The organism is Agarivorans sp. MS3-6 (assembly GCF_054112545.1).
Genome location: NZ_CM134202.1, coordinates 2742501 through 2797426 on the forward strand (window position 1 = coordinate 2742501; position 54926 = coordinate 2797426).

A 54926-nucleotide genomic window follows, 5' to 3' on the forward strand; every position below is an offset into this window, starting at 1 on the left:
TGAAAACGAGTAGGACGGCACACGTGATATGTTGTCTGAATATGGGGGGACCATCCTCCAAGGCTAAATACTCCTGACTGACCGATAGTGAACCAGTACCGTGAGGGAAAGGCGAAAAGAACCCCTGTGAGGGGAGTGAAATAGAACCTGAAACCGTATACGTACAAGCAGTGGGAGCCCCTTCGTGGGGTGACTGCGTACCTTTTGTATAATGGGTCAACGACTTAATTTCAGTAGCAAGGTTAAGCGAATAGCGGAGCCGTAGGGAAACCGAGTGTTAACTGCGCGCATAGTTGCTGGGATTAGACCCGAAACCCGGTGATCTAGCCATGGGCAGGTTGAAGATTGGGTAACACCAATTGGAGGACCGAACCGACTAATGTTGAAAAATTAGCGGATGACTTGTGGCTGGGGGTGAAAGGCCAATCAAACCGGGAGATAGCTGGTTCTCCTCGAAAGCTATTTAGGTAGCGCCTCGGATGAATACTAGTGGGGGTAGAGCACTGTTAAGGCTAGGGGGTCATCCCGACTTACCAACCCTTTGCAAACTCCGAATACCACTAAGTACTATCCGGGAGACACACGGCGGGTGCTAACGTCCGTCGTGGAAAGGGAAACAACCCAGACCGTCAGCTAAGGTCCCAAAGTCATAGCTAAGTGGGAAACGATGTGGGAAGGCTTAGACAGCCAGGATGTTGGCTTAGAAGCAGCCATCATTTAAAGAAAGCGTAATAGCTCACTGGTCGAGTCGGCCTGCGCGGAAGATGTAACGGGGCTAAGCTATGCACCGAAGCTACGGGTACTTAACTTTGTTAAGTGCGGTAGAGGAGCGTTCTGTAAGCCGTTGAAGGTGATTCGTAAGGGTTGCTGGAGGTATCAGAAGTGCGAATGTTGACATGAGTAACGATAAAGGGGGTGAAAAGCCCCCTCGCCGAAAGACCAAGGTTTCCTGTTCAATGTTAATCAGAGCAGGGTGAGTCGGCCCCTAAGGCGAGACTGAAAAGTGTAGTCGATGGGAAACAGGTTAATATTCCTGTACTTCGTATAATTGCGATGGGAGGACGGAGAAGGCTAGGCCAGCATGGTGATGGTTATCCATGTTTAAGGTTGTAGGCTGGACACTTAGGAAAATCCGGGTGTCTAAGGCTGAGAATTGATGACGAGTGTCTACGGACATGAAGTGGTTGATGCCCTGCTTCCAGGAAAAGTCTCTAAGCTTCAGATTATACGAAACCGTACCCCAAACCGACACAGGTGGTTGGGTAGAGAATACCAAGGCGCTTGAGAGAACTCGGGTGAAGGAACTAGGCAAAATGGTACCGTAACTTCGGGAGAAGGTACGCTCCCGACGGTGATGAGACTTGCTCTCTAAGCTGTTGGGAGTCGCAGATACCAGTTGGCTGCAACTGTTTATTAAAAACACAGCACTGTGCTAAATCGAAAGATGACGTATACGGTGTGACGCCTGCCCGGTGCCGGAAGGTTAATTGATGTGGTTAGCGCAAGCGAAGCTATTGATCGAAGCCCCGGTAAACGGCGGCCGTAACTATAACGGTCCTAAGGTAGCGAAATTCCTTGTCGGGTAAGTTCCGACCTGCACGAATGGCGTAATGATGGCCAAGCTGTCTCCACCCGAGACTCAGTGAAATTGAAATTGCCGTGAAGATGCGGTGTACCCGCGGCTAGACGGAAAGACCCCGTGAACCTTTACTACAGCTTGACACTGAACATTGACCCTACATGTGTAGGATAGGTGGGAGGCTTTGAAGCGTTGTCGCTAGATGATGTGGAGCCGACCTTGAAATACCACCCTTGTAGTGTTGATGTTCTAACGTTGGTCCCTTATCGGGATTGCGGACAGTGTCTGGTGGGTAGTTTGACTGGGGCGGTCTCCTCCCAAAGAGTAACGGAGGAGCACGAAGGTTGGCTAAGTACGGTCGGACATCGTACGGTTAGTGCAATGGCATAAGCCAGCTTAACTGCGAGACAGACACGTCGAGCAGGTACGAAAGTAGGTCATAGTGATCCGGTGGTTCTGTATGGAAGGGCCATCGCTCAACGGATAAAAGGTACTCCGGGGATAACAGGCTGATACCGCCCAAGAGTTCATATCGACGGCGGTGTTTGGCACCTCGATGTCGGCTCATCACATCCTGGGGCTGAAGTCGGTCCCAAGGGTATGGCTGTTCGCCATTTAAAGTGGTACGCGAGCTGGGTTTAGAACGTCGTGAGACAGTTCGGTCCCTATCTGCCGTGGGCGTTTGAGAATTGAAAGGAGCTGCTCCTAGTACGAGAGGACCGGAGTGGACGAACCGCTGGTGTTTGGGTTGTTATGCCAATAGCATTGCCCAGTAGCTACGTTCGGAACTGATAACCGCTGAAAGCATCTAAGCGGGAAGCAGGCCTTGAGATTAATTCTCACTAGGACTTTAAGTCCTCTGAAGGGCCGTTGGAGACTACAACGTTGATAGGCAAGGTGTGTAAGTGCTGTGAGGCATTGAGCTAACTTGTACTAATTACCCGTGAGGCTTAACCATACAACACCCAAGTGGTGTTGCTTATAGATATCTTATTTTTTAGACCAAGAGTACTTGTTATACTCGTGGGATATTGTCAGCTTTTTCGAATGTTAAAGACAACAAGTTTTTGCCTGGTGGCAATAGCGTTGTGGACCCACCTGAACCCATGTCGAACTCAGAAGTGAAACGCAACTGCGCCGATGATAGTGTGGGGTCTCCCCATGTGAAAGTAGGTCACTGCCAGGCGCCTATTCTATAAAAACCCAGCTAACGGCTGGGTTTTTAGTTCGCTGATATAGCTCAGTTGGTAGAGCGCACCCTTGGTAAGGGTGAGGTCGGCAGTTCGAATCTGCCTATCAGCACCATATTCAGAAAGGCCCGGCATTAAGCTGGGCCTTTTTGTTTTTTCGGTCTATTAAATGACCGAATTAGCGAGTTAGAAAGAAGTTACTTGACAGCTTTCTAACGATTCAAGCGAAATTAAGCTCATTTTTCACCTTTTCGAGGTGTAAATTTTGAAGGTAAGTTATTGTTTAATATGACTTTAAATGTTTAATTAAACAAATTTTAGACAATCCTACCAATTCAAAATTTAGGGTGTTATAATTTCGCGCCCTTTAATTAGGCAGCCAGAGATCTCAGCGCTAATTGTTGGGATCAGTTGTAACAAATAGCGGAGCACTGAAATGATCCAAATGCAATCTACTATGGACGTGGCGGATAATTCCGGCGCGCGCCGTGTACAGTGTATTAAGGTCCTAGGTGGTTCGCACCGCCGCTATGCACGAATTGGCGACATCATTAAAGTTACTGTAAAGGAAGCAATTCCACGCGGTAAAGTTAAGAAAGGTGACGTTATGAATGCAGTGGTAGTGCGTACTAGAAAAGGCGTACGTCGTCCTGATGGTTCTGTAATTCGTTTTGACCGCAATGCTGCGGTTATCTTGAATGCAAACAATCAGCCTATTGGTACTCGTATCTTTGGTCCTGTGACACGCGAACTGCGAAATGAGCAGTTCATGAAAATTGTGTCTCTAGCACCAGAAGTACTTTAAGGAGTCCAATAATGGCTAATAAAATCCAGAAAGGCGATGAAGTAATAGTTATTGCAGGTAAAGACAAAGGCAAACGCGGTAGCGTAACCAAAGTTTTAGCCAACGGTAAACTATTCGTTGATGGCGTGAACTTGATCAAGAAACACCAAAAGCCAAACCCTCAATTGGGTGTTGCTGGCGGTATCGTTGAGAAAGAAGCGGCCCTTGATGCATCAAACGTAGCGATGTTTAACCCTGCCACTGGCAAGGGTGATCGTATTGGTTTTCGATTTGAAGACGACAAAAAAGTTCGTGTATTCAAATCGTCTAATGAAATTGTAAAGTAACTGGAGTTAACGATGGCGAAACTGCATGACCTATATAAGGAAACTGTAACGCCTGAACTCGTAAAGGAGTTCGGTTACAAATCCATCATGCAAGTCCCTCGGATTGAGAAAATCACCCTTAACATGGGTGTGGGTGAAGCGGTTAATGACAAGAAAGTACTAGAGCACGCAATTGCCGATCTAGCAGCTATCTCAGGTCAAAAACCACTGATCACCAAAGCTCGTAAATCTGTAGCAGGCTTTAAGATCCGTGATGGATACCCAATTGGTTGTAAAGTAACTCTACGCGGTGAGCGTATGTGGGAGTTTTTAGAGCGTTTGATTTCAATCGCAATTCCTCGTGTTCGAGATTTCCGTGGTTTGAATGCTAAGTCATTCGATGGCCGTGGTAATTACAGCATGGGTGTGCGTGAGCAAATCATCTTCCCTGAAATTGACTATGACAAAGTTGATAAGGTTCGTGGTATGGATGTAACCATCACTACTACTGCCGAAACCAACGAGGAAGGCCGCGCTCTGCTGGCTGCCTTTAACTTCCCATTCCGTAAGTAAGGTAGAGTAGTTATGGCTAAACAATCAATGAAAGCTCGTGAAGCGAAGCGTACAGTTACTGTAGCTCGTTTCGCAGAAAAGCGCGCAGCGCTTAAAGCGATTATTAGCAGCGTACACAGCTCTGATGAAGAGCGTTGGGACGCAGTACTAAAATTGCAATCGTTACCTCGTGATTCAAGTCGGTCTCGTCAGCGTAACCGCTGTAACGTAACCGGCCGTCCTCATGGCTACCTACGTAAATTCGGCCTAAGCCGTATTAAATTGCGTGAAGCGATGATGCGCGGTGAGGTTCCTGGTCTTAAGAAAGCCAGTTGGTAATCCACTTAATTACGGAGTAAACGATTATGAGCATGCAAGATCCTATTGCGGATATGTTGACTCGCGTTCGCAACGGTCAATCGGCAAATAAAGTATCTGTTGTTATGCCTTCATCTAAAGTAAAAGTGGCAATTGCTAACTTGTTACAAGAAGAAGGTTACATCACAGGATACGCTGTGACTGGTGACGTGAAAAAGTCATTAGAAGTTACCCTCAAGTATTTTGAAGGTAAAAAAGTTATTGAAAAGATTGAACGTGTAAGCCGTCCAGGTCTACGCATTTATAAAGGTGCTAAAGACCTACCTAAAGTTATGGGTGGCCTTGGTGTTGCAATCATTTCTACATCTAAAGGCGTGATGACTGACCGTGCGGCGCGTAAAGCCGGCATGGGCGGTGAAATCGTCTGTTACGTAGCTTAACCGGAGGTAGGTAATATGTCTCGAGTAGCCAAGGCTCCCGTTACAATTCCTGCTGGCGTTGAAGTAACTCTCAACGGCCAAGAATTAACGGTTAAAGGTAGCAAAGGTACATTGACTCGCGTATTTAATGACGCGGTTGTTGTAACGAAAGAAGAAAACGAACTTAAGTTTGCTGTAGTTGAAGGTGCTTCAACTGCTCAAGCTGGTACAGCTCGTGCTCTAAGCAACAACATGGTTGTTGGCGTTACAGCTGGGTTTGAGAAAAAACTTACATTATTAGGTGTAGGTTACCGTGCTGCTGTTAAAGGCAACGTAGTAAACCTAACATTAGGTTTTTCTCATCCTGTAGAGTACACCTTAGCAGAAGGTGTAACAGCAGAGTGTCCATCACAGACTGAAATCGTACTGAAAGGTGCTGATAAGCAAGTCGTTGGTCAGGTAGCAGCAGATATTCGTGCGTTCCGTCCGCCAGAGCCTTACAAAGGCAAAGGTGTTCGTTACTCAGATGAAAATGTCCGCCGTAAAGAGGCTAAGAAGAAGTAGGTTAACACTATGGATAAGAAAATTGCTCGTCTGCGTCGTGCAACACGCACTCGCAAAGCTATGCAAGAGTTGGGTAAAACCCGCCTGGTGATTCACCGTACTCCGCGCCATATTTACGCGCAGGTGATTGCACCTGATGCAACGGTTCTTGCCACAGCATCAACAGTAGATAAAGCCGTTTCTGAAGGGCTTGAAAGTTTAAGTAACGTAGCTGCCGCTACAGCCGTAGGTAAAGCAATTGCTGAGCGTGCTGCTGAAAAAGGTATTACGTCTGTAGCTTTCGATCGTTCAGGCTTTAAGTATCACGGCCGCGTTGCTGCGCTTGCAGAAGCTGCACGTGAAGCTGGTCTTCAGTTCTAAGGAGTGAGTCATGTCTAAATTTGAAGCACAAGCCGGTAGTGATCTGAATGAAAAGCTTATCGCTGTAAACCGTGTGTCAAAAGTAGTTAAAGGTGGTCGTATCTTCAGTTTCACTGCTCTAACAGTAGTGGGTGACGGTAACGGTCGCGTAGGGTTTGGTTATGGTAAAGCACGTGAAGTTCCTGCTGCTATTCAAAAAGCAATGGAAAAAGCGCGTCGTAACCTTACTAGTGTACAGCTGAGAGGCACTACACTGCAGCATCCTATTAAGGGTCGCCACTCTGGGTCGCGTGTTTACATGCAACCTGCATCAGAGGGTACTGGTATTATTGCCGGTGGTGCGATGCGTGCTGTTCTAGAAGTTGCTGGTGTGCAGAACGTATTGTCTAAGGCATACGGTTCTACTAACCCAATCAACATTGTTCGCGCTACTATCGACGCTCTTGAGAATATGCATTCTCCACAAGACGTTGCTGCGAAGCGTGGCCTAAGCGTCCAAGAAATTCTGGGGTAATAAGCCATGTCGAACAAAATTAAAGTAACACAGACTAAAAGCAGTATTGGGCGTTTGCCTAAGCACCGCGCAACCTTAACGGGTTTAGGTCTTCGTCGCATTAACCATACTGTAGAATTAGAGGATACTCCTTGTGTTCGCGGTATGATTAATAAAGTTTATTACATGGTTAAGGTTGAGGGAGAATAATCATGCGTTTGAATACTCTTTCTCCAGCAGCTGGCTCAAAGCCAGCCGCTAAACGTGTAGGACGTGGTATTGGTTCTGGTTTGGGTAAAACTGGTGGTCGCGGACACAAAGGTCAGAAGTCTCGTTCTGGCGGTAGTGTTCGTCCAGGTTTCGAAGGCGGTCAAATGCCTTTGAAACAACGTTTGCCTAAATTTGGTTTTACTTCACGTAAATCAATGGTAACTGCTGAAGTTCGTACTAGCGAGCTAGCTAAAGTTACTGCTGACGTGGTAGATTTGGACGCTTTGAAAGCTGCTGGTCTTATTACTCGCAACATTAAGTTTGCAAAAGTAGTATTATCTGGCGAAGTAAAAGCACCAGTTACCTTACGTGGCCTGCGTGTAACTAAAGGCGCACTGGCAGCTATTGAAGCTGCTGGCGGTAAAATCGAGGAATAAGTACAAAACATGGCTAAGAATCCAGGAACAGCATCAGCAAGTGCACAAGGCGGCTTAAGCGAGCTTAAGAGTCGTTTACTATTTGTGCTTGGGGCCATTATTGTGTTCCGAGCGGGCTCCTTTGTGCCGTTACCTGGGATTGATGCCGCTGTACTGGCCGCGTTGTTTGACCAGCAAAAGGGTACCATTCTGGAAATGTTTAACATGTTTTCAGGTGGTGCACTTTCACGTGCTTCTATATTTGCGTTAGGTATCATGCCGTATATTTCGGCATCGATTATTATCCAGTTATTGACAGTTGTTCACCCAACCCTTGCTGAACTTAAAAAGGAAGGCGAGTCGGGTAGACGTAAGATTAGTCAATACACGCGTTATAGCACACTGGTTTTAGCAACATTTCAAGCTATAGGTATTGCTACTGGCTTACCTAATATGATGGCTGGTCTGGTGATTAACCCAGGTCTTCCATTCTATTTCACTGCGGTGGTTAGCTTGGTAACAGGAACAATGTTCCTGATGTGGTTAGGTGAGCAAATTACTGAACGCGGTATCGGCAACGGGATTTCGATCCTAATCTTTGCTGGTATTGTGGCAGGATTGCCTTCTGCAATCGGTCAGACGGCTGAGCAGGCGCGTCAAGGAGAGTTGCACTTATTGTTACTCTTGTTCATCGTTGCTCTTGTATTTGCGGTGACCTTCTTTGTGGTATTTGTAGAACGTGGACAACGTCGTATCGTTGTTAACTACGCAAAACGCCAACAAGGTCGCAAAGTGTTTGCTGCGCAAAGTACACATTTACCACTTAAGGTGAACATGGCCGGGGTTATCCCAGCAATTTTCGCTTCAAGTATTATTCTGTTCCCTGGTACATTGGCACAGTGGTTTGGTCAAACTGAAGGTTTATCTTTCTTATCTGACCTGTCATTGACGCTACAACCTGGGCAACCGTTATATGTGTTCTTATATGCAGCTGCTATCATCTTCTTTTGTTTCTTCTATACTGCGTTGGTGTTTAACCCTCGCGAAACAGCAGACAACTTGAAGAAGAGTGGTGCATTCATCCCGGGTATCCGCCCTGGTGAACAAACCTCGCGATACATCGACAAGGTGATGACTCGTTTAACCCTAGCTGGTGCTTTGTACATCACGTTTGTATGTTTAATTCCTGAGTTTATGATGATCGGAATGAACGTTCAGTTCTACTTCGGTGGTACTTCGCTACTTATTGTAGTGGTGGTTATCATGGACTTTATGGCTCAGGTTCAAACCCATTTGATGTCTCATCAATATGGTTCGGCCCTGAAAAAAGCTAATCTTAAAGGTTACGGCCGTTAGGTCGCCCTTGAGATTGGTCTTTAACTTTTACGGAGATAGCAATGAAAGTACGTGCATCCGTTAAGAAAATCTGCCGTAACTGTAAAGTTATCAAGCGCAACGGTGTTGTGCGAGTAATTTGCAGTGAGCCAAAGCATAAACAGCGCCAAGGCTAGTTAGTAGATTTCAAGACAATATTATTTGCAATGTGGTCATCTGTTGAGTATCCTTACGGGCTTTTCACAGATGGCCTTCGTTTTAACACGAAAATTATAGGAGTGTGCCAATGGCCCGTATAGCCGGCATTAACATTCCTGATCAGAAGCATGCAGTTATCGCTTTAACTGCAATCTTCGGTATTGGCTTAACCCGCTCACAACAGATTTGTGCGGCAGCTGGTATTGCAGAAGATGTAAAGATCAGAGAATTAGACGAAACACAAATTGACAAACTTCGTGACGAAGTAGCTAAATTCACCGTTGAAGGTGATCTACGCCGTGAAGTTTCTATGAACATTAAGCGTCTGATGGACCTCGGTTGTTACCGTGGACTTCGTCACCGTCGCAGTTTGCCCCTTCGCGGTCAGCGCACTAAAACAAATGCGCGCACCCGTAAAGGTCCTCGCAAACCTATTAAGAAATAAGGGGTGAGTGACAATGGCTAAAACTCCGACTCGCGCACGTAAGCGCGTAAAAAAACAAGTTGCTGATGGCATGGCTCATATCCATGCTTCTTTCAACAATACTATCGTGACTATCACTGATCGTCAGGGCAACGCGTTATCTTGGGCTACCGCAGGTGGTTCAGGTTTCCGTGGTTCACGTAAGTCTACCCCGTTCGCTGCACAGGTTGCTGCTGAACGTGCTGCTGAAGCAGCTAAAGACTACGGCCTTAAAAACGTAGAAGTGTTTGTAAACGGCCCAGGTCCTGGTCGTGAGTCTTCAATCCGTGCATTACATGCTGCGGGTTTCCGTGTGACTAACATCACCGACGTGACTCCGATTCCACACAATGGTTGTCGTCCACCAAAGAAACGCCGCGTGTAGTTTCTGGATAGATTGGAGAAAGAAAAATGGCAAGATATTTAGGTCCAAAGCTTAAACTTAGCCGTCGTGAAGGTACCGATCTTTTCTTGAAAAGTGGTGTTCGCGCGATCGACACAAAGTGTAAGCTGGATACAGCACCTGGACAACATGGTGCACGTAAAGCGCGTCTTTCAGACTACGGTTTACAGCTTCGTGAGAAGCAAAAAGTTCGTCGTTTATACGGCATTCTTGAAAAGCAATTCCGCAACTACTACAAAGCTGCTGCTCGCCTTAAAGGCAACACCGGTGAGAACTTGTTGCAATTGTTAGAGAGTCGTTTAGATAACGTTGTTTACCGTATGGGCTTTGGTGCTACTCGCGCTGAATCTCGTCAACTAGTTAGCCACAAAGCTATCTTAGTTAACGGTCAAGTGGTTAATATTCCTTCTTACAAGGTATTACCTGAAGACGTTATCAGTGTTCGCGAAAAATCTAAGAAGCAAGCGCGTATCGTTGCATCATTAGAAATCGCTGGGCAACGTGAAGCGGCATCGTGGGTAGAAGTAGACGCAACTAAGATGGAAGGTGCTTTTAAACGCCTACCTGAGCGCGCTGACTTGTCTGCGGAAATTAACGAACAGCTGATCGTCGAACTTTACTCTAAGTAAAGTTGAATTATAGAGAGGACACAATGCAGGGTTCTGTAACAGAGTTTCTAAAACCAAGGCTAGTTGAGATCGAACAAGTTAGCCCAACTCGTGCAAAGGTTACGCTTGAGCCATTAGAGCGTGGTTTTGGCCATACTTTAGGTAATGCTCTTCGTCGTATTCTTTTATCTTCTATGCCTGGATGTGCGGTAACTGAAGTTGAAATCGACGGCGTGCTGCATGAGTACAGCAGTAAGGAAGGCGTACAAGAGGATATCTTGGAAATCTTGCTTAACCTTAAAGGTATTGCTGTAAAGTTAGAAGGCAAAGACGAAGTTACTCTTAGTCTTGCCAAGTCTGGAGCAGGTCCTGTGGTTGCAGGCGACATTCAGCACGACGCTGATGTCGAAATCACTAATCCTGAGCACGTTATTTGTCACTTGAGCAGCAACGCTGAAATCAGCATGCGAATCAAGGTAGAACGTGGTCGCGGTTACGTACCAGCTTCAGTTCGGGTTCATTCTGAAGATGAAGAGCGTCCTATCGGTCGTTTGCTTGTAGATTCGGCTTACAGCCCAGTTGAGCGTATTGCTTACACTGTGGAAGCTGCCCGTGTTGAGCAACGTACTGACTTGGACAAATTGGTTATCGATATGGAAACCAATGGTACTCTTGATCCAGAAGAAGCTATCCGCCGCAGTGCAACAATTCTTGCAGAGCAGTTGGATGCCTTCGTTGACTTACGTGATGTAAGTGAGCCTGAAGAGAAAGAAGAGAAGCCAGAGTTTGATCCAATCCTGCTTCGTCCTGTCGATGATCTAGAGTTGACAGTTCGCTCTGCTAACTGTTTGAAGGCAGAAGCGATTCATTACATTGGTGACTTGGTACAGCGTACCGAAGTTGAGCTACTTAAAACACCTAACTTAGGTAAGAAGTCGCTTACAGAAATCAAAGATGTTCTAGCATCACGTGGTCTGTCTCTAGGTATGCGCCTAGAAAACTGGCCGCCAGCTAGTATCGCTGATAAGTAAAGTCACTAGTTTTAACGTCTTATTATAGAAGGATAAGGTCATGCGCCATCGTCAGAGTGGTCGTCAATTGAACCGAAATAGTAGCCATCGTCAGGCTATGTTCCGGAATATGGCCAGTTCATTGGTTCGCCATGAAGTTATCAAGACAACATTGCCTAAAGCCAAAGAGCTTCGTCGTGTTGTTGAGCCATTAATTACATTGGCTAAAAATGACAGTGTAGCTAACCGTCGTCTTGCTTTTGCTCGTACTCGCGATGCAGAAGTAGTTGGCAAGCTATTCGCTGAAATTGGCCCACGATTCAAAGAACGTGCAGGCGGTTATACTCGCATTTTAAAATGTGGTTTCCGTGCTGGCGACAATGCCCCTATGGCATACATTGAGTTGTTGGACCGTCCAGAAGTTGAAGAAGTTGCTGAAGAAGCGGCTGAGTAAACTCGGACACCAAGCTTAAAAAGCCGGACTTAGGTCCGGCTTTTTTTTTACCTAAAATTTGCTAGCAACAATATAGTAAAGGTCGTTAAGCTCCATTGCTCAACGCTCAACGCTCAACGCTCAACGCTCAACGCTCAACGCTCAACGCTCAACGCTCAACGCTCAACGTTCAACGCTCAACGTCACCTATAAGCGTTTATTGTGGTCGAAGTAGTAGGATATTCGAGCTCTAGGGTTTAAATACTCAAAAATGGCTTCTGGTAGCGCGCTTGGTTTTAACGCCTTTTCTATGGTTAGGCCTGCCGCCTCTAAATCTATGATTGGCGCTTCGGTACGTGGGATATTTGGGTCGTAAACCTGCACTGTAGGAAATAGTAGGCGTTCTGAGTTAACCGACATGACTAAGCCGATTTGTCCTGAACTCAATTGCACTACACTGCCTGGAGGATAGATCCCCAATAGCCTAATTAAGATCCCCAAGTCTGCCGTGTTTAGTTGTTGTTTACGCTGCTTATACAAGTAGGCGATTACGGTAAACGGTATCCGCGATAAGCGAGGGTCTCTAGGGTGGCAAAGGCTGTCGTATTCGTTTACTACGGCAATGAGCTGAGATAAACGGTCGATTTCATCCCCTTTCAGTTTCTGAGGATAGCCGCTACCGTCTAAGTATTCGTGGTGCTGTTGTGCAATTAATTTTACTTGGGGAGGGATAGTCTCCGAGAGTTTAAGAAAGTCTGCACCATACTTAGTATGCATTTTTAATAGGTTAGCTTCTTGCGGGGTGAGCTTTCCTGACTTACGCAAAATTTTGTCAGGAATCTTCATTTTTCCAACATCATGGAATAAACCCGCAATGCCCAGTACCTTAATATCCCGCTCAGAAAAACCGGCAGCTTTTGCCAGCATCATGGCTAAAATAGACACATTCAAACTGTGATAATAGAAGCTATCGGCATCTTTGCTGTCGTTCATTAAGTGGAGAACCACATTTTCACCTGATAGCAAATCATCCGCTAGATTGTTGATGAGAGTGGTGGCATCTTCAACGGCGTTTAGTGGCCTGCTTTTTAGCTTTGACATTACCGCCCGCACTTGAGACATAGAGCGGTCAAACTCTTTTTCTACCTTTTGTAGGTTACGGCGGTAGTTTTTCAGTTCTTCAATTCGCGCGCGTTTTTCTTCCCATAGGGCTTTCTCTGCCTTTTGTGAAACATCTTTGTCAGTGGGAGCGGTTTTGGCGCCATCTTCAATCACGGGGAGTGGGGGCGCGGTACTTTTTTCAGGCACAACGATGACATGCTTTAGCCCCAAATTTCGAATAACCTCAATTTGATCTTGGCTTTTAATCTTAAAGCTTGTGAACATAAACGGGTGTTCTCCCCACTTTACGGGAAGTTTTACAAACACACCTGTCTGTAAGCGTTCAACGCTGAGCTTAATTTCTGCCATGTGCCTTTATAAGATTATTTATTCAGCCTGCATTATGAATAACTATTGGCATAAAATCAGCAGCTTTTAACAAGTTCTAGACATACAGTGTGAACTAACTAAAATAGGCCTCTAGATGTCTAGACATACGTTGCATGTTGTTCGCAAGGAAACTCTTATGCCAATTTGTATCCCTGACCAGTTACCAGCCGCTGAAGTACTGCGTAATGAAAACATATTTATTATGCCAGAGAGTCGCGCTGCTCATCAGGATATACGGCCTTTAGAAGTCGTATTGCTTAATTTAATGCCAAAAAAAATTGAGACCGAAAACCAAATTTTGCGGCTACTGTCTAATTCGCCGCTGCAAGTTAATGTCAGCTTACTGCGAATCAACCATCGCGTGTCTAAAAACACGCCACAGGAGCATATCGATAAATTTTATCGAGATTTTGACAAACTTCGTGAGCGTAACTTTGATGGCTTGGTGATCACCGGCGCACCCTTAGGGCAAGTACCATTTGAAGAGGTGTACTATTGGGACCAAGTCAAAGAGATTATCGATTGGTCGACAACCCATGTTACCTCAACGCTGTATTTATGTTGGGCAGCCCAAGCAGCGTTATATCACTTGTATGGCCTCAACAAACAAACCCGTGATAAAAAACTCTCTGGCGTTTATTGGCATCAAACTAAACATAAACATAATCCTTTGGTGCGAGGTTTTGATGACGCCTTTTTAGCACCTCTGTCTCGTTTCGCACATTTTGACTCCAATTTAATCACTGAAGAAACCGATTTGAAGGTGTTAGCCGATAGTCCCGATGCGGGCAGCTATTTATTTGCCAGTGAAGACTTTAGACAAGTGTTTATCACCGGACATCCAGAATATGCCGCCGATACCCTACATAATGAGTATCTTAGAGACTCACAAGAAGGCTTAAGCCCTAAACTACCGGAAAATTATTATCCGCAGGACGATTGTAATAAGCCGCCCTGTGCAACCTGGCGCAGCCATGGCCATTTACTTTATAACAACTGGCTAAACTACTGTGTGTACCAAATTACCCCATACAATTTGGAAGAGTTAAAACCAAAGTCCGATAATATCTTGAAATAATTTCATATAACTTTAACGCAGCTAAGCCCCGATCGGCAGTGTGCTACACTGCCGAGTCGAAATATCAGCCAAAGAAATAGGATGTTCCCGTGTCAGCAAGGCTACAAATAGAAAACCAACTCTCCCAGCGCATTTTGATCATTGATGGTGGTATGGGAACCATGATTCAGTCTTACAAGTTGGAAGAGGCCGATTACCGTGGTGAGCGCTTTGCTGATTGGCATACCGATGTCAAAGGTAACAATGACATGTTGGTACTTAGTCAGCCTAAAATCATTGCTGATATACACCGAGAATATTTGCTAGCAGGGGCGGATATTCTTGAAACCAACACCTTTAATGCTACGACTATTGCCATGGCCGACTACGACATGGAGAAGTATTCAGCAGAGATTAATCGAGAAGCCGCAAAAATTGCCCGCCAAGTAGCCGACGAAGTGACTGCACAAAACCCAGAACGCCCCCGTTTTGTGGCTGGTGTATTGGGCCCGACTAACCGCACCTGCTCTATTTCTCCTGACGTTAATGATCCTGGTTACCGTAATGTGACATTTAATGAGCTAGTAGAAGCGTATCAAGAATCGACTAAAGCGCTTATTGAAGGTGGTAGTGACCTCATTCTTATCGAAACGATTTTCGATACTTTAAATGCAAAAGCGGCAGTATTCGCGGTTAAGACTGTATATGAAGAGTTAGGTGTAGATTTGCCGATAATGATTTCGGGTACCATTACCGATGCGTCGGGGCGTACTCTCAGTGGCCAAACAACCGAAGCCTTTTATAACGCCTTGCGCCATGCTGAACCGGTGAGCATGGGGCTTAACTGTGCGCTAGGCCCAGACGAACTCCGTCAGTACGTTGAAGAGTTAAGCCGGGTGAGTGAGACTTACGTATCGGCGCACCCGAATGCCGGCTTACCCAACGCCTTTGGTGAATATGACCTTGAAGCTGCTGAGATGGCAGAACATATCGGTGAATGGGCGCGAGCAGGCTTCTTAAACTTAGTGGGTGGCTGCTGCGGTACCACGCCACAGCATATCAAGGCGATGGCTGAAGCGGTTGAGGGCGTGGCTCCTCGACAGCTTCCTGAGATCAATGTGGCTTGTCGTTTATCGGGTTTAGAGCCGCTCACCATTACCGCTGAAAGTTTGTTCGTAAACGTAGGTGAGCGTAACAACGTAACCGGTTCAGCTATTTTTAAGCGTCTAATTAAAGACGAAAACTATGATAAGGCCATTGAGATTGCCTTACACCAGGTAGAAAACGGCGCTCAAATTATTGATGTAAATATGGATGAAGGCATGTTGGATTCAAAAGCTGCGATGGTGCGCTTTTTGAACATGCTCGCTTCCGAGCCAGATATCGCCAAAGTACCGGTCATGATTGATTCGTCTAAGTGGGACATTTTAGAAGCGGGTTTACAATGCGTACAAGGCAAGCCGGTTGTTAACTCAATCTCCATGAAAGAGGGGGTTGAACCTTTCATTCAACAAGCTAAAACTCTTCGCAAATATGGTGCAGCGGTGATAGTGATGGCTTTTGATGAAGATGGTCAGGCCGATACTCGCGAACGTAAATTTGAAATTTGCAGTAAGTCTTACGACATACTAGTTAACCAAGTAGGTTTCCCGCCAGAAGATATCATTTTTGATCCCAATATCTTTGCTGTGGCAACCGGTATCGATGAGCACAATAATTATGCCGTAGATTTTATTGAAGCGGTAAAAGATATTAAAGACAATCTGCCACATGCGATGATTTCAGGTGGTGTGTCTAACGTTAGTTTCTCCTTCCGTGGTAATAACCCGGTACGTGAGGCTATTCATGCCGTATTCCTCTATTATGCGATTAAAAATGGCATGGATATGGGCATTGTAAACGCGGCTCAACTGGCTATTTATGAAGATATTCCAAAAGAACTAAAAGACAAAGTTGAAGCGGTTGTTCTTAATACCCACGATAACGCCACTGAAGAATTACTAGAGATCGCCGAGAAGTACCGCGGTGATGGTAGTCAGCAAGAAAATACCCAAGATTTAGAATGGCGCAGCTGGGATGTAAATAAACGTTTAGAACACGCCTTAGTGAAAGGTATTACTGAATTTATCGAAGACGATACCGAGCTGGCTCGCCAGTCTGTAGACCGACCTTTGCATGTTATTGAAGGTCCGTTGATGGACGGAATGAATGTGGTTGGCGATCTATTTGGTGAAGGTAAAATGTTCTTACCGCAAGTGGTGAAATCGGCACGGGTAATGAAACGAGCAGTCGCCTATTTACAACCCTTTATTGAAGCGGAGAAAGGCGAAGGTCAGCGCTCTAACGGTAAAATTGTGATGGCCACCGTTAAAGGCGACGTGCACGATATTGGCAAAAATATTGTGGGCGTTGTTCTGCAGTGTAATAACTTCGAAGTGATTGACCTCGGCGTGATGGTGTCATGCGACAAGATCTTAAAAGTGGCCAAAGAAGAAAAGGTAGACATGATCGGTTTGTCTGGCCTAATTACGCCATCTTTGGATGAAATGGTACACGTAGCCAAAGAAATGCAACGTACAGGCTTAGACTTACCGCTATTAATTGGTGGTGCCACCACTTCAAAAGCGCATACCGCAGTTAAAATTGAGCAGAATTACGATAAACCCGTGGTCTATGTCTCTAATGCATCGCGCGCGGTTGGTGTGTGTCAGAGCTTGTTGTCGGATGAACTACGTCCAGCTTTTGTCGCCAAGCTTGATAAAGAATACGATATTGTGCGCGAGCAACATGCCCGTAAGCGCCCGCGCACTCCTCCTATTACTTTGGAGCGTGCCCGAGCTAATGGCTTAGCGATTGATTGGCAAAGTTATACCCCCCCAGTGCCTAAGCAATTAGGCATTCAGCAATTTGATGATGTCTCAATTGCTGACATCGAACCTTACATTGATTGGACACCCTTCTTTATGACGTGGTCATTGGCGGGTAAATATCCTCGTATTTTAGAAGACAAAGTGGTTGGCGAAGAAGCTAAGCGCTTGTTTGCCGATGCAAAAGCGATGTTGGAACGCTTTAAGCAAAAAAGGGAAGTTAAAGTCTCAGGAGTATGTGGTTTATTCCCTGCTAACAGCGTGGGTGATGATATTGAGATCTATACCGACGAGTCGCGTAGCGAAGTGTTGGCTATTAGCTCACAATTGCGCCAACAAACCGATAAAAAGAAAGGCGTTAATAACTGCTTAGCCGATTTTATAGCCCCAAAATCGAGTGGTAAAGCCGACTACTTTGGCGCTTTTGCGGTCACAGGTGGCATTGGTGAAGACGAGTTAGCCGATATTTATAAGGCTGATGGTGATGACTATAACGCTATTATGGTTAAAGCGATCGCCGATCGTTTAGCAGAAGGTTTTGCTGAATATCTACACGCTAAGGTGCGCAAAGAGTACTGGGCTTATGCGGCCGACGAAGCCTTAAGTTATGAAGAGTTGATTCGAGAAAACTACCAAGGCATTAGACCTGCGCCGGGTTATCCCGCGTGCCCTGAACATACCGAAAAAGGGGTGATCTGGGACTTGTTAGAGGTAGAGAATCGAATTGGCATGGTATTAACTGATAGCTTTGCCATGTGGCCGGGTGCGGCAGTCTCAGGTTGGTATTTTTCTCATCCTGAGAGTCGCTATTTTGCGGTCGCTTCGATTCAGAAAGACCAGGTTGAAGATTATGCTCAGCGCAAAAATATGCGCTTAGAGCAAGCCGAGCGCTGGTTAGCACCAAACTTGGGATATAACACTTAACAATATTGCCTAGAAATACGCTACAACCCGCCTCTCTAGCGCCCCTAAGTCAAGGCTTAGGGGCGACAAAGCGCTTGAATTAGTAGCAGATAAGCCCTACAATTTGCGCCGATTTTATCACTGAGAACCTTCTATGAACCCGGACCCCGATAGTCGAAATTTCAATTGTTTGTTAGATATTAGAAAACCAAATTTTTTCGCGTAGTCCGTCACCTTAGTGCTTGGCTCTATGCGAACGCTGGAGCAGTAAATGGCACACCTTCACCAAAAATTGGAGCTCGCATTAGTTAACCTTGATAAAGGAACTTTGCGCTCAACCTTAGACGAATATCACTTTGCCGACATTGGCCAAGCTTTAGCGGAATTTGAGCCTAAAGAGGCACTTCCGTTAATCTCCATGTTTTCCTTAGGCGATCGCGCTAAGGTTTTTTCCTATTTACCTCCGTATCTGCAAGCTGATGTGGCAGGTTTGATGAAGCGACACAAGTTGGCGGCTTTGTTTTCGCGTATGGACGCCGACGAACGCGCCGACTTATACAATGATTTAGACGAAGAACAGCGGGCGATGGTATTACCTGGCTTAGCTCAGGCTGAGCGTGAAGATTTACGTAAACTGGCCAGCTATGCAGAAGGCACAGCTGGCGCATTAATGACGTCGGATTACGCCACTTTGAAAGAACATTGGTTGGTGAGCCGAGCTTTAAAACAATTACGTTTAGAAGCGCCAGATAAAGAAACCATTTACCAAACTTACGTGATTGATGGGCAGCGACGCTTGCTAGGTACTATCTCTTTACGAGAGCTTATTTTGGCTTCGCCCGATACCCAAGTACGTGAGTTGATGCGAACTGAAGTGGTATCTTTGGCTGTAGAAGATAGCCAAGAGCATGCTAGCCAACAAATTCGCCATTATGACCTTCTGGCTTTACCGGTTGTGGATGAACTGCAAAAGTTAGTAGGGATTGTGACTTACGATGATGCCATGGATGCGGCAGTAGAAGAAGCCACTGAAGATGCGCAAAAAAGTGCCTCGGTGGGTAAACTGGATGAAACCGTAGATCGCGTCAGTATTTGGGAGCTCTATCGAAAGCGAGTATTGTGGTTGGTTTTGTTAGTATTTGGTGCCATGTTCTCCGGGGCTGGTATTGCTCATTTTGAAGATACCATTGCTAGTCATGTGGCGTTGGTGTTCTTCCTACCTTTACTGATTGGCAGTGGCGGTAATGCTGGCTCTCAGGCAGCGGCTTTGATGGTTCGGGCACTGGCTACTGGCGAGGTCGATAAAAGCGACTGGTCGAAACTATTTTCGCGTGAATTATTGGTAGGTTTAGCGCTAGGTATCACCATGGCGGTGGCGGTGTACGGTGTCGGCGTATTTAGAGGGGGGGCCGATGTCGCGATGATCGTATCTTTATCGATGGTGATTATTGTATTGGTTGGCTCGTTAGTGGGTTTAAGCCTGCCCTTCCTGCTTAATAAGATCAAGCTTGACCCCGCAACGGCCTCTGGCCCACTGGTGGCAACAATTGCCGACGTATCTGGTGTATTGGTGTACTTCGGACTAGCCAGCGCGATACTGGGCTTGTAAGAGCGCCTGCTTGAACGTTTAGGCTGGAGTTTTAGCGAGCCTAAGGCTCGCTAAAACCCGTGATTTTATGCTTTGTCTTTTTTGTTACTAGCTGCAGGGCGAATAAGGCTGACACCCTCGCGGATAATCATCAAACCTACAGTGACTAATTTTACACAAACATATAAAAACACGATGAGCACGATGACCTTGACAAAGGTTTGGAATATCTCGAAAAATTCTTCACTGACTTGGTTATTGATGGCGTCGGTATCTGCCATTAACCAATTGAAGAACCCTTGCATAAATGGTGCATCATGTGGCAATGATACAAGGCTAATCGTTTGCGGTAGCACATAGGCTATTACCGCAATACCCACCACAATCAATGCAATACCAATAAATAATCTTGAGCGGTTAAGCGCCGTGTCCATATACATCCTTGAATTGTTATTAATAGTTTTGTTGTTAGTAGCATTACTCGGCTAAACGTTTTGGTCAAGTAAACTTATTCAGCTTGCTCAATGCCAAAAGCTTGTTGCTGCTGTTCGAGCTGCTCTTGCAAGTCAAACCAGCTTAGCTCAGTTTCTTCAAGTTCGCTTTTTAGTTCAGCTTGTTGTTGTAAACACTGTTGAAGTAGGGCTTTATTGTCGGCCTCATACAGTTCTGGCTCCGCCATTTTTTGTTCCACTTTCTCGAGGGCTTGCTGGGCTTTGGCACTGCGTTTCTCTAAGCTTTCTAATTCTTTACGAATGCCTTTAGTTTGCTGCCTAAACTCGGCTTCACGTCGTTTTTGCTCCTTGCGTAGCCCCACAGAATTGGCGTTAGCACTAGCCCCATTGGCATTACTGTTTTCTGCCCGATTGGCTTGACTTAACCATTGTTGATAATCGTCTAAATCACCGTTAAATGGTGATACACGCTGGCTGTCTACTAAGTAAAATTCATCGGTGGTCGCACGTAACAATGCGCGATCGTGCGATACGATGATCATTGCGCCAGTAAATTCTTGTAATGCTAAGGTGAGTGCGTGGCGCATTTCTAAGTCTAAGTGGTTGGTAGGTTCATCAAGTAGCAATAAGTTGGGTTTCTCCCATACCACGAGGGCTAGCACCAAGCGGGCTTTCTCACCACCACTAAACGGCGCAACGGGTTCTAATGCTTGATCTCCTTGAAAGCCAAAACTTCCTAAATATTTACGTAGTTCAGCTTCGGTAGTATTGGGCGCTATGCGCTGCAAGTGTTGCATGGGAGTGTCATCGGCACGCAATGTTTCTAATTGGTGCTGAGCAAAATAACCGACTTTGGCGGTTTTATTGATTTCAACATTTCCTGCTAGTGCTTTTAGTTCACCCGATAGCAGCTTAATAAAAGTTGATTTACCGGCTCCGTTGCGCCCCAATAAGCCTATTCGGCTGCCAGGGACTAAATTAAATTTCACTTGTTCAAGAATGGTTTTATCAGCGTAACCAGCGCTGACTTTTTCCATCGTTAGTAGCGGTAGAGGCAAGTTATCGGGTTCTCTAAAGTGAAAGCTAAACTGCGAATCAACGTGCGCTTGGCTAATCACTTCCATTTTTTCTAATGCTTTTAAACGGCTTTGCGCTTGCTTGGCTTTACTGGCTTTGTAACGAAAGCGGTCGACAAAGCTTTGCATATGGGCGCGCTCTCGTTGCTGCTTTTCAAACATCGCTTGCTGCTGAGCCAATTGCGTCGCGCGCATTTGCTCAAAGTCGGAATAGCCTCCGGTGTATTCGTTGAGCTTTTGATTCTCAATATGCACGATACGATTAATAATATTGTCTAGAAAATCGCGGTCGTGTGAAATCAGTATTAGCGTACCAGGATAGCGCTTAAGCCATTGCTCTAACCACACTACGGTATCTAAGTCTAAGTGGTTTGTGGGCTCATCAAGCAGTAACAAATCTGAGCGAACCAATAAAGCTTGCGCGAGGTTTAAACGCATCCGCCAACCACCAGAAAAATCACTCACGCTTTGTTGTTGACCGGCTTCGCTAAAGCCCAAGCCTGCTAGCAGTTCAGCGGCTTTGGTTTTTACTTGGTAACCGCCAATGGTATCGAGTTTAGTATGGAGAGTGGCTATAAGCTCACCTTCGCCCGCGTCTTCCGCGGCGGCGATATCGTGCTCTAGTTGGCGAAATTCTTGGTCGCCATCAATCACGTAATCAATGGCCTTACGGCTAAGCTCTGGTGTTTCTTGGGCAACACTGGATATGGCCCATTTACTTGGCACACTTAAGTTGCCCGCATCTACATGCAGCTGATTTTTTAACAAGGCAAATAACGATGATTTACCACAACCGTTTTGGCCCACTAAACCTACTTTTTGCCCAGGGTGAATGGTGAGGTTGGTTTCTTCTAAAAGAAATTTGCTGCCGCGTTGCAGGCTAATATTGTTGGCTACGATCATGGTTGTTGCTATGTGCTGCTAAAAGTGTGCAATAATGCCGCTATGATACCCGATGCGGCCTAAGTCGCATAGCAACATGGCTATTCAAAGTAGAGTTAACTATGGCAAGACATCGTTTTATCGCGGGTGCTGTATGCCCCGAGTGTGGAGAGCAAGATTCTATCCGCTTAATCGTTGAGCAACATGCTCAACAAGAAAGTGAGCATATCGAATGCGTGAGTTGTGACTATCACGCCGAGCGACCTAAGCAACAAGAGCCTTCGGCAGAGCAAGATATTATTGGTTTATTTAAACCGTAGTTAGCTTTGCTTAAGCGATTTACTAAAGCAAATTTTGCTGTTGTTACTGTTACCGTTGTTTTCATAGCCCACTATTTGGTAGCCGCTGGCTATCAGTAAGCGCAACATTGCTGGATAACGGTTCATAGACTTAACACTGATTTGCTGGTAACCCTCCGTTAGCGCCCACTGTTCTTGCTGCTCTCTTAAAGCAGACGCTATGCCTTGTTTTCTGTAGGCAGGGACAACGCCTCCTAACCAACTATAAAATACTTGAGCGTTAAGTGGGTAACCAAGCTTGTAGGCAATTGGCTGATTATTGTCGCGAGCGATCAATATTAGCGTCTTTTTACCGGTCAACCGAGAGCTCAGCACTTGCTCGGTATTGTGGCGCTCAAATTCTGGAATAGCGGCATCAACAGCAAGCAGTTCAGCTATCGAACCGTGGTGGTAAGTAATGGTCATAATGCTTATTGTCTTCAGGTTCGCTCATCTGAGCTTAAGTGAGAGATTTACCCAGTATCGTTAAGCTGTAGTCTTGTTGGTCCATTCTCGCTACGTTAGGTAGTTGTCCCCAAACGCTGTAATCGAGTTTGTCGAATAACACCAAGCTGGGGGTGTTATGGCTAAAAATGAAAGCCAGTAATATTTCTATACCTAGTGCTTTAGCCATGGGCTCGGCGGCCATTAATAAGCGTTTACCTAAACCTTTTCCTCGTTGGTTTTCGGCTATGTATAGGCTGATTTCAGCACTGTGCTGGTATGCCGGGCGCCCGTAAAAATCGCTAAAACTCAACCAAGCAATGGTTTCTCCGTGCTGTTCTATTACATATAAAGGGCGTTGAGGATTTTGGTGTTGTCTAAACCACGTTAAGCGCGATGTCACCGTTTGCGGTTCGGTGTCGGCAGTCACTTGCCGCGAGTCAATGATCGAATTGTAGATGTCAACAATACAGGGGAGGTCACTTTCTAGCGCTAAACGAAATTGAAAAGACATGCTTAAATTCAAACCTAAGGGTTAGTAATGAGGAGGAGGCGTTTCTTGTTCTTGTGGGGCTACGGCAGCGCTGCCATCACCTTCAAAGAGTTTGTGACGAATTAGCTTGAATTGGTGTTGCAAGGTTTCCAATTGATTTTGTTGATTTTGTAAAGCCAAGTTTAGCTGCTCAATGGTATCTTCTTGAAAGGCTAGTTTGGTTTCGAGGCGTTCAATTACGCTTGCTAGGTCTTGATCATTCATACTGCTAATTTTTTATGTTCCATACTTCAATTAAACCGCTAGAGCTGGCGCTCACTAGCTGGTCATTATCAAGCATTGCTCCAGCATACACAACCGCGCTTTTAGGCCGAGTTTTTTGCTTGGGAGTGACTAACCAATGCTGTAGCGCTTGGCCTGTTTTAACATGCCATAGACTGAGTTTACGCGCCGCAGATCCGGTAATTAGCCATTCTCCTTGTTTTGCAAAGTTAACATAGGTGAAGATATTCTGCCGAGCGGTAAGCTTTAGCTGGCTGACTTGCTCACCACTTGGGATAGCCCAAATGCGGGCTAACTTCCCCGTGTCTGCGGTAAATGCGTATTGGCCGTTTGATTCAAGAGCCACCATGGTGACTCGTCCTTGATGAGGAAAACGCAAAATCACTTGAGCGCTTTGAGTATCCCAAAATAGTGCTTGGTAATCGTTGCCGCCAGTTAAGGCGTAGCGGCCGTTGGCCGACAATGCCACGGCATTCACTTTTTCGGTATGGCCTAGAAACTCTAAACGTCGCCCGCTCATCAAATCTAGATGAATAACCTTGCCTTCACTTAGGCCAATTAAGACTTGTTGCCCATTCTCTGATAATGCAATGTCGCGAATGCTTGATTGGCCAAGTGTCCAATAGCCCAAAGCCTGTCCATTGTTGATATCCCAGACCACAAAGTCATCGCGGCTAGCACTAATTGCGTAACGGTTACCCTCAGCAATTTTGACTAAAAAAACTTGGTTATTGGCTTGGTTTTGATGATCCCATTGGAACAACTGACGTTGTTGTTTTACATCCCACAGGCTCAAGCCATGATGGACTGATGACACCAAACTTAGACTTCCGTCTGTCGACAAGGTGGCTGCGTAAGCGCCGTCAGTGGCTTGTTGCCAACTAACGCTCGGCGTTGAGTCGTCGCTACAAGCCGTAACTAAAATAGAAAAGCTAAAAATTACTAATAATTTAAACAATGTCATTTTTTTACGTTTTTTTACGGAACTGTCACTAGGTTGTGTTGACTAATAGGGTTAGTATAAGGGCTTTGTTGGCTAAGTGTTTAATTATTCATAGTGTTCTGCACACTAGGCCACAGATTAATGCGACTCTAATTGGAGATAAATGAATGAAGAAGTTTTTTGCCGTGTCGGTTTTAGCCGCCTCGATTATTGCCGTAACTGGCTGTCAGGAAGAAAAAGCTGAAGCTCCAGCGGCAGCTCAAGTTGCCCTAGAAAATGTAGATCAACAGCAAGCTTACGCCATTGGTGCTTCGGTTTCTCGCTATATTGCGACAACCCTAGAGCAGCAAAAAGAATTGGGCCTTGAATTAGATAACGCATTAGTTCTTAAAGGTATGCAAGATGGTTTAACCGGTGACGTGGCTATGTCTGAAGATGAGATTCAAGCTGCCCTTAAAGCTTTAGATGAAAAGTTAGCGACTCTAGTAGAGAAGAAAACTACTGAAGATGCCGCAGCTGCTAAAGCAGAAAGCGACAAATACTTAGCTGATAATGCCGCTCGTGAAGGCGTTATGGTGACAGAGTCAGGCCTTCAATATGAAGTGCTAACAGCGGCTGAAGGCGACATGCCAAGTGCTGAAGATACTGTAACAGTTCATTACAAAGGCACCCTAACAGACGGTACGACTTTTGATAGCTCATACGATCGTGGCGAACCTGCTACATTCCCGCTAAACCGAGTAATTCCAGGTTGGACGGAAGGCGTACAGTTAATGTCTAAAGGCGCTAAATACAAGTTCTTTATCCCATCAGAATTGGGCTATGGTGAAAATGGTGCGGGCAGTATCCCACCAAATTCTATCTTAGTATTTGAAGTTGAATTGATTGAAATTGAAAAAGCAGACGCACCAGTTGCTGAGCAACCCGCTAGCTAGTTAATCGCTTTCGAGTGAATAAAAAAACGCAGCGCTTTGGCGCTGCGTTTTTGTTTGTCGTTTAGCTTCTATCATTCACCAGCAACCTTCTAATCAAACATAGTGATTAGGGAAATAGCTTATTCGGCCGCTGCACTTTGCTGGCTATGCTGATACAAGTGATCAAGTAATTCATCCTCAATGGCAAAGCGCTCTTCCATTTCTTGGCCCAACTGAGACAAGTCCCGATCAAAACTGGCTAGTTCTAAATCTTCACTCACTTCGGCGTATTTATCGTTAAATGCTAAAGCCGTGTCAGTGGTGGCAGTAATTTGCGGTAATAGCTTTTCACCAGGCAGGGTATCACCATCACTGGCGCATTCGCTGACAATTTGCTCGTAAATTTCGAAGTGTCCAGTAGAGGCGTAATCGACTAATTTTTGGCAAAATTGAGTAATTTCAGCCAGTGGCGGTAAAGATCGTTCGGCGCTATCGTAAGGGGGTAAGCCCGCCATCTCGCAGTAGCCAATAAGTAGTTGTTTTCTTGCGAGTAACCAAGCGTCTATGACTTGGCTAGCGCCACCCCATTTAGCTTGAGCTTTCTCTAATTTGCTTAACATTGGCTCTTGCTCCTAAATCACTAAAGCTTCCTCTATAACTAAATAAAATATGGGCTTTCGTCAACCGATATTTAGTTTAAGTGGGGGCTAGGTAAACATTTGTTGATAGTGAAAAGCTTGTACTGTCGCTTAAGCTTGGTCATTATTCATCAATTGAGCAAGCTTTGTAGCAAAGAAAGGATGTGGTGTGACCAAACAATTTGGCTGGTGGTTTTTTACCTGTGGTAATCAAGTATTAGTGATTCCCCAAGGAGAGCGGATCCCTTATGGCGACATAGACGATCTACCCGTACCGATGCTTGATTTTAGCGCGGCTGAACGATTTGCTAGTTATAAAGGCGAAGCCTGCCTGCGGCTCGAGTTGCCTGAAGTTGTCGATATGGGCATGGGAGAGTGGCTTGAATTACGCACCACCATGTCCTTACTTAATGCGGCGCTTTTCAATTTAGTCGGAAAAGCCCAGCAATTTGCCTTATTTCTACAAACCCATAAATTTTGCGGTCGTTGTGGTAACGCCTTAGCGCGAGTCGATTGGGAGCTGGCGATGCAATGTGACCATTGTGGTTTTAGAGCCTACCCAAGGATCTCACCCAGTATTATCGTATTAATTACTGACGGAAATAAAGTGTTGTTGGCTAATCATCGTCGTCATCAAAAACAAGATATGCCCATTTATACAGCGATTGCTGGTTTTGTAGAAGCAGGGGAAACGCTCGAACAAACCGTTCACCGAGAAACGCGAGAAGAAACCGGTCTAAAAGTTAAAAACGTGCAATATTGGAAAAGCCAACCGTGGGCATTCCCTCACTCGTTGATGGCAGCGTATTTTGCAGACTATGCCGAGGGAGAGATAAATATTGATCGTCGGGAGTTAGCTGACGCTCAATGGTTTGATGCCTCTGTTTTACCTCACTTACCACCTCCTGGCACGATTGCACGAGATATGATTAATCACTGGCTTAGCCAGCAAACGGAATAAAGCTTACAACAGTGTGATTAAACGTGATTGGCTGGCTTATAAGGCTTGAGTTGTTTAAGTAGCTAGTTACAATGCACTAGCTAATTATTTGAGGAATCGGAAAGGTAATGTCGGAACTGAAAAACGATCGCTATTTACGAGCACTATTAAAGCAACCTGTTGATGCAACACCTGTATGGATGATGCGTCAAGCAGGACGGTATTTACCTGAGTATCGTGCAGTGCGTGCCGATGCTGGCGATTTCATGTCTGTGTGCAGAGATGCTGACTTAGCTTGTGAAGTGACTTTACAGCCCTTGCGCCGCTTTAATTTAGACGCAGCCATTCTGTTTTCGGATATTTTAACCATCCCCGATGCGATGGGACTAGGCTTGTATTTTTCTACTGGTGAAGGTCCTAAATTTGAGCGTCCTCTCAGTTGTTTAGCGCAAGTGAAAGCCTTGCCTATCCCCGATCCTGAGCAGGAGCTGGGCTATGTGATGAATGCGGTTCGCACCATTAAAAGAGAGCTAAAAGGTGACGTACCACTGATTGGATTCTCTGGTAGTCCCTGGACTTTAGCAACTTATATGGTTGAGGGTGGTACCACTAAGTCTTTTAGTGCAGTGAAGAAAATGGCATTCGCAGAGCCGAAAACCTTGCATTTACTATTGGATAAGTTGGCCGATTCGGTCATCTTATACTTGAATGCGCAAATCGCTGCTGGTGCTCAGTCAGTGATGATATTTGATACCTGGGGTGGGGTGTTGTCTCCGCGTGATTACAACGAGTTTTCGCTGCGTTATATGCACAAAATTGTTGATGGTTTAACCCGCAAAGTAAATGGTCAAACAGTACCAGTGACCCTCTTCACGAAGAATGGCGGGCAGTGGTTAGAACAAATTGCTGCCACCGGTTGTGATGCGGTGGGCTTAGACTGGACCATTAATATTGCTGACGCGAAAAAAAGGGTTGGCGATAAAGTGGCTTTGCAGGGCAATATGGATCCTTCTATGCTGTACGCACCGATAGAAAGAATCAGAGAAGAAGTTGGCACTATTTTGGCCGGGTTTGGCCAAGGTAGTGGGCATGTATTTAACCTAGGCCATGGTATTCATCCCGATGTTAACCCTGATCATGCGGGTGCGTTTATCGATGCTGTCCATGAATTGAGTGCTCCTTACCATAAGTAGAGACACTTAAATTACTCAGCTATTTAAAATTTAAATAACACGTATTCACCCAATGCGTGTTATTTATTCCGTTTATCCTCGATTTATACCACTTTTTTGGTATAGTGTGCCTCAGAACTCTTTACGGATGAAGTTCATATTATTGCCGTAACAGAGAGCTTGTCACTATGAAGTCACCGACTCAAATAGGCATTGTACTTATCTTGGTACTGATTGCCGTTGTCACCCTTAAGCTGAAAAGCATTGGTGAGCCCCATTTTCTTCCCTATATGTCACATCACTCATTTTCTGATGAAAGCGAAAGCCTTGCCAAAAAACAGTACTTAACGCAGACTGATCATTCAAAATAATCGTTGAGCTGTAGTCTGTTGTGACCTTTGTTAGTTTTTTAATGATTGGCGCGGTTGCTGGTTTAATGTCTGGCTTGTTTGGCATTGGTGGTGGTTTAGTCATTGTTCCAGTATTAATTGGTAGTTTTGGTGCCATGGGTTTTGCCAGCGAATCTGCCATCCATCTTGCTATTGGGACTTCATTAGCGTCGATTATTGTTACCGCGAGTAGCGCCAGTTACGCGCATTATTGCCGAGGCTCCATCGATTGGTCTATTGTCTATCGTTTAGGCTTAGGTATTGCGTTTGGATCTATACTAGGCGCTTGGATTGCCACGCAATTGCATGCAGAACATTTAACTTGGTATTTCGGCTGCTTCTTATTAGTTATGTCACTTTACATGGCTTTTGGCCGGATCCCTAAAGCCCAGCGCAAGCTGCCGAACACGTGGGGAACAGGCATGATTGGTACTGCTGTTGGCACCATTTCTAGTATGTTTGGCATTGGCGGAGGAACGATTACTTTTCCGGTTCTTAGTTGGTTTGGTGTGTCACTGCCTAAAGCCGTTGCCGTATCGGCGGTGTGTAGTTTACCCATCGCTATATTTGGCACTGCTGCCTATATCTATAATGGTTGGGGATCCGCTGAGCTACCCGCTTGGAGTATCGGTTATGTCTATATGCCTGCTTGGCTTGGTATTGTGTTAACCAGTTCAATATTTGCTCGATTAGGCAGCCGCTTAGCTTATCGTCTACCAGCAAAAAGATTGAAACAGGCCTTTGCCTTATTGTTATTGGTGATGGCGATTAAGTTACTCTGTGAATAGGAGATTTGTGATGAAACAATGTTTGCTTATTAGTGTATTGATGGCGTGGTTGGCGAGTTCAATGGCGTTTGCCAGTTCCATTTCTGAGCAAGAGCTTGGTGAGGTACTGATAGAATCACGTAAGCAACTTTATCAAGATCCGCCTGAGCAAAACTACACTCGCTTGATTGCCTTTGGCTTGGATACACGCTACGGCGTGTTCGTGCGCAGTTGGCTGTATTTTGAAATAGACATGGCCACTCAACAATTGAGTCGACAGGTTGAAAATGAACATGCTAAAGCTCGCCATGAAATTTTGTTAAAACTACGTCGCCAAATTGATTTAGAATAAGCCTATTATTCGGTACATTTAGGAGAAACAATGTCTTTGTCATTGTTATTGGCACTTGCGATCATCGTCAGTGATGTTTATGCCATTGTTAAAATATTAAACAGCAGTGCAGAAGTCGGGCGCAAATACTTATGGGTATTTTTGATTTGTTTATTACCAATGCTGGGTGTGATTTTATGGTTAATCAAAGGCCCTAAAAACTAGCCACTTTTTAGTTGTTCCAATAAGGCTCGCATGGTTTGGTTATTGTAATCCAGCACCGTGAGTTCCGAGCGAAACAGTGCTGGTAGTTCTACTACAGTTACCAGCACTAACAAAGCGACTCCCCATTGCCAAAATCCACTAAGTAGCAATATCAGCGAGAATACGGAAACCAGCAAGTTAACACTGCCGCGTAGCCACTTAGTCAAGTAGAAATGGTGTAAGCCTGCCAGCAGCAAATAGTTTAGTACGGCATAGCTATCAGGATCTTTTACCTGCTTCTCCCACAAACGATAGAACTGCTTACGTTGTTCATCTGGGAGCTGTCTTATTTCAAGACGTAACTGCTCTTGCTGATTTTCTATTTGCTCTCGGCTTAACATTCAGTACTAACGCCCCAAAGTCACTATTACGGTTTCACGGCTCCAAAATAGCCAAAAACGGCGGTTTTCGATTACCTGAAAAACCAGTTGCCAGCCTTGGCTGGCTTCTTTATTTAGCGTGGCTTCAACCTTTTGCAAGGGCATACCCGAAGCCCCTAAAAATAGAGTTCCTAATGCCCCTTCGGTTATTGCAATCACTTTATACTCTTTATACGCCATAACGCTCTCTATATTTTAATGCTCAAACGTCGACTATAAGCTAAGCTTAAAAACAAAACCATAGTTGCTCTATAACGAGTAAGCTATGCTATCTTTAATATAGCGTTGATAAATTGTTTATCAATTTTGTTAACGATGACAAGGTGTTAAAGTTTATTTAACCTACAAGAAGTGACTAGGTATCGGTGCCTGTAGGCTGAAAGTTATTATTGATGAATCAAATACTTAAGAGGTTCTATGAAGGTGACAATGCTCTACTACGATGAAGATAACCCTTTGTTATTGCAACAACAGGTTTTGTCTGATTTATGCAAAAGTAGTAAAGGGCGGGTAATTATCCCCAATGAAGATAAAGAGGGGAAAATTATTATCGCCATTTTAGAGGGGGAAGTGAAAGTGCTGAACTCTTTAGGGGACCGCGCATTTGCAGCCTTTGATCTGGAAAAGCAAATTAGCTATCAAGACGATGATTAACTGAACCGCGTTTTATCTTGTGCATTGGTTTATGGCAGATAAATCGCGGCTGCTGATTGACTTGGCACTAGTAACCCTTTCTAAAATCCACCTTATCCCTCAATTCAAGCCCTTTACTGTAAGTAGCAAGATTGTCCGCAAACAGTCGAGTAATGTCTATTACGCGGCTTGGTGCTGCGATATGCGGGGTGATTGTGCAATTGTTTTGCAACCAAAGTGGATGATCTTTAGGTAAGGGCTCAGGGCTGGTCACATCAATAATGGCCTGTGCTGTAGGATGGGTGTTTAAAAAGTCCAATAGAGCAGCTTGGTCTACGGTGGCCCCACGTCCCACATTAATAAAAATAACATCGGGCCGCAATTGCTCAAAAAAATCATGGCTTAATAAATGTCTGGTCTGGGGGGTATTAGGCAGCACCGCCACCACGACGTCAGCTTGCTGAGTCAATAAGTGATGTTTATCCATACTGACGACTTGTGTAAAGCTTGGTTTGGCTTGACCACTGAGGCTTACCGCTAAGGGGCTCATACCAAAATGTGCGGCTGTTTTTGCTAAATGCTGGCTTATGTTGCCACTACCAATACAACAAAAAATGCGCTGCTGTAGGCTAGTATTAACCAGCGCTTGCCATGAGCACTGTTGTTGTAGCTGTGCATAGGCCTGATGTTGTTGAGTTAGTTTGAGTAAATGCGAAAACACATACTCGCTCATTAAAGGGCCAAAAACGTCTCTACTGTTGGTCAGCTGATAGTGCTTTGGCAGTGTAGCTGCTAACAGAGGTTCTATTCCTGCAAACGTAGAATGCACCCAATCTAAATTTGGCATTTCGCTAATTAGCTGTGCGGCCTCAGAGGGGCTAGCAAGTAGCACTTGACTGAGCTTAGCTTGGGGTGAAAGGTCTTTGGCTTGTAATGCATAGTGCCAGCAAAACTGAGGGAAACGTTGGCTTAAGGCGTCATAGTAGAAATTAGCCTCGGGGTTCACTATGCAAATGTTCATTTATTACCTCATATAATGGTTTAGTACCCGCCCAGGGCTTAACGAACAGGCCAAGCAGATGTTAAGCTTCGCGGGTAACTAGAATTAGTTTAATTGTTTTGTTTAGCGTGGAGCAACCAATGCTTACCCCTTGTGATATAGACCGTTTAGCCAAATTATCGAACAGCCAACAGGCGCTATATTGTTTAGCCTTATTGCAAAGAATGTCACCCAATTACTTATTGTTTTGCCAAGCCGTCGAATTAGACCATCAAGCAGATTTTAATAAGCTGATGGCCTTATTCTGGGAAAAAACATTATTTCCGCAAAATAAGATCAACTTTGCCATTCAAAGAGAGCGCTTTGAAGACTTAATTCCAGATCCCCAACAATATGATATGTATGGCGTCTATCCTGCCCTTGATTGCTGTGTAGTGGCTGAGTGTTTGTTTGCCAGTTTACTTGAGCCTACTGGACAAGAAGCGGAGCAAGCAAGTCAAACCTCGTTAGCGAGCGTTTTAGGCATGCTGGAGTTGCAGTATGGTGAGCTGACTGACGAGCAAGTGATGCAGCAAGAATTGGTGCAACATGAGCTAGAGTTTCAAACGACGTTGCTAGACGCTATTGATAGCTTAGCGGCGGATAAAAACGGCATCCAGGCCTTAAAAGCTCTCGCCGTAAACCAAGGAGTAAGCAACTTAGGTATTTGTTTGGACGCCAGCTAAGCCATAAACAATCACTAATAAGCTGTGATTTTGTGACTGTTTACGCATAAATTGGTTAAAGCCCCGCCAATCAAGGCTCTAAACGGGAAAAACTCTTTGCGTGGGGTTTTTTTTTCTCTTAAAGTGAAGCTGGATTATTTAAACGAACATTAAAGGATTTAGACACTATGAATAAAACTGAACTCATTGACGCTATTGCAGAAAAAGCTGATCTTTCAAAAGCTCAAGCAAAATTGGCATTGGAAACAACTTTAGGTGCGGTCACTGGCGCACTTAAAGATGGCGACCAAGTTCAGCTAATCGGTTTTGGTACATTTAAAGTTAACCACCGTGCAGCACGCACTGGTCGCAATCCTCAGACGGGTGCTGAGATTCAAATTGCTGCTGCTAATGTACCTGCTTTCGTAGCCGGTAAAGCGCTAAAAGATGCTGTAAAATAGTGTCTTATTTAGCCCTCGTCTACGAGGGCTAAATACTTCCTTCCCCCCGTTGTTCTATTTCTCCTCTCACTCTGTAATATAAATGCTCATAGACTTAATCTAACCTAGTGTTAGTTGCGTAAGTCTGAGAACAATACTTTATTCAAGGAATACAATGAAAGCTTTACTGGTTGTGGCTCATGGAAGCCGTCGCGTTCAGTCAAACCAAGAAGTGGTCACTCTTGCGGCCCAAATGGCCAAGCAACTCACCGATTATCAACATGTACATGCCGCATTTTTAGAGTTGGTTGAACCTTCAATATCGACAACCATAGAAGAGTGTTATCAAGCAGGGGTTAGAGATATTACCCTATATCCTCATTTTTTAGCGGAAGGAACCCATGTGGTGAACGATCTTCCGCGCATCGTAGAGCAAGCACACAGCGCGCACAATGACTTGCAGATTAAACTGATTCAGCATTTGGGTGGTTTTCCCGGTCTCGCTGATTTTATCTGTAAGCAACTTTAGTTAGTGCTGCTCGAAGAGAACTCACTCAAACGGGCCAGTAGCTGGGGTAAGTAGTGTGGATGCGCTACTTGTAGCAACCCAGCCCAGTTACGGTAAGCGAGGGTTTCTTTGAGTAACAAAATCACTTTGGTGAGTGGCGCATTGCGTAATAATTCGGGTCTATATAAATAGTCCCCACCTTCTTGCACAAACCAAGAGCTTGGCTCAAAGTTTTTGAACAGTTGTAAGCGCTCAGCCGTTTCACGCAGTAAGGCTAACTGCTTGAGAGGGTCACTGTGATGTAAATTACGGTTCAGTGCCGCCAGCTCGTTAATATGCGTTTGCTCTGGGAGAGCCTGTAGAGAGAACAGGTGTTCCATCAATGCCATTGATGCATGGCTGATCGTATCGCTTGAAGGGGTTAAGTCTACGGAATTGTTTAATGTCATTAACTACTCTCTCTCTATTCCTACCTCCCTGTAGACTGTGGATGTTTAATCTTATGCTGGAATATTGACCGTTTTCATGATGTCGGGCAATAGCGCTTAGGTTATTTCAGGTATGTGAAAAATGAATTGATAATTTTATTTGTCTGATGAGGGGCTGGTGGGCTTTTAAGACTAAAGTCGGGGCTGTCGCTAGAGGCGACTTAGGATAGTCTGAGCGTTTAGTATTCATTTTTACCAAGCGAAAATGGCCTAAGGGAGTAAGCATGCAAGACTATCATTTAAAGGAAGCTGAATTATCACTATTACCTACCAGGCGCCGCCGTAATAGGCGTAATGCACTGACAAAAATTGATGGAAGTGTAAACGTTACCACTAAGGCTGCAGCCCATTTAGACGCCAATATTGAGGAGTCTAGAGCCCTCAACTCTCTTACCATTTTTCAATGCTTGAGCTAAAAACATCCGTTTGCGGCTAATTATGTAGGCGGGTACTTGGCAAAGTCTCGCTATTCTGCTGTAGTGTGGCAACAATTCTATCTTGAGATAATACAATGAAAGTCGCAAAAGACTGTGTCGTTCGATTTGAATATACCCTGCATGAAACCGGTGGTGAGCAGCTGGAAGCCACTGAAAAAGACGCGGTGGCGTATTTGCACGGCCATAATGCCATGATCCCTGCCATTGAAGCGGGTTTAGAAGGCAAAGAAGCCGGTGACCTGGTTAACTTAAGCCTGCCTCCAGAGCAAGCTTATGGCGTTCGCAATGAAGAAGCAGTAGAACGTATCTCTGTTAAACATTTGCAAGGTGCTAAGCGTTGGAAAGCGGGCATGCCAGCGGTTGTTCAAACAGAACAAGGCCCGCGCCAAGTTACGGTACTAAAAGTGGGTAAGTTTATGGCAACCATTGATACTAATCACCCTTATGCGGGTAAACATCTAGATTTTGCTATCAAGGTGGTAGAGGCTCGTGCTGCTACTGAAGAAGAGTTAGCTCATGGTCATGCCCATGGAGCTGGTGGTCATCAGCACTAAAACAGCATTAATACTATCCGCGCTAGGTGAGCGCGGATAGTACAGTTATTAAGCTTCCGCTTCAGCCCCCAATGCCGTTAACTCTTGGTTTACCGCACACAACATCGCTTTAAGGCTTGCGGTCAATATATCTTTATCGATAGCCACGCCAAGGTAACGCTGCCCGGCAATTTTTGCATGGATGTAACATACTGCTTCGGCTTCTGCGCCTTTGCTTAGGGCGTGTTCACTGTAATCGACGACCTCAATATCTAATTCAAATTGTTGTTTCAAACCGTTGACAAAAGCGGCTAACGCTCCGTTGCCAAAGGCTTCTATCTTACAAGGCTGCTCAGGGTGCTGTAAGCTTATTTGAATATGTTCTTGCTGTTGGTAATTAACTTGATAATGACCAAGTTGATAGCCCTTGGTTTGACTCAAGTAGTGTTGTTGGAATAACGTCCATATTTTATTCGGGCTAATTTCTTCACCACTATGTTCAGCATCCTTTTGTACGATCGCGCTAAACTCGATAAGTGCCCAACGCGGTAGCTGAATGCCATAATCCCTATCAAGGATATAAGAAATACCGCCTTTGCCCGATTGGCTGTTAATGCGGATCACTTCCTGATAATCACGGCCTAAATCTGCCGGGTCGATAGGCAGATAAGCGACATCCCAAGCTGAGCCTTCACGCTGCAAATCTAAGCACTTTTTAATCGCATCCTGGTGACTGCCAGAAAAGGCGGTAAACACCAGTTCTCCAACATAGGGATGACGCGGATGTACAGGCAATTGAGTACAGTATTTCACGACTTGCACAATTTCATCTACATTTGCTAAATCTAGTTTTGGGTCAATACCCTGGCTATATAGGTTCATGGCCATGGTGACGATATCCATGTTGCCGGTGCGTTCACCGTTACCTAACAAGGTGCCTTCTACTCGGTCTGCACCAGCTAGCTGACCTAACTCTGCAGCGGCGATGCCACAACCTCGGTCGTTATGGGTATGCTGACTAATAATAATGTCTTCGCGATGATCAATATGCTGGATGAACCACTCTATTTGATCCGCGTAAACATTAGGGGTCGACATTTCTACCGTAGCAGGTAGGTTCAATATGATTTTTTTGCTTGCATGAGGGCGCCATTGGGCCACCACTGCGTTGCAAATATCCACGGAAAAATCTAACTCAGTACCGGTGAAACTCTCGGGCGAGTATTGAAATTGCCAGTTAGTATCGGGGTAGCGTAACGCGTGTTGTTGCAGCTCTTTAGCGCCTTGCACAGCGATGTCGATAATACCGGCTTTATCGAGTTTGAATACTTTCTCGCGCTGTACCCGAGAGGTGGAGTTATACAAATGAACGATCGCATTCTTAGCCCCAGAAACGGCTTCAAACGTTCGGGCTATCAAGGCGGGGCGAGCCTGAGTTAATACTTGAATAGACACATCATCAGGAATTTGCTCTGTTTCGATCAACCAGCGAACAAAGTCAAAGTCAGTGGTTGATGCAGCAGGAAAGCCAACTTCGATTTGCTTAAAACCTAGCTTTATTAACAGCGCAAACAAGGCTTTTTTCTGCTCTACAGACATCGGCTCGATGAGTGCCTGGTTGCCATCTCTAAGGTCAACGCTACACCATTGCGGGGCGTGGGTAATGGTATTGTTCGGCCAAGTTCTTTGGGCAAGCTGAACAGGGGGAAAGGCTTGATATTTTTGGTGAGTAAAAGCTGACATAAAAGGTCCCTACAGTTTAGTTTTAGGCAAAAGGTGAAGCCATTTTTGCAGCCAGCGCTTGGCTATTAATGCGCTGGCTGTAGCTTAATCGATGATGATGTAGGGGGAAGTCCATAGGTTTTACTCGTTAATCGTTACTTGGTAACAGTATAAGTAACAATATTGAGTGATGTGTTGCTATATGTGACTTATTAGGTTTGATTGGTGGTTGGTTGTGCCAATATATTGCTATAACAAGCAATAATTGCTTGTGGTGGGGATGATTTTGGGGGGGGCAAATGAAATGCCTTTAAGTTCATCAAGTACTTAGCTAAGCGTCGACGGCGTTAAAGGCATTGGTTGATCAGATTTACGCTAATTTAAAGTGCTCTACCACTTTGGTCAGTTGCCCCTTGGTTGTCGACAAGTCAGCAACACTTTGATTAATGGTGTTGCCGTTTTGTTCAAGGTTCATCACCATTTCTTGTATCGACACCATGTTGCGCGTAATTTCATTGGTCACTACGCTTTGTTGTTCCGCAGCAGTCGCTATTTGTGTATTTAGCGCCGCAATTTCGCCAATCGAATGGCTCATCGCATCTAAAGATTCCGTGCTATTTGCGGTGGCATTGGCAGATTTATGACAGCCATCTTTAGTGCTTTCCATTGCGGCTACTACCGAGCTGGTACCGGTTTGTAAACGCTGCAGCATTTCATTAATTTCTTTGGTACTTTTTTGGGTTTGGTCGGCCAAGGCTCTTACTTCATCTGCTACAACCGCAAAGCCGCGTCCTTGCTCGCCAGCCCTAGCGGCTTCAATTGCCGCATTCAGTGCTAACAAGTTGGTTTGTTCGGCAATGCCTCCTATAACACTCAGTACTCCGCCAATCTTGCCGATATCTTGGTTTAAGGTGTTTATGGTTGAAGACATGTGCTCCACTTCTTCAATTAGCGCATTGGCAGTGTTCACCGACTCATTAACTTGTTGCTTGCAAGTATCGGCATCACTGGACGATTGCTCAGTAAGTTGAGCGGCAGTTAATGCGCTTTCTGCGACTGAGTCAGCAGTGGCACTCATCTCGGTGATAGCGGCGATGGCCTGCTCTGTTTCGCGGACGTGGGAGGCTAACAATTCTTGGTTTTGGCCAGTTTGCTGAGTAATCTCATTCATCCCCTTATCGAGATCTTTGGTTGAACCCAAAATTTCTAGCATGATGCTTTGCAAGCTTTGAGTGAACTGGTTAATCGCCTTGGCAATTTGACCTAACTCATCCTTACTGTTAACTGCTAAGCGTCGTGTTAAGTCTCCTTCACCACTGGCTAAATCTGTCACAACATCACGTAAGCTGGTAATGGGGCGATAAGCGATGATGATTGATACAATGCTCAGCGCTACGATTAGAGCGCCTGAAATGATCAGCGCAATGGTAATCGAGCGGTTAATACTGCTGGTATCAGCCGCGATAGAGTCTTCATTGATAAAGGCATTGAGTTGCCAAGCTTGACCCGCCAAATCGACCTGCATTGGCACTTCAATTAAGTCACCCTCAATTTTGCTTGAGAATAACTGAGTTCCGGTTGGGTCGGATAACTCGAGAAAGATACGATCACTCGAAGCATCTGCCAATAAAGCACTAATATCGTCTAAGTTGATGAAAAATATATTCGCTCTGCCACCTGCTCCCGCAATGGTGACGGTAATAATCGCGTGGTTGTCGATCATTTGAATATTACTGACTTTGACACCTTGGCCTGCCTCGGCAACAAGATTAAGCAGGGAGTTTTTTACTTGTTCGTCATTAATGGTGCCGTTATCGGAAAACACAATACCCTGAATAATTTTGTAGATCTTGAAGAAACCTGAGCTTTCTTGCAGCTCATCTAAGCTGGCTGAGCCAGTATCAAGGTTTTGAGCGAGTAATACTTTATTGCGAATATCACCCGATACTTTGTCTCTTAGCAAATTGAGTTGCTGGTTAACATTCTTTACCTCAGACTCATAAATATAAGTACTGATGAAATAGTTAACGCTAAAGTAAGATGCAGAAACCGAAAGTAGAATAATGAAAATAAAAAGAGAGAAGATTTTTCCCTTAAATGAAAGCATGCCTTACCCCTTGTTTTTTATTATTTGTATATTCTTTGTAGAGTAATTGTTGTGATGAAATGCAAAAAGGGCCAATTAAGGCCCTAAAAAAGCATGTATTTTTACTTTTTGTTAGCGTATTTCATCGAATCGAGGGCTACCGCAAAGATAATAATGCCGCCTTTAATAATGTATTGCCAATATGGGCTTACACCAATATAAGTCATGCCGTAGTTAATGACGGTGAAGATTAGCACACCAGTAACCACGCCAATTACACTGCCCACACCGCCAGCAAATGACACGCCTCCCACCACACAGGCGGCAATGGCGTCAAGCTCGTACATAAAGCCCAGGTTATTAGTCGCACTACCAATACGGCCCGCTTCTAACATTCCACCGAAAGCATAAAATACTCCCGACAAGGCATAAATTTTAAGTAAAGTGACAGGCACGTTTACGCCAGACACCTTGGCCGCTTCAGGGTTACCACCAATAGCAAAGATGTTTTTACCAAAGACCGTTTTGTTCCACATTATCCATACTAAAATGGTGGCGATCACCGCATAAAAGGTGATGTAGGATAGCCTGAAATCACCGATACGAATGAAACCCTGGGCAAACTCTGAGAAGCGCTCATCGAATCCAGCAATGGGGGAGGCCCCTACCGAATCAAAGTAAAGTGAGTTAACCCCATACACCATAATCATTGAACCGAGCGTAGCAATAAACGGTGTCACCTTTAAGTAGGCGACAATAATGCCGTTAATTAGACCTATTAAGGCCCCAACGGCACATACCGCAATTATCACAGCAAAAATAGGCACATCACTAATCGATGGGAATACTTTATTCACGTTGTCTGCTGCTTGCAGCAAGGTAGCCGATAATACCGCTGCTAAACCCACCTGACGGCCAGCAGATAAATCGGTACCTTGAGTAACAATTAGGCCTGCAACACCTAGTGCGATAATAATTCGCACTGAGCTTTGGGTCAGGATGTTGCTAAGGTTTCTTAAACTCAAGAACGAGGGTTCTTGAATAACAATGATCGCCAGCAAGATAAATAGAACTGCATAAATACCACCTTCTTTTAGGTAGCGCATCATGCTGAGCCGTTTTAGTGTATCCATTAACTTTATTCCTTAAAGGTAACGCGAAGCTAAGTTTAAAATTTCATTTTGGTCAGTGGTCGCTGTCTCAACAATACCCGCGGCCCGGCCATTACTCATTACCAGAATCCTGTCTGTAATACCCAGTAACTCGGGCATTTCAGAAGAAATAATGATGATCCCTTTGTCTTTTTTGGCGAGTTCTAAAATCAATTGATAAATTTCGAATTTGGCGCCAACGTCAATGCCGCGAGTGGGCTCGTCCAACATCAATATTTCCGGCTGAGTGAGTAACCAACGACCAATAATTATTTTTTGCTGATTACCACCAGATAACGAGCCAATCATTGTTTTGTGGGTGGGCGTCTTTACACTCATTGAGTCGATCACCCATTGGGTGTCACTCTTCATTTTTCGATTACTTAACAAACCAAATTTTTCTTTATACTCATCAACATTAGCGACTAAGGAGTTAAAGGTGATATCTAGGTTTCCGTATATGCCGGTGGCTCGGCGCTCTTCAGTGACCAAAGCAAAACCGTTGTTTATTGCCTCGTGTGCGTCACGGTTTTTGAGCGACTTACCATGCAATAGTATTTCGCCTCCACTGCGCTCGCGAATGCCAAATAGTGTTTCAACTATGTCGGTTCGTTTAGCGCCCACCAAGCCTGCTATACCTAATATTTCGCCTTTACGAAGGTCAAAACTAATGTCTTTAATAGACGGTTGGTTAAGTGCAGTTAAATGTTTAACCTCTAAAATAGGTTCTTTAGGGGTGTTGGTTTTTGGAGGAAAACGTTGAGTTAACTCACGGCCAACCATCATGCTGATGATGTGGTCCATGGTAAGCCCTTCTAGGCGGCGCGTTTCAACCCACTGACCATCACGTAAAATAGTAATGTCGTCACAGATGGCAAAAATTTCTTCCATTTTGTGGGAGATATAAACAATGCCACAGCCTTTTTCTTTCAGCTTCTTAATGATGGTGAAGAGATGATTAACTTCTTTCTCGGTGAGCGAAGAAGTTGGTTCGTCCATAATCACAATTTTAGCGTCGTAAGAAAACGCTTTGGCAATTTCCACCATCTGCATTTGAGATACAGAAAGAGTGGCTACTTTAGCTTTAGGGTCGATATCGATGTCTAGTTCTTCAAACACTTTCTTGGTATCGACATACATTTTCTTGTGGTCGACAAAAAAGCCTTTTTTGGGGTAACGGCCTAACCAAATATTGTCCATTACAGAGCACTGTAATACTTGGTTTAATTCCTGGTGCACCATAGATACGCCATTTTCGAGCGCCTCTTTAGAAGACTGAAAATTAATTTTTTTACCTAAGAAAACAATCTCGCCTTCATTTTTTTCATAGATACCAAATAGGCATTTAAGCAAGGTTGACTTACCGGCGCCATTTTCACCCATTAAGGCATGGATGGAGTGTGGGCGAACTTTCAAGCTAACTTTGTCTAATGCTTTGACGCCAGGGAACTCTTTACTGACCCCAGTCATTTCCAGCAGGTATTCATCTTGATTATTTGTCATAGCAGTATTAACCGATTGGTTAAATACGGGACAGGCATCCCGTATTTAGTTGATAAAATTAGTCTAAGTTACTCTTATCAACACCGACATAAGGAACTCGAACCACTTTGTTTTCGATAACCCAATCAGTACCTTCGCCTGCAGGAAGCCCTTTAGCTAAGTTACGGGTTAATTCAAAGGTGGCTTTTGCTTGGTTGCCTGCATCATTAAGTACTGTGCCAGCTAGTTCGCCAGAGCGCACAAGTGCAAGAGCTTCAGCTAATGCGTCTACACCAAATACTGGAACAGCGGTTTTAGCTGCGGCTTTTAATGACTCAATCGCGCCCATTGCCATACCATCGTTATTGGCGATAACAACTTCAATTTTGTTGCTGTTAGGGCCTGAAATCCAAGCATCCATTTTGTCTTTGGCCATGGCGGTATCCCACATGCCTGTATCAAGGTGCAGCATTTCTGTTTTGTAGCCTTTGTCGTTCAGTGTGCTAATTACATAGCTAGAACGCGCTTCGGCATCAGGGTGACCTGGCTCACCTTTAAGTAACACGTATTGAATGACGCCATCACCATTTAGGTCCCAGCTACTATTTGCTGCCCACTGCTTAGCGATCAATTCACCTTGAATAATGCCCGATTCTTTAGAATCGGTGCCTACGTAATAGGCTTTGTCGTAGCTTGCTAGTACTTCTGGAGCCGGTTCTTTGTTATAAAAAACGATAGGCACATCATCATATTTGGCTTTCTTAATGATGACGGGAGCCGCTGCCGGGTCAACAAGGTTAATCGCAAGGGCTTGAACACCGCGCGCTAACATAATGTCGATTTGGTCGTTTTGCATTGATTGGTTGTTTTGTGAATCGTTCATCAACAATTTCACATCACTATCTGTAGCAGCTTCTTTTTCGATCGCTTGGCGAACCACTGCCATGAAGTTATCGTCGTATTTGTAGACGGTAAATCCCAAGGTTGTTTCTGCGAGTACTGGTGCTGCGATGGTCATGCTGGCGCAAAGTGAAGCGAGTAGGGTCAGCTTTTTCATTAAATATTCCTTTTTAATTTTTTTCTGTTCCAGAGTAAAAGTCATAGGCAAAACTTACCGCCATGCGACTAATCGTTAATCAGTTTAGCGTAGCGAACTTGTTATATTTGTGATCAAAGCCGCGAAAAGGAAAACGTTTACATTTTATTTGTGACGATTTGTAACGCAGTGAAATAGACCGGTAATAATTTGTTCGAAAAGGGGAATATGCTCAAAAAGGCATCTGATGATTAAATGTTAGGTGTAAAAGAGGCCCGGTTAAACGGTCATATTGACTGCTATTTGTAGGTCATTTAAGGCTGTCATGGCGCTTGTGAAGCAGAGCTTATTAGCAGGCAGGCTAACAGACGCTCTTTGCCAAGGGCTCAGACAAAAGAGCATCTACTTATAAGATATCTATTATTGATATTGGCGCACCGCAATACCTTGCTGATTAAACAGGTAGCATTCACTGAGTTCAGTACTAAGGGTGATCTCGGTAAATCGTTCTACCTGATGGTCACCATTTACATGTACCTTGATACCATCAACTTCACCCAATTGGCCAAATAGATAAGTGGCATTACCTAGGCGCTCACTGACTTCATTTTGAAAGCTTAGTTTGACTTCTCCCTGCTCATTGAGTCGCAAATGTTCAGGGCGAATACCTAGTTGTAACTGCTCGTCAACGCTTACACTGTCTGCTCTTACGGCGAGCTGAATATGCTGACCATCGCTTAATTCAATGGTGGCAATATTGCCGTCTAATGCGCTTACTTTACTTGGCATAAAGTTCATTTTGGGCGAACCAATAAAGCCTGCGACAAAAATATTTTCCGGATAACTATACAGCTCAAGAGGAGAGCCTACCTGCTCAATATTCCCGGCGCGTAGCACCACTATTTTGTCGGCTAAGGTCATTGCTTCTACTTGGTCATGCGTAACATACACCATGGTGGTCTGCAGTTCTTTATGCAGCTTAGCGATTTGTAGCCGCATTTCTACTCGTAGTTCAGCATCCAAATTGGAAAGCGGCTCATCAAATAGAAATACTCGGGGATCTCGAACAATGGCTCGACCAATTGCCACCCGTTGTCGCTGTCCACCAGACAGCTCTTTGGGGGTGCGGTGTAGTAAGTTTTCCATTTGCAGTGTTTTAGCGGCCATATCGACCCGTTTTTTTATCACCGCTTTATCTACACCATTCATTTTCATACCAAAGCCCATATTCTCGGCCACGGTCATGTGTGGGTATAAAGCATAAGATTGGAAAACCATCGCGACGCCGCGATCTGCTGGGTCAACATTGTTAACCCGCTGGTTATCTATCGATAATTCACCAGCAGAAATATCTTCTAAACCGGCTATCATCCGCAGCAGTGTTGATTTTCCACACCCTGAAGGACCGACAAAAACCACGAACTCTCCGTGCTTTATCTCTAGGTCTACTCCGTGAATGGTTTCTACTTTGGCATAGCGCTTAACTAAACCTGAAAGTGTAATATCCGCCATATTCTGCCCCTGATTTGGTGGTTACTTCTAACCTTAGCAACTAAACAAGCATGATGTTGATCATAGTTCGTTACTTTACCTTAACAAATCCGCAATGAAAACGTTTACACATCACAATAATTGATCTAAATTTTATTATGTTGATGAGTCGTTAAGCACTCTAGTGATTAGGTCAGCTTGCTGTAATGCTGTGGCAATCAGGTTATTTTGGTTATTTTGGTTATTTTGGTTATTTTGGTTATTTTGGTTGTTTTAGCTGGTTTTGTTGTTTACGGCAGGTAAAAAAGGAACATTAAAAATGGCGTATAACTCTTCAAGTCACTCCCAAGAAAAGCCCGGCAATGGGGCCGTTGAACCACAAATGGGTAAACGATTACGCTCCAGTGATGTAGCGCCTTGGTTATTCTTGGGACCGGCCTTAATCATCTTTTCGATTTATGTGTTGTTTCCGGTTTTGCAAAGTATTTGGTTAAGTTTTTTTGAATGGGATGGGCTTGGCGAAAAAACCTTTATTGGTTTTGGCAACTACGTAGAACTGTTTGATAGCGACCAATTTTGGACCGCGCTCATCAATAACATTTTATGGATGCTGCTGTTTATGTTGGCGCCACCTTGCGGTTTAGCCATTGCCTTATTTTTGAATCAACAGGTTTACGGAATCCGCTTAGTTAAAGCCTTATTCTTTTTCCCGTTTGTTATTTCTCAAGTCGTTGTGGGCTTGGTGTTCTCTTGGTTCTACGACCCAAGCTTTGGCGTGCTGAATAGTGTAATTACTTTTTTTGGTGGTGATCCGGTCTCTATTTTAGCTGACGAAGATCTTGTGACTTACGGCATTATCGCGGCGGGCTTATGGCCGCAAATTGCCTACTGCATGATTTTGTACTTAACGGGCTTAAACAATCTCAATCATGAGCAATTAGAGGCCGCTCGGCTAGACAATGCTAAGGGTTTTAAAATGCTGTGGTATATCGTACTACCGCAGTTGCGCCCTGCCACTTTCATTGCAATCGTGGTGACAGTTATTGGGGCTCTGCGCTCTTTCGACCTTGTAGCCACCATGACTGCGGGTGGTCCTTGGGGAAGTTCAACAGTGCTCGCTTATATGATGTATGAAGAATCAATCTTTAATTATCGTATGGGCTACGGAGCAGCGGTAGCAGTAGTGCTATTTTTAATTATGGATATTTATATCGCTTACTTTTTGTGGCGGATGATTAGGAGTGAAAAGTAATGTATCCACGTCCCATAGCGAAGGCATCAGCCTTTACCAATATAAGCTACCGAGTGGCATTGCCAATATCCATTATATTGTGGCTACTACCGTTGATCGCAGTAATGGCTACGTCGATCCGGTCACTGGATGATATCAACCAAGGGAATTATTGGGGGTGGCCCAGTGAGTGGATGTTAATCGAAAATTACACCCAAGTATTTACCGCCACACCGATGTTTCAATACCTGTTAAATAGCTTAATTATTACTTTACCTGCAGTGGCTGGTTGTGTTGCCTTGTCAACGATGGCCGGTTTTGCCTTAGCTAAATATAACTTTAAGGCAAATATTTGGATTTTTGCTACCTTTATTGCAGGTAACTTTGTGCCATTTCAAATATTAATGATTCCGGTGCGCGACCTCACCATTCAGTTTGGTCTCTATGATACGCATTGGGCCCTCATTTTATTTCATATCGCTTTTCAAACGGGTTTTTGTACCTTGTTTATGCGTAACTTTATTGTTGGTTTACCTACTGAGCTGATTGAGTCGGCAAGGGTAGAGGGGGTCAATGAGTTTAAGATTTTCTGGCACATCGTATTGCCCTTGGTGAAACCGGCAACCGCCGCCTTGGCAGTATTAGTGTTTACGTTTATATGGAACGATTTTTTCTGGGCGTTGGTATTGGTGCAAAGTGATGAAGTTAGGCCCGTTACCGCAGGACTCAGTGCGTTGCAAGGGCAATGGTTGGCATCTTGGCAGTTGATATCAGCTGGAGCAGTAGTAGCGGCCTTACCTCCGGTCATACTATTTTTTACTATGCAGCGTCATTTTATTGCTGGGTTGACCCTCGGGGCGACCAAAGGCTAAGCACACCCTCAAGCAATAATGAGGGAGCGATAGATCCTTTATAAGGACAACAAACAAAAGGAATGTAAATGATGAGTATACTTAAACAATGTGGTCAAGCCATAGCGCTAGCTACTTTAGTCAGTAGTTATGCCAACGCGGGGACACTGATTATTAACTCTGATGCTTCAGACCCTGCACCTAAAGCCGCATTTGAAGAAATCATTGCTGATTTTGAGAAAGAATATCCAGACATTAAAGTGAAATACAACTTGTATGATCATGAAGCCTATAAAACAACCATTCGTAACTGGTTGGTGACATCTCCGCCAGACGTTGTGCACTGGTATGCAGGTAATCGTATGAAGGCCTTTGTTGATAAGGGCTTGTTTGAAGATGTTAGTGATATATGGCAGCAAAATGATATGGCGGCAGATTTTGCTACTGCCGCTCCGGCAATGACCATTGACGGTAAGCAATGGGGCGTTCCTTATACTTATTACCAATGGGGCATTTATTACCGCAAAGACATTTTTGAGAAATACGGTATCGATGAACCTTACCTATGGGAAGAATTATTAGAGGCTTCTAAAATTCTCAAAGAGAATGGTGTTGCGCCAATAGCCATTGGCACCAAATACCTATGGACCGCAGCGGGTTGGTTTGATTACATGAACTTGCGCGTTAACGGTTTAGATTTTCATATGGAGTTGATGGAAGGCAAGGTGCCTTATACTGATCCTCGAGTAGTGAAAACCATGGAAAAATGGAAAGAAATGATCGAACCCGGTTATTTCCTCGAAAACCATGCTTCATATTCTTGGCAAGAAGCGCAGCCTTTCTTATATAACGGCAAAGCTGCAATGTATCTGATTGGTAACTTTATTACGCCAAACTTCCCTGATGAGATTAAAGATAAAATGGGCTTCTTTCAGTTCCCTATTATCGACCCAACGGTTGGGGTAGCAGAAGATGCACCAATGGATACTTTACACATTCCATCAAAAGCTAAAAACAAAGAAGACGCTAGAAAATACCTAGCATTTATGGCTCGTCCTGAGAATCAAACCAAGATTAATAAAGCCTTATTGCAAATTCCACCGAATAAGAAAGCAAAAGCACAAGACAATGTGTTCTTAAACACCGGTGTAGCAATGCTGGGAGCCGCTGCGGGTACTGCACAGTTTTATGACCGTGATACCGATCCTGCTATGGCTAAGGAAGGCATGAAAGGCTTCCAAGAGTTTATGGTTCACCCTGACCGCTTGGATAAAATTCTGAAAGGTTTAGAGAAAACTCGCCAACGTACATTTAAGTAAGCTCGCGTTGTTCTTCCAATAAAAGGCCCTGTTTAACAGGGCTTTTTTATTTGTCGTTAGAAATTAAATGCTGCACCAATATACAAGCCTTTATTAAAGTCTAGGTCTTGCTGGCTGCTATAACGAAACTGAATGGCGCGGTAACCCAAGTACACGTCTGCTTGCGGCATGATTGAGTAGGCTATTTTTGCATCTAGGTCGTAATAACGATTAAGTTCACTGCTAGTTAATACCGATGGAGCATAGTACGCGCTACCCGAAACCGTTAAGTTTTGAGCAACGGTAATCGCATAGTCTCCACCAATCGCCGCAGCATGGGCATTGGCACGATTGTTTGCCCATAATTTCGTAAATTTAGCGCCGATTGAAAATTTATGAATTTCATGTTGATGAGTGGCTTTAATGCCGATATCAGCCAAGTCGCCCTCGGGGCGAGAATACATGTAATTGGCTGATACTTCTGCACCAGGTCCTATGGCAGTGCCAAAGCCTGCTTCAAAGGCATCATTATTTAGGTCGAAATTAAATTGTGTGGCATAAGCGGCGGGCGAAGCGATAGCCAATAGGCTCGCAACTAACAAAGAACGGTTAAACATAAATCTCCTAAACAAGTCTCTAAAGATGAAAACGCGGCGAGTATAGCATTTGTTCTATTAATTATCTGAATTTGAGGCCTAATTTAACTGTATATACTGTTCGGGTTTATCTGATGATGAAAGATAGTTACGCGAAAAAAAAGTTTTATCTGTGTCGTCAAAAGGCTCTGTACTGAGCGATTAAGCAGTGCGGGTGAGCCATGTTTGAAATTGCATTGAAAAAACTAAACCTTTTAGTAGTGGTAGCCTATAGTTAGGCTGCGATGCAAATTTGTTGCTTCGCTTTATAAATGTTTGAAAAGGAGAGCAAACATGCCTTTGTTTAATCGTTTAATCGCAGAAGGAATTGGGACTTTTTGGTTAGTGCTAGGTGGGTGTGGTAGTGCAGTGTTAGCTGCAGCCTTTCCTGAAGTCGGTATTGGGCTAGTTGGCGTATCTATCGCCTTTGGTCTTACTGTGTTGACGATGGCTTATGCCATTGGCCACATTTCAGGATGTCACTTAAATCCCGCCGTAACTATTGGCTTGATGGCTGCGGGCCGTTTTTCAAAAGTGGACGTATTCCCGTATATTTGTGCCCAACTTTTAGGGGGCTTTGTTGGGGCAATTATTTTATATCTGATTGCCAGTGGCAATGCAGACTATGATCTAGCAAGTCACGGTTTAGCCAGCAATGGTTACGATTTACATTCACCTGGAGGTTATACCCTGATCGCTGCGTTTGTCTGTGAAATGGTGATGACCTTTATGTTTATATTTATCATCTTGGGGGCGACAGACGACCGAGCGCCAGCGGGGTTTGCGCCAATCGCGATTGGCTTAGGCTTAACCCTGATTCACTTAATCTCGATCCCAGTAACCAATACGTCGGTTAATCCGGCTCGAAGCACCGCCCCAGCGTTAATAGAAGGGGGGATTGCCCTCAATCAGCTTTGGCTATTTTGGGTAGCGCCGATCATCGGGGCTGTTTGTGCCGCCTTAATGTACAAACAGATAGCGGCTAAAAACTAAAGTTAATTCGTTAATTTTAGTGTTTGCCCCTAAAAAAAGCCTTCCTATATGGGAAGGCTTTTTTGCTCTGTAGGAAGCGAGTTTGTAGGCGGGTTTGAGTGAGGCCTATGGTCTGTTACTATTCTGTTAATGAATGCCAAGCATCAGTTTGGCTTCAGCTATAACACAACATAATAAAAACTACGCGTTCCCTACACATAAGGACATATCATGAGAAAAGGATTGCAGTGCTTTGTAGCATTAGCCCTAGGTTGTTTGTCACTGACAACTGTCGCCCAAGACAAAGTTTATAAGCTCAAGCTGGCAGAGACTTGGCCCACTAAATTCCCATTACTAGACACGGGTGTGCAACGTTTTGCCAACATGGCAGAACAAATGTCTAATGGTCGCCTCCAAATCCGCGTCGACTCAGCCAACAAACACAAAGCACCGCTTGGTATTTTTGATTTGGTCAAAAGTGGTCAGTACGATATGGGGCACTCAGCTTCGTACTACTATAAGGGCAAAGTACCTAATACCTTGTATTTCACTACTATGCCTTTTGGTATGACCGCCATGGAACAACATGCTTGGTATGCCTACGGAGGAGGTAAGGAGTTAATGGCGAAGGTATATGAGCCTCACAACTTACTGACGTTTCCTGGCGGAAACACCGGCGTTCAAATGGGCGGATGGTTCCGCAATGAGATTAACAGCGTAGAAGACTTACAAAACCTGAAGATGCGTATTCCCGGTTTTGCCGGGGAAGTGTTGGCTAAATTGGGCGCTACCCCAGTTAACATTCCACCGGCAGAGCTGTATACCGCGTTAGAACGCAATACCATTGATGCGCTAGAGTGGGTAGGGCCTTCATTAGATTTACGTATGGGGTTTCATAAAATTGCTCCCTACTACTACACGGGTTGGCATGAACCTGGCTCTGAGAATATGTTCTTAGTGAATAAGAAGAAATTTGAGACCCTGCCAAAAGACTTGCAAGTGATCTTAGAAACGGCAATGCGTGCAACGGCCTTCGACATCTATGTTGAAGCCACCGCAATGAGCACCAATAACTGGGCAACCATGCTTCAAGAGTACCCTGATATTAAAGTGCGTACGTTTCCAAAAGAGGTGCTAAGTGCGCTCAAAAAAGCCAACGACGAATTGCTGGCGGAGCATGCTAGCCGTGATCCTTTAGCTAAACAGATCATTGACTCACAGCAAGCCTTCACTGAAAAGGCACGAGCCTATACGCTAATATCAGACTATGGCTATTTAGAAAGTACCAAAGACTTATAATCACTGAGCAGCAAAAAAGCGGCCTAGGCCGCTTTTCTTCAATGCCTCACTATTGGCAATTATTGCTGGGTATTAATCACTATGTTTCCGCTCGCGCCGGCTTGCATAACCGCGGTGTGTGCAGCACCTGTCTCTGCAAGGTTAAAGCGTTTTGCTATCACCGGCTGCACAAAACCAGCATTGGCTCCTGCATAAAGTGCCGCATGGATCTTGTTCAATTGAACGCCATCAGCGTTGGCCAAAGCCATTCCCATTACACACGCGTCTCTAGCCATTAAGTCCCGTGGGTTTATTTCTACTGGGCCTCGGCTACCGATTACTACTACGCGACCTCCTTTATTAAGCAAGGGCAGGTCGTCTCCCAAATTTTGATTAGCCAACATCTCTAGCACCACATCAACGGGACCAGCTTGTTGTAGTTGCTGATAATGCTGTGGTTCATGGTGATTAACGACGACATCCGCGCCTTGTTGCTTTAATAATGTTAAGCCGGCTTCACTACCTGCTGTGGCATAAACTACACATCCAGCTGCTTTTGCCAACTGAATTGCCGCTAAGCCTACACCACCACTGGCGCCATGAATTAATACTGTTTCTGCCGCTTGGCAATGGGCTCTTATAAACAGTGCGCGCCAAGCAGTGGCGTAAGGTGTGCCTAAACATGCACCCTGCTCAAAGCTTAAGTTATCAGATAGAGGAAATACTTGTTGAGGTGTGGCTAAACACAGCTGGGCGCTAGCGCCACTTAACGTTCCTGCACAATAGACTCGCTGATCTACGGCAAAGCCTTTGACGTTCGCGCCTACTTGGCGAATGGTTCCCGCGGCGTCTTTACCAGGGGTATGCGGGAAAGACGCGGTGTAATTATTGGTACCTGCAACAATATAGGTATCAACGGGGTTAACGCCTGCAGCCTCTACGGCTATCAGTAATTGGTCGTCATTTGCGACCAGGTCTGGACATTGGTTCAATTGAAGTTGGTCACCGTGGTGCTGAGCCTGAATTGCTTTCATTGTTTAACCTTAGTTTTTAAATAAGTCCTTAACAATCGATTAGCATAACTCAGTTTTACGCAGTAAAAGCGCTTGACGTTTAAAGCTGCGCTCCTGTTTGCTAAAGCGTGATCTAGGTTTTGTTTTTTGAAAAGCTGCTTTTCATGCTTTATGAAAACGATGCCAAATGAATATTTGGTAATATTATTACAAAAAGTTAAATTTAGTAATATATAAACCAAAAAAAGTAATACTAGATGTGTCTCAGGTCTCATAAAATTAAACCCGTAGAAGAAATTAACCAACAAAACGTCTTGCTGAGTAGTTTCTTCAAAAACTAAAGTTAACCAATAGGTGGAAATATTATGGAATTATTCGGATTATTTTACGCATTACAATCAAGCAAAGTTGATGCCCAAAAAAGCTTAGCTGAACGCAGCCGTTAATCATTCAATTAAACAAGAGATAACATTATGTACGATTTTTTAGGATTGGTTGCCCTTAGCTACCTAGGTTACAAAAAAACTGACGAAGAGAAACTAGAAGAACTACGTCGCTAATTAACAAAGACTATAGAGAGAAAAGTTATGATGAATTTAATCGGTTGGGTAGCACTAAGCTACACACAAAATCAAAAAACTGAAGAGCAACGTTTAGCTGAATTAAGCCGTTAATCTCAGACCAAGTATACATAGTAGTAAGTAAGACAGTAACAACGATGTAATCGCCGATCAGGCGAACCGGCTCTCCTCAATACCTCAGAGGAAGCAAATACACCCCCCAGTAGTATTTCACAATCAACAGCTTTACTTAGGTATTCCCGCGCCTAGTTGCTTGAAAGCTACAAAGCAAATCCCTTCAAACTATCTAACTCGATATACTCTTTAACAGCTTCATTTAGCACAGTTTTTTCTCATGACGGTACGATTTTTTCTTCAATTAAAGGAAAATTATATTGTTAGATCGCAAAACCAATAATCCTGCTGCCTAGCTTGGTGTAGTTGTGGAAAACTATGACTAGGAGGTGAGCCTATGTGGTATTCCACGCAAAAAATCCCTTGGTCGTACTTAAGACGTTTATGTTTACTTAGTCTCGTTATGAGCTTGGCATTACCTTTATATCGATGGTGGCTTAATGACCAACTGACGGTCGTTGAGCAAGCTCTGGTAAGCCATGATGCCAGTGCTTTTTTTGGGAAGTGGCAAGGCAGTTGGAGTGGCGTCGTAGAGTTTACCATTGATTTTAAGCGTCAGCCTAATAAGCAGCAAGTTGAAGTTGTATTGCAACATGTAGCCAACCCAGCTTTAGGTTTAGACGGCAAACCTCGGCACTTCTTTGCTGATTTTAAGCAAGGTGAAGTGTCCTATGCCGATACTGAGTATCAAACTCGATATTGGTTTAAAGGAAGCGAATTATGGGCTGAATTAAGTGGTAAACAACACGCTCTAACTCGTATGAGCCCAGTAAATTAATAAGGGGAAAACATGCATCGCTTAGGTGGCTTCGATGGAATGAGAGCTCTGGCTTGTGTAGCGGTACTGGCGCATCATTTAGCGCAACGCTTAGATTCTACTCATTGGTTGATTAAGGGCTTACATGTTGGTGAGTTAGGTGTCAGTTTGTTTTTTGTTCTCTCTGGTGCTTTGTTAGCGTATCCATTTTGGCTGGCATACTTTTCCGCTCAAACGCTTCCTCACATTAAAGAATACTTAAAGCGGAGAGCCGCTCGTATCATTCCTGCCTATTATTTGGTGTTGCTTATCAGTGTTTCTTTAAACTTGTTCGTCGCGCCTCAAGAGTATGCATTGCCACGTTTATTCGCGGGTTTAAGCTTCATTGCGCCTTATCACTACATGAGTTTTTTCCCCAGCGATATTAACGGACCACTGTGGTCAATAGGCTTAGAGGTGAGTTGTTATTTGTTACTGCCGCTTTTATTGATGCCGCTGTGGCGAGGTAAAACCGTAAGCCTTAAGGTGGCGATGGTCTGGGGAGCAGTATTGCTCATATTGATGCAGTTGTTGCATTACTTGATTGTTCTACTGTTTATGACCGACCAACAAGGTAAAGGTTGGCAGTACGGTGTGATTGGCGGAGCTAAACAGTGGCTGCCTTACTGGAATGTGGCCAGTTTTATGGGGCAGTTTTTATGTGGCGTAATGGCTGCGGCAAGTATTGCTTGGTATGAAAAGCAACAGCAGTCGAGGCATTATTATTTTGACCTCGCTTTTCTCGGTGCCTTTGGTTTCGCGATTTGGATGAGCTTAAATTACTTGGTCCCGGGGGCACCTAGCCAAAGCCTTGGGCAAGCTTATTTGGCCCCTCTGTTTTCGATGTTTTGTGCTGTCGCTTTGCTGGCCGCCCACTTTAGCCGTTATTGCAGCTGGTTGTTAGATAATCGCTTGTTCTCTCACATCGCAACCTTATCTTTCGGTATTTATCTTTGGCACTATTTGATTATGGAGATGATTCGTATTTTGTGGGTGCCGCAATACCATTATATGGGCATGGAGGATATCGCTTTTGGTTTGCAAATTGGGGCATTAGTGGTGTGTTTGTCTTGGACTATTGCCGCTTTAAGTTTCTACTTGTTAGAAAAACCGATACTTGATTGGACGCGTGGCGCCAATAACATGAGTCGCAATGGCTAAGTGAGTCATTTTAACTAAGCCGCTCCATTCAAGGGGTTTTTTTAGCACTCGCTAGTGGGGTTTCTGCGTATCGCCATTTTAGCATTCAGTCAGATTGAGCTTAACAGAGCTTATATTAATACGTTACGCGGACTTGGTGGGAAGAGGAAACGTTTCAATAAAACGCTATTCTCGCACCAGGTGATGCTGGTGCGCACTGATGACTCTGTAGCTATGTTAGGCGCCAGCTAACGCTGGGCTAAATCAACGCATTCTTGATATACATGGCAATCAACTAAGTGATCGTTGATCATGCCAACCGCCTGCATAAATGCGTAACAGATGGTGGGGCCTACGAAACTAAATCCTGCCTTTTTTAATGCCTTTGACATCGCTTGTGATTCGGCACTTTCTGTTGGAATGTCTTGCATGCTGGCATAGCGGTTAACCATGGTCTTTCCGCCGACAAAACTCCAAATATAGTCGCTAAACGTTTGGCCTTGCTGCTCAATCGCTAAGTAAGCCTTGGCATTTTTAACAATCGCGTTGATCTTTAGTTTATTGCGAACGATCCCTGGGTTTTCCATTAAGCGCAGGCAGTCTTGCTCTTGAAATAGCGCTATTTTTACTGGCTGGAATTGGGCAAAGGCTCGATAGTAGTTTTGTTGTTTACGTAAAATAGTTATCCACGACAAGCCGGCTTGTTGGCCATCGAGACAAAGCTTGGCAAACAGTTCGACCGAATCCATAACTGGTCGCCCCCAAGTGTTGTCGTGATAATGTTGATAATCGTCATTATCACCACACCATGGACAACGAACAATCGTGTTTGACTGAGTCACTGGCGTACCCTCTAGTTTAAGTCACTGTTTTTAAGCACTTGTGGATCATCGATAGACGAAACCGGTTCAGAGCTTTCAGCGGGTGGCTCTTCTTGGCTAGGTAATTTAATGTCTTTTGCTTGTTCTTCTGTTGCGCTTTGCTCGTCACTGTTGGCGGGTGTTTCAGCACTGCTAGTATCGTCTTTGGTTGCA

63 protein-coding genes, 1 tRNA gene and 2 rRNA genes (2 of these 66 cut by a window edge) are annotated in these 54926 nt (G+C 44.6%); 44 read left to right on the plus strand and 22 right to left on the minus strand.

Annotated features, from left to right (window positions below):
* From ACVFI8_RS12605 to rplQ, 20 genes are all read left to right on the plus strand, one after another.
* Nucleotides 1-2537 (plus strand): 23S ribosomal RNA (locus tag ACVFI8_RS12605); it begins 352 nt to the left of the window's first position.
* 112 nt (nt 2538-2649) lie between these two features.
* A 5S ribosomal RNA gene (gene rrf / locus ACVFI8_RS12610) occupies nt 2650-2765 on the plus strand.
* Between the two features lie 43 nt (nt 2766-2808).
* Nucleotides 2809-2884 (plus strand) — tRNA-Thr (locus ACVFI8_RS12615).
* Nucleotides 2885-3205: 321 nt separating this feature from the next.
* On the plus strand, nt 3206-3574 hold the full coding sequence (gene rplN, locus ACVFI8_RS12620) for a 50S ribosomal protein L14 (protein ID WP_137673757.1): 369 nt from the start codon (nt 3206-3208) through the stop codon (nt 3572-3574).
* A gap of 11 nt (nt 3575-3585) precedes the next feature.
* Complete coding sequence (rplX, locus tag ACVFI8_RS12625; protein ID WP_248713130.1) at nt 3586-3900, plus strand: 50S ribosomal protein L24; 315 nt, start codon at nt 3586-3588, stop codon at nt 3898-3900.
* 12 nt (nt 3901-3912) lie between these two features.
* Nucleotides 3913-4452, plus strand: a complete 540-nt coding sequence (gene rplE, locus ACVFI8_RS12630) for a 50S ribosomal protein L5 (RefSeq protein WP_248713129.1) — start codon at nt 3913-3915, stop codon at nt 4450-4452.
* 12 nt (nt 4453-4464) lie between these two features.
* Nucleotides 4465-4770 (plus strand): 30S ribosomal protein S14, encoded by a 306-nt coding sequence (gene rpsN / locus ACVFI8_RS12635; RefSeq protein WP_248713128.1) that lies wholly within the window; start codon nt 4465-4467, stop codon nt 4768-4770.
* A gap of 26 nt (nt 4771-4796) precedes the next feature.
* The gene (gene rpsH, locus ACVFI8_RS12640) at nt 4797-5189 is read left to right on the plus strand and encodes a 30S ribosomal protein S8 (RefSeq protein WP_137673761.1); all 393 of its coding nucleotides are present in this window, start codon (nt 4797-4799) and stop codon (nt 5187-5189) included.
* Between the two features lie 15 nt (nt 5190-5204).
* Nucleotides 5205-5732: a 50S ribosomal protein L6 gene (gene rplF, locus ACVFI8_RS12645; protein ID WP_248713127.1), complete on the plus strand. Its 528-nt coding sequence runs from the start codon at nt 5205-5207 to the stop codon at nt 5730-5732.
* 9 nt (nt 5733-5741) lie between these two features.
* Entirely contained in the window at nt 5742-6092 is a 351-nt protein-coding gene (rplR, locus tag ACVFI8_RS12650; protein ID WP_248713126.1) for a 50S ribosomal protein L18, read from the plus strand.
* A 10-nt stretch (nt 6093-6102) separates the two neighbouring features.
* The gene (gene rpsE / locus ACVFI8_RS12655; protein WP_016402136.1) at nt 6103-6606 is read left to right on the plus strand and encodes a 30S ribosomal protein S5; all 504 of its coding nucleotides are present in this window, start codon (nt 6103-6105) and stop codon (nt 6604-6606) included.
* Nucleotides 6607-6612: 6 nt separating this feature from the next.
* The gene (rpmD, locus tag ACVFI8_RS12660; RefSeq protein ID WP_457871514.1) at nt 6613-6795 is read left to right on the plus strand and encodes a 50S ribosomal protein L30; all 183 of its coding nucleotides are present in this window, start codon (nt 6613-6615) and stop codon (nt 6793-6795) included.
* A 2-nt stretch (nt 6796-6797) separates the two neighbouring features.
* Nucleotides 6798-7232: a 50S ribosomal protein L15 gene (gene rplO / locus ACVFI8_RS12665; protein ID WP_248713124.1), complete on the plus strand. Its 435-nt coding sequence runs from the start codon at nt 6798-6800 to the stop codon at nt 7230-7232.
* Between the two features lie 9 nt (nt 7233-7241).
* Nucleotides 7242-8567, plus strand: coding sequence for a preprotein translocase subunit SecY (gene secY / locus ACVFI8_RS12670; RefSeq protein ID WP_248713123.1), 1326 nt, complete (start codon nt 7242-7244; stop codon nt 8565-8567).
* Between the two features lie 41 nt (nt 8568-8608).
* On the plus strand, nt 8609-8722 hold the full coding sequence (gene rpmJ / locus ACVFI8_RS12675) for a 50S ribosomal protein L36 (RefSeq protein ID WP_000868186.1): 114 nt from the start codon (nt 8609-8611) through the stop codon (nt 8720-8722).
* A gap of 110 nt (nt 8723-8832) precedes the next feature.
* Nucleotides 8833-9189 carry a 30S ribosomal protein S13 gene (rpsM, locus tag ACVFI8_RS12680; protein WP_055733904.1) on the plus strand — a complete coding sequence of 119 codons (357 nt, stop codon included), beginning with the start codon at nt 8833-8835 and terminating at the stop codon, nt 9187-9189.
* 13 nt (nt 9190-9202) lie between these two features.
* Complete coding sequence (rpsK, locus tag ACVFI8_RS12685; RefSeq protein WP_016402131.1) at nt 9203-9592, plus strand: 30S ribosomal protein S11; 390 nt, start codon at nt 9203-9205, stop codon at nt 9590-9592.
* 26 nt (nt 9593-9618) lie between these two features.
* On the plus strand, nt 9619-10239 hold the full coding sequence (gene rpsD, locus ACVFI8_RS12690) for a 30S ribosomal protein S4 (RefSeq protein WP_248713122.1): 621 nt from the start codon (nt 9619-9621) through the stop codon (nt 10237-10239).
* A gap of 23 nt (nt 10240-10262) precedes the next feature.
* Nucleotides 10263-11249 carry a DNA-directed RNA polymerase subunit alpha gene (locus tag ACVFI8_RS12695; protein WP_248713121.1) on the plus strand — a complete coding sequence of 329 codons (987 nt, stop codon included), beginning with the start codon at nt 10263-10265 and terminating at the stop codon, nt 11247-11249.
* A 40-nt stretch (nt 11250-11289) separates the two neighbouring features.
* The gene (rplQ, locus tag ACVFI8_RS12700) at nt 11290-11682 is read left to right on the plus strand and encodes a 50S ribosomal protein L17 (RefSeq protein WP_221075767.1); all 393 of its coding nucleotides are present in this window, start codon (nt 11290-11292) and stop codon (nt 11680-11682) included.
* 186 nt (nt 11683-11868) lie between these two features.
* On the opposite strand, the gene ACVFI8_RS12705 is transcribed toward rplQ, so the two are convergent.
* A complete protein-coding gene (locus ACVFI8_RS12705) occupies nt 11869-13131 on the minus strand; it encodes an HD-GYP domain-containing protein (protein WP_457871515.1) in 1263 nt (420 codons plus the stop codon).
* A gap of 157 nt (nt 13132-13288) precedes the next feature.
* Between ACVFI8_RS12705 and metA the strand changes: the two genes are divergently transcribed.
* The 3 genes from metA (at nt 13289) to mgtE (ending at nt 19588) form a co-directional block, all read left to right on the plus strand.
* Nucleotides 13289-14230 (plus strand): homoserine O-acetyltransferase MetA, encoded by a 942-nt coding sequence (gene metA / locus ACVFI8_RS12710; RefSeq protein ID WP_248713119.1) that lies wholly within the window; start codon nt 13289-13291, stop codon nt 14228-14230.
* Nucleotides 14231-14319: 89 nt separating this feature from the next.
* Nucleotides 14320-18000, plus strand: a complete 3681-nt coding sequence (metH, locus tag ACVFI8_RS12715; RefSeq protein ID WP_248713118.1) for a methionine synthase — start codon at nt 14320-14322, stop codon at nt 17998-18000.
* A gap of 250 nt (nt 18001-18250) precedes the next feature.
* A complete protein-coding gene (gene mgtE / locus ACVFI8_RS12720) occupies nt 18251-19588 on the plus strand; it encodes a magnesium transporter (protein ID WP_248713117.1) in 1338 nt (445 codons plus the stop codon).
* A 65-nt stretch (nt 19589-19653) separates the two neighbouring features.
* Here the strand turns inward: mgtE and ACVFI8_RS12725 are convergent, their stop codons facing one another.
* Both ACVFI8_RS12725 and ACVFI8_RS12730 read right to left on the minus strand, forming a co-directional pair.
* Nucleotides 19654-20001 carry a hypothetical protein gene (locus ACVFI8_RS12725; protein ID WP_457871516.1) on the minus strand — a complete coding sequence of 116 codons (348 nt, stop codon included), beginning with the start codon at nt 19999-20001 and terminating at the stop codon, nt 19654-19656.
* Between the two features lie 74 nt (nt 20002-20075).
* Nucleotides 20076-21998, minus strand: a complete 1923-nt coding sequence (locus ACVFI8_RS12730) for an ABC transporter ATP-binding protein (RefSeq protein WP_248713115.1) — start codon at nt 21996-21998, stop codon at nt 20076-20078.
* A 101-nt stretch (nt 21999-22099) separates the two neighbouring features.
* Here ACVFI8_RS12730 and ACVFI8_RS12735 point away from each other — a divergent pair, with 101 nt between their 5' ends.
* A complete protein-coding gene (locus ACVFI8_RS12735) occupies nt 22100-22297 on the plus strand; it encodes a YheV family putative zinc ribbon protein (protein ID WP_248713114.1) in 198 nt (65 codons plus the stop codon).
* Here ACVFI8_RS12735 and ACVFI8_RS12740 read toward each other — a convergent pair whose 3' ends face one another.
* From ACVFI8_RS12740 to ACVFI8_RS12755, 4 genes are read right to left on the minus strand one after another with little or no spacing between them, the layout of a single operon-like run.
* Nucleotides 22298-22741 carry a GNAT family N-acetyltransferase gene (locus ACVFI8_RS12740; protein ID WP_457871517.1) on the minus strand — a complete coding sequence of 148 codons (444 nt, stop codon included), beginning with the start codon at nt 22739-22741 and terminating at the stop codon, nt 22298-22300.
* Between the two features lie 34 nt (nt 22742-22775).
* Entirely contained in the window at nt 22776-23273 is a 498-nt protein-coding gene (locus ACVFI8_RS12745) for an N-acetyltransferase family protein (RefSeq protein ID WP_457871518.1), read from the minus strand.
* Between the two features lie 21 nt (nt 23274-23294).
* Complete coding sequence (locus ACVFI8_RS12750) at nt 23295-23516, minus strand: SlyX family protein (protein WP_248713111.1); 222 nt, start codon at nt 23514-23516, stop codon at nt 23295-23297.
* Nucleotides 23517-23520: 4 nt separating this feature from the next.
* Nucleotides 23521-24498, minus strand: a complete 978-nt coding sequence (locus tag ACVFI8_RS12755) for a WD40 repeat domain-containing protein (protein WP_457871519.1) — start codon at nt 24496-24498, stop codon at nt 23521-23523.
* A 146-nt stretch (nt 24499-24644) separates the two neighbouring features.
* Between ACVFI8_RS12755 and fkpA the strand changes: the two genes are divergently transcribed.
* The gene (gene fkpA, locus ACVFI8_RS12760) at nt 24645-25412 is read left to right on the plus strand and encodes an FKBP-type peptidyl-prolyl cis-trans isomerase (RefSeq protein WP_248713109.1); all 768 of its coding nucleotides are present in this window, start codon (nt 24645-24647) and stop codon (nt 25410-25412) included.
* A gap of 119 nt (nt 25413-25531) precedes the next feature.
* Here the strand turns inward: fkpA and rsd are convergent, their stop codons facing one another.
* Nucleotides 25532-26011 carry a sigma D regulator gene (gene rsd, locus ACVFI8_RS12765; RefSeq protein WP_248713108.1) on the minus strand — a complete coding sequence of 160 codons (480 nt, stop codon included), beginning with the start codon at nt 26009-26011 and terminating at the stop codon, nt 25532-25534.
* A gap of 187 nt (nt 26012-26198) precedes the next feature.
* Between rsd and nudC the strand changes: the two genes are divergently transcribed.
* The 6 genes from nudC (at nt 26199) to ACVFI8_RS12795 (ending at nt 29853) form a co-directional block, all read left to right on the plus strand.
* Nucleotides 26199-26990, plus strand: a complete 792-nt coding sequence (gene nudC, locus ACVFI8_RS12770; RefSeq protein ID WP_457871520.1) for an NAD(+) diphosphatase — start codon at nt 26199-26201, stop codon at nt 26988-26990.
* A 107-nt stretch (nt 26991-27097) separates the two neighbouring features.
* Nucleotides 27098-28162 carry a uroporphyrinogen decarboxylase gene (hemE, locus tag ACVFI8_RS12775; RefSeq protein WP_457871521.1) on the plus strand — a complete coding sequence of 355 codons (1065 nt, stop codon included), beginning with the start codon at nt 27098-27100 and terminating at the stop codon, nt 28160-28162.
* A 167-nt stretch (nt 28163-28329) separates the two neighbouring features.
* The gene (locus tag ACVFI8_RS12780) at nt 28330-28512 is read left to right on the plus strand and encodes a hypothetical protein (RefSeq protein ID WP_457871522.1); all 183 of its coding nucleotides are present in this window, start codon (nt 28330-28332) and stop codon (nt 28510-28512) included.
* 20 nt (nt 28513-28532) lie between these two features.
* Nucleotides 28533-29318 (plus strand): sulfite exporter TauE/SafE family protein, encoded by a 786-nt coding sequence (locus tag ACVFI8_RS12785; RefSeq protein ID WP_457871523.1) that lies wholly within the window; start codon nt 28533-28535, stop codon nt 29316-29318.
* Nucleotides 29319-29328: 10 nt separating this feature from the next.
* Nucleotides 29329-29649, plus strand: coding sequence for a hypothetical protein (locus ACVFI8_RS12790; protein ID WP_248713103.1), 321 nt, complete (start codon nt 29329-29331; stop codon nt 29647-29649).
* Between the two features lie 30 nt (nt 29650-29679).
* Nucleotides 29680-29853 (plus strand): PLD nuclease N-terminal domain-containing protein, encoded by a 174-nt coding sequence (locus tag ACVFI8_RS12795; protein ID WP_248713102.1) that lies wholly within the window; start codon nt 29680-29682, stop codon nt 29851-29853.
* Here ACVFI8_RS12795 and ACVFI8_RS12800 read toward each other — a convergent pair.
* The gene (locus ACVFI8_RS12800) at nt 29850-30233 is read right to left on the minus strand and encodes a TM2 domain-containing protein (protein WP_457871524.1); all 384 of its coding nucleotides are present in this window, start codon (nt 30231-30233) and stop codon (nt 29850-29852) included. The two genes, ACVFI8_RS12795 and ACVFI8_RS12800, sit on opposite strands and share 4 nt — an antisense overlap.
* 6 nt (nt 30234-30239) lie before the next feature.
* Nucleotides 30240-30452 carry a DUF4177 domain-containing protein gene (locus tag ACVFI8_RS12805; protein ID WP_248713100.1) on the minus strand — a complete coding sequence of 71 codons (213 nt, stop codon included), beginning with the start codon at nt 30450-30452 and terminating at the stop codon, nt 30240-30242.
* A gap of 237 nt (nt 30453-30689) precedes the next feature.
* On the opposite strand from ACVFI8_RS12805, the gene ACVFI8_RS12810 reads away from it, so the two are divergent.
* Complete coding sequence (locus tag ACVFI8_RS12810; protein ID WP_248713099.1) at nt 30690-30926, plus strand: TIGR02922 family protein; 237 nt, start codon at nt 30690-30692, stop codon at nt 30924-30926.
* Between the two features lie 67 nt (nt 30927-30993).
* Here ACVFI8_RS12810 and ACVFI8_RS12815 read toward each other — a convergent pair whose 3' ends face one another.
* Nucleotides 30994-31926 carry a D-2-hydroxyacid dehydrogenase gene (locus tag ACVFI8_RS12815; RefSeq protein ID WP_457871525.1) on the minus strand — a complete coding sequence of 311 codons (933 nt, stop codon included), beginning with the start codon at nt 31924-31926 and terminating at the stop codon, nt 30994-30996.
* Nucleotides 31927-32045: 119 nt separating this feature from the next.
* On the opposite strand from ACVFI8_RS12815, the gene ACVFI8_RS12820 reads away from it, so the two are divergent.
* The 3 genes from ACVFI8_RS12820 (at nt 32046) to ACVFI8_RS12830 (ending at nt 33578) form a co-directional block, all read left to right on the plus strand.
* The gene (locus ACVFI8_RS12820) at nt 32046-32630 is read left to right on the plus strand and encodes a YjaG family protein (protein ID WP_457871526.1); all 585 of its coding nucleotides are present in this window, start codon (nt 32046-32048) and stop codon (nt 32628-32630) included.
* 167 nt (nt 32631-32797) lie between these two features.
* Entirely contained in the window at nt 32798-33070 is a 273-nt protein-coding gene (gene hupA, locus ACVFI8_RS12825) for a nucleoid-associated protein HU-alpha (protein WP_248713096.1), read from the plus strand.
* A gap of 133 nt (nt 33071-33203) precedes the next feature.
* Nucleotides 33204-33578 (plus strand): sirohydrochlorin chelatase, encoded by a 375-nt coding sequence (locus tag ACVFI8_RS12830; protein ID WP_256469393.1) that lies wholly within the window; start codon nt 33204-33206, stop codon nt 33576-33578.
* Here the strand turns inward: ACVFI8_RS12830 and ACVFI8_RS12835 are convergent.
* A complete protein-coding gene (locus tag ACVFI8_RS12835) occupies nt 33575-34006 on the minus strand; it encodes a hypothetical protein (RefSeq protein ID WP_248713094.1) in 432 nt (143 codons plus the stop codon). The two genes, ACVFI8_RS12830 and ACVFI8_RS12835, sit on opposite strands and share 4 nt — an antisense overlap.
* Before the next feature lie 263 nt (nt 34007-34269).
* On the opposite strand from ACVFI8_RS12835, the gene ACVFI8_RS12840 reads away from it, so the two are divergent.
* Complete coding sequence (locus ACVFI8_RS12840; RefSeq protein WP_457871527.1) at nt 34270-34461, plus strand: hypothetical protein; 192 nt, start codon at nt 34270-34272, stop codon at nt 34459-34461.
* 95 nt (nt 34462-34556) lie between these two features.
* On the plus strand, nt 34557-35036 hold the full coding sequence (locus tag ACVFI8_RS12845; RefSeq protein WP_457871528.1) for an FKBP-type peptidyl-prolyl cis-trans isomerase: 480 nt from the start codon (nt 34557-34559) through the stop codon (nt 35034-35036).
* A 48-nt stretch (nt 35037-35084) separates the two neighbouring features.
* On the opposite strand, the gene leuA is transcribed toward ACVFI8_RS12845, so the two are convergent.
* The 6 genes from leuA to ACVFI8_RS12875 form a co-directional block, all read right to left on the minus strand.
* Complete coding sequence (gene leuA, locus ACVFI8_RS12850) at nt 35085-36758, minus strand: 2-isopropylmalate synthase (protein ID WP_457871529.1); 1674 nt, start codon at nt 36756-36758, stop codon at nt 35085-35087.
* A 349-nt stretch (nt 36759-37107) separates the two neighbouring features.
* Entirely contained in the window at nt 37108-38844 is a 1737-nt protein-coding gene (locus ACVFI8_RS12855) for a methyl-accepting chemotaxis protein (protein ID WP_457871530.1), read from the minus strand.
* Nucleotides 38845-38945: 101 nt separating this feature from the next.
* On the minus strand, nt 38946-39956 hold the full coding sequence (gene mglC, locus ACVFI8_RS12860; protein ID WP_457871531.1) for a galactose/methyl galactoside ABC transporter permease MglC: 1011 nt from the start codon (nt 39954-39956) through the stop codon (nt 38946-38948).
* Nucleotides 39957-39968: 12 nt separating this feature from the next.
* On the minus strand, nt 39969-41477 hold the full coding sequence (gene mglA / locus ACVFI8_RS12865; protein WP_457871532.1) for a galactose/methyl galactoside ABC transporter ATP-binding protein MglA: 1509 nt from the start codon (nt 41475-41477) through the stop codon (nt 39969-39971).
* A gap of 58 nt (nt 41478-41535) precedes the next feature.
* The gene (mglB, locus tag ACVFI8_RS12870; protein ID WP_457871533.1) at nt 41536-42513 is read right to left on the minus strand and encodes a galactose/glucose ABC transporter substrate-binding protein MglB; all 978 of its coding nucleotides are present in this window, start codon (nt 42511-42513) and stop codon (nt 41536-41538) included.
* 399 nt (nt 42514-42912) lie between these two features.
* The gene (locus ACVFI8_RS12875; protein ID WP_248713090.1) at nt 42913-44004 is read right to left on the minus strand and encodes an ABC transporter ATP-binding protein; all 1092 of its coding nucleotides are present in this window, start codon (nt 44002-44004) and stop codon (nt 42913-42915) included.
* A 298-nt stretch (nt 44005-44302) separates the two neighbouring features.
* Here ACVFI8_RS12875 and ACVFI8_RS12880 point away from each other — a divergent pair, with 298 nt between their 5' ends.
* From ACVFI8_RS12880 to ACVFI8_RS12890, 3 genes are all read left to right on the plus strand, one after another.
* Nucleotides 44303-45235, plus strand: coding sequence for a carbohydrate ABC transporter permease (locus ACVFI8_RS12880; protein WP_457871534.1), 933 nt, complete (start codon nt 44303-44305; stop codon nt 45233-45235).
* A complete protein-coding gene (locus ACVFI8_RS12885; RefSeq protein ID WP_248713088.1) occupies nt 45235-46086 on the plus strand; it encodes a carbohydrate ABC transporter permease in 852 nt (283 codons plus the stop codon). Before ACVFI8_RS12880 ends, ACVFI8_RS12885 begins: the two co-directional genes overlap by 1 nt.
* A 68-nt stretch (nt 46087-46154) precedes the next feature.
* Complete coding sequence (locus ACVFI8_RS12890) at nt 46155-47384, plus strand: ABC transporter substrate-binding protein (protein ID WP_457871535.1); 1230 nt, start codon at nt 46155-46157, stop codon at nt 47382-47384.
* A 56-nt stretch (nt 47385-47440) separates the two neighbouring features.
* Here ACVFI8_RS12890 and ACVFI8_RS12895 read toward each other — a convergent pair whose 3' ends face one another.
* A complete protein-coding gene (locus ACVFI8_RS12895; RefSeq protein ID WP_457871536.1) occupies nt 47441-47980 on the minus strand; it encodes a YfaZ family outer membrane protein in 540 nt (179 codons plus the stop codon).
* A 312-nt stretch (nt 47981-48292) separates the two neighbouring features.
* Here ACVFI8_RS12895 and aqpZ point away from each other — a divergent pair, with 312 nt between their 5' ends.
* Both aqpZ and ACVFI8_RS12905 read left to right on the plus strand, forming a co-directional pair.
* Nucleotides 48293-48991: an aquaporin Z gene (gene aqpZ, locus ACVFI8_RS12900; protein WP_248713085.1), complete on the plus strand. Its 699-nt coding sequence runs from the start codon at nt 48293-48295 to the stop codon at nt 48989-48991.
* A gap of 210 nt (nt 48992-49201) precedes the next feature.
* Nucleotides 49202-50269, plus strand: coding sequence for a TRAP transporter substrate-binding protein (locus ACVFI8_RS12905; RefSeq protein WP_248713084.1), 1068 nt, complete (start codon nt 49202-49204; stop codon nt 50267-50269).
* 59 nt (nt 50270-50328) lie between these two features.
* Here ACVFI8_RS12905 and ACVFI8_RS12910 read toward each other — a convergent pair whose 3' ends face one another.
* On the minus strand, nt 50329-51282 hold the full coding sequence (locus tag ACVFI8_RS12910) for an NADPH:quinone reductase (RefSeq protein WP_457871537.1): 954 nt from the start codon (nt 51280-51282) through the stop codon (nt 50329-50331).
* 1011 nt (nt 51283-52293) lie between these two features.
* On the opposite strand from ACVFI8_RS12910, the gene ACVFI8_RS12915 reads away from it, so the two are divergent.
* Both ACVFI8_RS12915 and ACVFI8_RS12920 read left to right on the plus strand, forming a co-directional pair.
* The gene (locus ACVFI8_RS12915) at nt 52294-52734 is read left to right on the plus strand and encodes a hypothetical protein (protein WP_457871538.1); all 441 of its coding nucleotides are present in this window, start codon (nt 52294-52296) and stop codon (nt 52732-52734) included.
* A 12-nt stretch (nt 52735-52746) separates the two neighbouring features.
* A complete protein-coding gene (locus ACVFI8_RS12920) occupies nt 52747-53913 on the plus strand; it encodes an acyltransferase family protein (RefSeq protein ID WP_457871539.1) in 1167 nt (388 codons plus the stop codon).
* 227 nt (nt 53914-54140) lie between these two features.
* Here ACVFI8_RS12920 and ACVFI8_RS12925 read toward each other — a convergent pair whose 3' ends face one another.
* Together ACVFI8_RS12925 and ACVFI8_RS12930 are read right to left on the minus strand one after the other, a co-directional pair.
* Nucleotides 54141-54734: a DNA-3-methyladenine glycosylase I gene (locus ACVFI8_RS12925; protein WP_457871540.1), complete on the minus strand. Its 594-nt coding sequence runs from the start codon at nt 54732-54734 to the stop codon at nt 54141-54143.
* A gap of 11 nt (nt 54735-54745) precedes the next feature.
* Nucleotides 54746-54926, minus strand: partial view of a hypothetical protein gene (locus tag ACVFI8_RS12930; protein ID WP_457871541.1) — the 3' portion only. It continues 1391 nt past the right edge of the window; the window shows 181 of its 1572 coding nt (coding positions 1392-1572); the start codon falls outside the window, past its right edge; its stop codon occupies nt 54746-54748.

Excerpts from the sequence above, each read along its gene's own strand:
- rplN (WP_137673757.1), top strand. The coding sequence starts at position 3,206 with ATGATCCAAATGCAATCTACTATGGACGTGGCGGATAATTCCGGCGCG.
- rplX (WP_248713130.1), top strand. The coding sequence starts at position 3,586 with ATGGCTAATAAAATCCAGAAAGGCGATGAAGTAATAGTTATTGCAGGT.
- rplE (WP_248713129.1), top strand. The coding sequence starts at position 3,913 with ATGGCGAAACTGCATGACCTATATAAGGAAACTGTAACGCCTGAACTC.
- rpsN (WP_248713128.1), top strand. The coding sequence starts at position 4,465 with ATGGCTAAACAATCAATGAAAGCTCGTGAAGCGAAGCGTACAGTTACT.
- rpsH (WP_137673761.1), top strand. The coding sequence starts at position 4,797 with ATGAGCATGCAAGATCCTATTGCGGATATGTTGACTCGCGTTCGCAAC.
- rplF (WP_248713127.1), top strand. The coding sequence starts at position 5,205 with ATGTCTCGAGTAGCCAAGGCTCCCGTTACAATTCCTGCTGGCGTTGAA.
- rplR (WP_248713126.1), top strand. The coding sequence starts at position 5,742 with ATGGATAAGAAAATTGCTCGTCTGCGTCGTGCAACACGCACTCGCAAA.
- rpsE (WP_016402136.1), top strand. The coding sequence starts at position 6,103 with ATGTCTAAATTTGAAGCACAAGCCGGTAGTGATCTGAATGAAAAGCTT.
- rpmD (WP_457871514.1), top strand. The coding sequence starts at position 6,613 with ATGTCGAACAAAATTAAAGTAACACAGACTAAAAGCAGTATTGGGCGT.
- rplO (WP_248713124.1), top strand. The coding sequence starts at position 6,798 with ATGCGTTTGAATACTCTTTCTCCAGCAGCTGGCTCAAAGCCAGCCGCT.
- secY (WP_248713123.1), top strand. The coding sequence starts at position 7,242 with ATGGCTAAGAATCCAGGAACAGCATCAGCAAGTGCACAAGGCGGCTTA.
- rpmJ (WP_000868186.1), top strand. The coding sequence starts at position 8,609 with ATGAAAGTACGTGCATCCGTTAAGAAAATCTGCCGTAACTGTAAAGTT.
- rpsM (WP_055733904.1), top strand. The coding sequence starts at position 8,833 with ATGGCCCGTATAGCCGGCATTAACATTCCTGATCAGAAGCATGCAGTT.
- rpsK (WP_016402131.1), top strand. The coding sequence starts at position 9,203 with ATGGCTAAAACTCCGACTCGCGCACGTAAGCGCGTAAAAAAACAAGTT.
- rpsD (WP_248713122.1), top strand. The coding sequence starts at position 9,619 with ATGGCAAGATATTTAGGTCCAAAGCTTAAACTTAGCCGTCGTGAAGGT.
- ACVFI8_RS12695 (WP_248713121.1), top strand. The coding sequence starts at position 10,263 with ATGCAGGGTTCTGTAACAGAGTTTCTAAAACCAAGGCTAGTTGAGATC.
- rplQ (WP_221075767.1), top strand. The coding sequence starts at position 11,290 with ATGCGCCATCGTCAGAGTGGTCGTCAATTGAACCGAAATAGTAGCCAT.
- ACVFI8_RS12705 (WP_457871515.1), bottom strand. The coding sequence starts at position 13,131 with ATGGCAGAAATTAAGCTCAGCGTTGAACGCTTACAGACAGGTGTGTTT.
- metA (WP_248713119.1), top strand. The coding sequence starts at position 13,289 with ATGCCAATTTGTATCCCTGACCAGTTACCAGCCGCTGAAGTACTGCGT.
- mgtE (WP_248713117.1), top strand. The coding sequence starts at position 18,251 with ATGGCACACCTTCACCAAAAATTGGAGCTCGCATTAGTTAACCTTGAT.
- ACVFI8_RS12725 (WP_457871516.1), bottom strand. The coding sequence starts at position 20,001 with ATGGACACGGCGCTTAACCGCTCAAGATTATTTATTGGTATTGCATTG.
- ACVFI8_RS12730 (WP_248713115.1), bottom strand. The coding sequence starts at position 21,998 with ATGATCGTAGCCAACAATATTAGCCTGCAACGCGGCAGCAAATTTCTT.
- ACVFI8_RS12735 (WP_248713114.1), top strand. The coding sequence starts at position 22,100 with ATGGCAAGACATCGTTTTATCGCGGGTGCTGTATGCCCCGAGTGTGGA.
- ACVFI8_RS12740 (WP_457871517.1), bottom strand. The coding sequence starts at position 22,741 with ATGACCATTACTTACCACCACGGTTCGATAGCTGAACTGCTTGCTGTT.
- ACVFI8_RS12745 (WP_457871518.1), bottom strand. The coding sequence starts at position 23,273 with ATGTCTTTTCAATTTCGTTTAGCGCTAGAAAGTGACCTCCCCTGTATT.
- ACVFI8_RS12750 (WP_248713111.1), bottom strand. The coding sequence starts at position 23,516 with ATGAATGATCAAGACCTAGCAAGCGTAATTGAACGCCTCGAAACCAAA.
- ACVFI8_RS12755 (WP_457871519.1), bottom strand. The coding sequence starts at position 24,498 with ATGACATTGTTTAAATTATTAGTAATTTTTAGCTTTTCTATTTTAGTT.
- fkpA (WP_248713109.1), top strand. The coding sequence starts at position 24,645 with ATGAAGAAGTTTTTTGCCGTGTCGGTTTTAGCCGCCTCGATTATTGCC.
- rsd (WP_248713108.1), bottom strand. The coding sequence starts at position 26,011 with ATGTTAAGCAAATTAGAGAAAGCTCAAGCTAAATGGGGTGGCGCTAGC.
- hemE (WP_457871521.1), top strand. The coding sequence starts at position 27,098 with ATGTCGGAACTGAAAAACGATCGCTATTTACGAGCACTATTAAAGCAA.
- ACVFI8_RS12780 (WP_457871522.1), top strand. The coding sequence starts at position 28,330 with ATGAAGTCACCGACTCAAATAGGCATTGTACTTATCTTGGTACTGATT.
- ACVFI8_RS12790 (WP_248713103.1), top strand. The coding sequence starts at position 29,329 with ATGAAACAATGTTTGCTTATTAGTGTATTGATGGCGTGGTTGGCGAGT.
- ACVFI8_RS12795 (WP_248713102.1), top strand. The coding sequence starts at position 29,680 with ATGTCTTTGTCATTGTTATTGGCACTTGCGATCATCGTCAGTGATGTT.
- ACVFI8_RS12800 (WP_457871524.1), bottom strand. The coding sequence starts at position 30,233 with ATGTTAAGCCGAGAGCAAATAGAAAATCAGCAAGAGCAGTTACGTCTT.
- ACVFI8_RS12805 (WP_248713100.1), bottom strand. The coding sequence starts at position 30,452 with ATGGCGTATAAAGAGTATAAAGTGATTGCAATAACCGAAGGGGCATTA.
- ACVFI8_RS12810 (WP_248713099.1), top strand. The coding sequence starts at position 30,690 with ATGAAGGTGACAATGCTCTACTACGATGAAGATAACCCTTTGTTATTG.
- ACVFI8_RS12815 (WP_457871525.1), bottom strand. The coding sequence starts at position 31,926 with ATGAACATTTGCATAGTGAACCCCGAGGCTAATTTCTACTATGACGCC.
- ACVFI8_RS12820 (WP_457871526.1), top strand. The coding sequence starts at position 32,046 with ATGCTTACCCCTTGTGATATAGACCGTTTAGCCAAATTATCGAACAGC.
- hupA (WP_248713096.1), top strand. The coding sequence starts at position 32,798 with ATGAATAAAACTGAACTCATTGACGCTATTGCAGAAAAAGCTGATCTT.
- ACVFI8_RS12835 (WP_248713094.1), bottom strand. The coding sequence starts at position 34,006 with ATGACATTAAACAATTCCGTAGACTTAACCCCTTCAAGCGATACGATC.
- ACVFI8_RS12840 (WP_457871527.1), top strand. The coding sequence starts at position 34,270 with ATGCAAGACTATCATTTAAAGGAAGCTGAATTATCACTATTACCTACC.
- ACVFI8_RS12845 (WP_457871528.1), top strand. The coding sequence starts at position 34,557 with ATGAAAGTCGCAAAAGACTGTGTCGTTCGATTTGAATATACCCTGCAT.
- leuA (WP_457871529.1), bottom strand. The coding sequence starts at position 36,758 with ATGTCAGCTTTTACTCACCAAAAATATCAAGCCTTTCCCCCTGTTCAG.
- ACVFI8_RS12855 (WP_457871530.1), bottom strand. The coding sequence starts at position 38,844 with ATGCTTTCATTTAAGGGAAAAATCTTCTCTCTTTTTATTTTCATTATT.
- mglC (WP_457871531.1), bottom strand. The coding sequence starts at position 39,956 with ATGGATACACTAAAACGGCTCAGCATGATGCGCTACCTAAAAGAAGGT.
- mglA (WP_457871532.1), bottom strand. The coding sequence starts at position 41,477 with ATGACAAATAATCAAGATGAATACCTGCTGGAAATGACTGGGGTCAGT.
- mglB (WP_457871533.1), bottom strand. The coding sequence starts at position 42,513 with ATGAAAAAGCTGACCCTACTCGCTTCACTTTGCGCCAGCATGACCATC.
- ACVFI8_RS12875 (WP_248713090.1), bottom strand. The coding sequence starts at position 44,004 with ATGGCGGATATTACACTTTCAGGTTTAGTTAAGCGCTATGCCAAAGTA.
- ACVFI8_RS12880 (WP_457871534.1), top strand. The coding sequence starts at position 44,303 with ATGGCGTATAACTCTTCAAGTCACTCCCAAGAAAAGCCCGGCAATGGG.
- ACVFI8_RS12885 (WP_248713088.1), top strand. The coding sequence starts at position 45,235 with ATGTATCCACGTCCCATAGCGAAGGCATCAGCCTTTACCAATATAAGC.
- ACVFI8_RS12890 (WP_457871535.1), top strand. The coding sequence starts at position 46,155 with ATGATGAGTATACTTAAACAATGTGGTCAAGCCATAGCGCTAGCTACT.
- ACVFI8_RS12895 (WP_457871536.1), bottom strand. The coding sequence starts at position 47,980 with ATGTTTAACCGTTCTTTGTTAGTTGCGAGCCTATTGGCTATCGCTTCG.
- aqpZ (WP_248713085.1), top strand. The coding sequence starts at position 48,293 with ATGCCTTTGTTTAATCGTTTAATCGCAGAAGGAATTGGGACTTTTTGG.
- ACVFI8_RS12905 (WP_248713084.1), top strand. The coding sequence starts at position 49,202 with ATGAGAAAAGGATTGCAGTGCTTTGTAGCATTAGCCCTAGGTTGTTTG.
- ACVFI8_RS12910 (WP_457871537.1), bottom strand. The coding sequence starts at position 51,282 with ATGAAAGCAATTCAGGCTCAGCACCACGGTGACCAACTTCAATTGAAC.
- ACVFI8_RS12915 (WP_457871538.1), top strand. The coding sequence starts at position 52,294 with ATGTGGTATTCCACGCAAAAAATCCCTTGGTCGTACTTAAGACGTTTA.
- ACVFI8_RS12920 (WP_457871539.1), top strand. The coding sequence starts at position 52,747 with ATGCATCGCTTAGGTGGCTTCGATGGAATGAGAGCTCTGGCTTGTGTA.